The 43,184-nt window shown below is 68.2% G+C and carries 42 protein-coding genes and 4 pseudogenes; 21 read left to right on the top strand and 25 right to left on the bottom strand.

Annotated elements, in window-relative coordinates:
- From AB0J95_RS41565 to hppD, 5 genes and pseudogenes are all read right to left on the bottom strand, one after another.
- A pseudogene (locus tag AB0J95_RS41565) lies at nt 1-69 on the bottom strand (Hsp20/alpha crystallin family protein); the annotation flags it as partial.
- Nucleotides 70-477: 408 nt separating this feature from the next.
- Nucleotides 478-816 (bottom strand): hypothetical protein, encoded by a 339-nt coding sequence (locus AB0J95_RS41560; protein WP_364770671.1) that lies wholly within the window; start codon nt 814-816, stop codon nt 478-480.
- Nucleotides 817-880: 64 nt separating this feature from the next.
- Nucleotides 881-1,324: a DUF6292 family protein gene (locus AB0J95_RS41555; protein WP_364770669.1), complete on the bottom strand. Its 444-nt coding sequence runs from the start codon at nt 1,322-1,324 to the stop codon at nt 881-883.
- 338 nt (nt 1,325-1,662) lie between these two features.
- Nucleotides 1,663-2,103: an Hsp20/alpha crystallin family protein gene (locus AB0J95_RS41550; RefSeq protein ID WP_364770667.1), complete on the bottom strand. Its 441-nt coding sequence runs from the start codon at nt 2,101-2,103 to the stop codon at nt 1,663-1,665.
- A 422-nt stretch (nt 2,104-2,525) separates the two neighbouring features.
- Nucleotides 2,526-3,728: a 4-hydroxyphenylpyruvate dioxygenase gene (gene hppD / locus AB0J95_RS41545; protein WP_364770665.1), complete on the bottom strand. Its 1,203-nt coding sequence runs from the start codon at nt 3,726-3,728 to the stop codon at nt 2,526-2,528.
- Between the two features lie 213 nt (nt 3,729-3,941).
- On the opposite strand from hppD, the gene AB0J95_RS41540 reads away from it, so the two are divergent.
- From AB0J95_RS41540 to AB0J95_RS41525, 4 genes are read left to right on the top strand one after another with little or no spacing between them, the layout of a single operon-like run.
- Nucleotides 3,942-4,427 carry a MarR family transcriptional regulator gene (locus tag AB0J95_RS41540; RefSeq protein ID WP_364770663.1) on the top strand — a complete coding sequence of 162 codons (486 nt, stop codon included), beginning with the start codon at nt 3,942-3,944 and terminating at the stop codon, nt 4,425-4,427.
- Entirely contained in the window at nt 4,424-6,919 is a 2,496-nt protein-coding gene (locus AB0J95_RS41535; protein ID WP_364770661.1) for an MFS transporter, read from the top strand. Before AB0J95_RS41540 ends, AB0J95_RS41535 begins: the two co-directional genes overlap by 4 nt.
- Nucleotides 6,910-7,398 carry an Lrp/AsnC family transcriptional regulator gene (locus tag AB0J95_RS41530; RefSeq protein WP_364770659.1) on the top strand — a complete coding sequence of 163 codons (489 nt, stop codon included), beginning with the start codon at nt 6,910-6,912 and terminating at the stop codon, nt 7,396-7,398. Before AB0J95_RS41535 ends, AB0J95_RS41530 begins: the two co-directional genes overlap by 10 nt.
- A 21-nt stretch (nt 7,399-7,419) precedes the next feature.
- Nucleotides 7,420-8,481 carry a DUF2332 domain-containing protein gene (locus tag AB0J95_RS41525; protein WP_364770657.1) on the top strand — a complete coding sequence of 354 codons (1,062 nt, stop codon included), beginning with the start codon at nt 7,420-7,422 and terminating at the stop codon, nt 8,479-8,481.
- A 96-nt stretch (nt 8,482-8,577) separates the two neighbouring features.
- Here the strand turns inward: AB0J95_RS41525 and greA are convergent, their stop codons facing one another.
- Complete coding sequence (greA, locus tag AB0J95_RS41520) at nt 8,578-9,075, bottom strand: transcription elongation factor GreA (protein WP_364770716.1); 498 nt, start codon at nt 9,073-9,075, stop codon at nt 8,578-8,580.
- Between the two features lie 171 nt (nt 9,076-9,246).
- Nucleotides 9,247-9,705: a DUF4307 domain-containing protein gene (locus AB0J95_RS41515; protein WP_364770655.1), complete on the bottom strand. Its 459-nt coding sequence runs from the start codon at nt 9,703-9,705 to the stop codon at nt 9,247-9,249.
- A gap of 173 nt (nt 9,706-9,878) precedes the next feature.
- On the opposite strand from AB0J95_RS41515, the gene mca reads away from it, so the two are divergent.
- The 3 genes from mca (at nt 9,879) to AB0J95_RS41500 (ending at nt 11,635) form a co-directional block, all read left to right on the top strand.
- Nucleotides 9,879-10,760, top strand: a complete 882-nt coding sequence (gene mca, locus AB0J95_RS41510) for a mycothiol conjugate amidase Mca (protein ID WP_364770653.1) — start codon at nt 9,879-9,881, stop codon at nt 10,758-10,760.
- A gap of 29 nt (nt 10,761-10,789) precedes the next feature.
- Entirely contained in the window at nt 10,790-11,020 is a 231-nt protein-coding gene (locus tag AB0J95_RS41505; protein ID WP_364770715.1) for a hypothetical protein, read from the top strand.
- Between the two features lie 96 nt (nt 11,021-11,116).
- A complete protein-coding gene (locus tag AB0J95_RS41500) occupies nt 11,117-11,635 on the top strand; it encodes a DUF3455 domain-containing protein (RefSeq protein WP_364770651.1) in 519 nt (172 codons plus the stop codon).
- Nucleotides 11,636-11,689: 54 nt separating this feature from the next.
- Here the strand turns inward: AB0J95_RS41500 and AB0J95_RS41495 are convergent, their stop codons facing one another.
- Nucleotides 11,690-14,224 (bottom strand): polynucleotide kinase-phosphatase, encoded by a 2,535-nt coding sequence (locus tag AB0J95_RS41495; RefSeq protein ID WP_364770649.1) that lies wholly within the window; start codon nt 14,222-14,224, stop codon nt 11,690-11,692.
- Nucleotides 14,221-15,615: a 3' terminal RNA ribose 2'-O-methyltransferase Hen1 gene (locus AB0J95_RS41490; RefSeq protein WP_364770647.1), complete on the bottom strand. Its 1,395-nt coding sequence runs from the start codon at nt 15,613-15,615 to the stop codon at nt 14,221-14,223. Before AB0J95_RS41490 ends, AB0J95_RS41495 begins: the two co-directional genes overlap by 4 nt.
- 62 nt (nt 15,616-15,677) lie before the next feature.
- Here AB0J95_RS41490 and AB0J95_RS41485 point away from each other — a divergent pair, with 62 nt between their 5' ends.
- Nucleotides 15,678-17,675, top strand: coding sequence for a thioredoxin domain-containing protein (locus AB0J95_RS41485; protein WP_364770645.1), 1,998 nt, complete (start codon nt 15,678-15,680; stop codon nt 17,673-17,675).
- A 95-nt stretch (nt 17,676-17,770) separates the two neighbouring features.
- Entirely contained in the window at nt 17,771-18,343 is a 573-nt protein-coding gene (locus AB0J95_RS41480; RefSeq protein WP_364770643.1) for a hypothetical protein, read from the top strand.
- A gap of 57 nt (nt 18,344-18,400) precedes the next feature.
- On the opposite strand, the gene AB0J95_RS41475 is transcribed toward AB0J95_RS41480, so the two are convergent.
- Complete coding sequence (locus AB0J95_RS41475) at nt 18,401-19,300, bottom strand: hypothetical protein (RefSeq protein ID WP_364770722.1); 900 nt, start codon at nt 19,298-19,300, stop codon at nt 18,401-18,403.
- A gap of 47 nt (nt 19,301-19,347) precedes the next feature.
- On the opposite strand from AB0J95_RS41475, the gene AB0J95_RS41470 reads away from it, so the two are divergent.
- Complete coding sequence (locus tag AB0J95_RS41470; protein WP_364770720.1) at nt 19,348-19,512, top strand: hypothetical protein; 165 nt, start codon at nt 19,348-19,350, stop codon at nt 19,510-19,512.
- Here the strand turns inward: AB0J95_RS41470 and AB0J95_RS41465 are convergent.
- Together AB0J95_RS41465 and AB0J95_RS41460 are read right to left on the bottom strand one after the other, a co-directional pair.
- A pseudogene (locus tag AB0J95_RS41465) lies at nt 19,470-19,640 on the bottom strand (sigma factor); the annotation flags it as partial. The gene AB0J95_RS41470 and the pseudogene AB0J95_RS41465 overlap by 43 nt on opposite strands.
- Nucleotides 19,641-19,708: 68 nt before the next feature.
- Nucleotides 19,709-20,335: a hemolysin III family protein gene (locus AB0J95_RS41460; protein WP_364770713.1), complete on the bottom strand. Its 627-nt coding sequence runs from the start codon at nt 20,333-20,335 to the stop codon at nt 19,709-19,711.
- Between the two features lie 181 nt (nt 20,336-20,516).
- On the opposite strand from AB0J95_RS41460, the gene AB0J95_RS41455 reads away from it, so the two are divergent.
- A complete protein-coding gene (locus tag AB0J95_RS41455; RefSeq protein WP_364770641.1) occupies nt 20,517-21,305 on the top strand; it encodes an isoprenyl transferase in 789 nt (262 codons plus the stop codon).
- An 87-nt stretch (nt 21,306-21,392) separates the two neighbouring features.
- Here the strand turns inward: AB0J95_RS41455 and AB0J95_RS41450 are convergent, their stop codons facing one another.
- Both AB0J95_RS41450 and AB0J95_RS41445 read right to left on the bottom strand, forming a co-directional pair.
- Nucleotides 21,393-21,671 (bottom strand): hypothetical protein, encoded by a 279-nt coding sequence (locus tag AB0J95_RS41450; protein WP_364770639.1) that lies wholly within the window; start codon nt 21,669-21,671, stop codon nt 21,393-21,395.
- 312 nt (nt 21,672-21,983) lie between these two features.
- Nucleotides 21,984-22,268 carry a hypothetical protein gene (locus AB0J95_RS41445; RefSeq protein WP_364770637.1) on the bottom strand — a complete coding sequence of 95 codons (285 nt, stop codon included), beginning with the start codon at nt 22,266-22,268 and terminating at the stop codon, nt 21,984-21,986.
- A gap of 665 nt (nt 22,269-22,933) precedes the next feature.
- Here AB0J95_RS41445 and AB0J95_RS41440 point away from each other — a divergent pair.
- On the top strand, nt 22,934-24,331 hold the full coding sequence (locus AB0J95_RS41440) for a PhoH family protein (protein ID WP_364770635.1): 1,398 nt from the start codon (nt 22,934-22,936) through the stop codon (nt 24,329-24,331).
- Nucleotides 24,332-25,012: 681 nt separating this feature from the next.
- On the opposite strand, the gene AB0J95_RS41435 is transcribed toward AB0J95_RS41440, so the two are convergent.
- Both AB0J95_RS41435 and AB0J95_RS41430 read right to left on the bottom strand, forming a co-directional pair.
- Nucleotides 25,013-26,452 carry a GuaB1 family IMP dehydrogenase-related protein gene (locus AB0J95_RS41435; protein ID WP_364770633.1) on the bottom strand — a complete coding sequence of 480 codons (1,440 nt, stop codon included), beginning with the start codon at nt 26,450-26,452 and terminating at the stop codon, nt 25,013-25,015.
- Nucleotides 26,453-26,461: 9 nt separating this feature from the next.
- The gene (locus AB0J95_RS41430; RefSeq protein WP_364770631.1) at nt 26,462-26,863 is read right to left on the bottom strand and encodes a VOC family protein; all 402 of its coding nucleotides are present in this window, start codon (nt 26,861-26,863) and stop codon (nt 26,462-26,464) included.
- 200 nt (nt 26,864-27,063) lie between these two features.
- Between AB0J95_RS41430 and AB0J95_RS41425 the strand changes: the two are divergent.
- Nucleotides 27,064-27,234, top strand: a pseudogene (locus AB0J95_RS41425) (phosphoheptose isomerase); the annotation flags it as partial.
- Nucleotides 27,231-27,359, top strand: a pseudogene (locus AB0J95_RS41420) (hydrogenase assembly protein HupF); the annotation flags it as partial. The pseudogenes AB0J95_RS41425 and AB0J95_RS41420, both read left to right, overlap by 4 nt.
- A 194-nt stretch (nt 27,360-27,553) precedes the next feature.
- On the opposite strand, the gene AB0J95_RS41415 reads toward AB0J95_RS41420, so the two are convergent.
- Complete coding sequence (locus tag AB0J95_RS41415; RefSeq protein WP_364770629.1) at nt 27,554-29,089, bottom strand: ATP-dependent DNA ligase; 1,536 nt, start codon at nt 29,087-29,089, stop codon at nt 27,554-27,556.
- A 187-nt stretch (nt 29,090-29,276) separates the two neighbouring features.
- Here AB0J95_RS41415 and AB0J95_RS41410 point away from each other — a divergent pair, with 187 nt between their 5' ends.
- From AB0J95_RS41410 to AB0J95_RS41400, 3 genes are all read left to right on the top strand, one after another.
- Entirely contained in the window at nt 29,277-29,786 is a 510-nt protein-coding gene (locus AB0J95_RS41410) for a PH domain-containing protein (protein WP_364770627.1), read from the top strand.
- Nucleotides 29,783-31,279: a PH domain-containing protein gene (locus tag AB0J95_RS41405; protein WP_364770625.1), complete on the top strand. Its 1,497-nt coding sequence runs from the start codon at nt 29,783-29,785 to the stop codon at nt 31,277-31,279. The genes AB0J95_RS41410 and AB0J95_RS41405 overlap by 4 nt, the downstream gene beginning before the upstream one ends.
- 322 nt (nt 31,280-31,601) lie before the next feature.
- Nucleotides 31,602-32,219 carry a hypothetical protein gene (locus tag AB0J95_RS41400; RefSeq protein ID WP_364770711.1) on the top strand — a complete coding sequence of 206 codons (618 nt, stop codon included), beginning with the start codon at nt 31,602-31,604 and terminating at the stop codon, nt 32,217-32,219.
- A 34-nt stretch (nt 32,220-32,253) separates the two neighbouring features.
- Here AB0J95_RS41400 and AB0J95_RS41395 read toward each other — a convergent pair whose 3' ends face one another.
- Nucleotides 32,254-33,633, bottom strand: coding sequence for a PLP-dependent aminotransferase family protein (locus AB0J95_RS41395; protein ID WP_364770623.1), 1,380 nt, complete (start codon nt 33,631-33,633; stop codon nt 32,254-32,256).
- Between the two features lie 47 nt (nt 33,634-33,680).
- Here AB0J95_RS41395 and AB0J95_RS41390 point away from each other — a divergent pair, with 47 nt between their 5' ends.
- The gene (locus tag AB0J95_RS41390) at nt 33,681-34,541 is read left to right on the top strand and encodes a DMT family transporter (protein WP_364770621.1); all 861 of its coding nucleotides are present in this window, start codon (nt 33,681-33,683) and stop codon (nt 34,539-34,541) included.
- Here the strand turns inward: AB0J95_RS41390 and AB0J95_RS41385 are convergent.
- On the bottom strand, nt 34,526-35,359 hold the full coding sequence (locus tag AB0J95_RS41385) for an NAD(P)-dependent oxidoreductase (protein WP_364770620.1): 834 nt from the start codon (nt 35,357-35,359) through the stop codon (nt 34,526-34,528). The genes AB0J95_RS41390 and AB0J95_RS41385 overlap by 16 nt on opposite strands.
- Nucleotides 35,356-36,756, bottom strand: coding sequence for a class II fumarate hydratase (locus AB0J95_RS41380; protein WP_364770619.1), 1,401 nt, complete (start codon nt 36,754-36,756; stop codon nt 35,356-35,358). The genes AB0J95_RS41385 and AB0J95_RS41380 overlap by 4 nt, the downstream gene beginning before the upstream one ends.
- A 78-nt stretch (nt 36,757-36,834) precedes the next feature.
- Here AB0J95_RS41380 and AB0J95_RS41375 point away from each other — a divergent pair, with 78 nt between their 5' ends.
- A complete protein-coding gene (locus AB0J95_RS41375; protein ID WP_364770618.1) occupies nt 36,835-37,806 on the top strand; it encodes an NAD(P)/FAD-dependent oxidoreductase in 972 nt (323 codons plus the stop codon).
- On the opposite strand, the gene AB0J95_RS41370 is transcribed toward AB0J95_RS41375, so the two are convergent.
- Nucleotides 37,803-38,267 (bottom strand): MarR family transcriptional regulator, encoded by a 465-nt coding sequence (locus AB0J95_RS41370; protein ID WP_364770617.1) that lies wholly within the window; start codon nt 38,265-38,267, stop codon nt 37,803-37,805. The genes AB0J95_RS41375 and AB0J95_RS41370 overlap by 4 nt on opposite strands.
- A gap of 45 nt (nt 38,268-38,312) precedes the next feature.
- Between AB0J95_RS41370 and AB0J95_RS41365 the strand changes: the two genes are divergently transcribed.
- Nucleotides 38,313-38,723 carry a PPOX class F420-dependent oxidoreductase gene (locus tag AB0J95_RS41365; protein WP_364770615.1) on the top strand — a complete coding sequence of 137 codons (411 nt, stop codon included), beginning with the start codon at nt 38,313-38,315 and terminating at the stop codon, nt 38,721-38,723.
- Here AB0J95_RS41365 and AB0J95_RS41360 read toward each other — a convergent pair.
- The 4 genes from AB0J95_RS41360 to glpX all read right to left on the bottom strand — a co-directional run bounded on the left by AB0J95_RS41360 (nt 38,720) and on the right by glpX (nt 41,899).
- Nucleotides 38,720-39,229, bottom strand: a complete 510-nt coding sequence (locus tag AB0J95_RS41360) for a L,D-transpeptidase (protein WP_364770613.1) — start codon at nt 39,227-39,229, stop codon at nt 38,720-38,722. The genes AB0J95_RS41365 and AB0J95_RS41360 overlap by 4 nt on opposite strands.
- 75 nt (nt 39,230-39,304) lie before the next feature.
- Entirely contained in the window at nt 39,305-39,949 is a 645-nt protein-coding gene (locus AB0J95_RS41355) for a L,D-transpeptidase (protein WP_364770611.1), read from the bottom strand.
- A gap of 100 nt (nt 39,950-40,049) precedes the next feature.
- Entirely contained in the window at nt 40,050-40,760 is a 711-nt protein-coding gene (locus AB0J95_RS41350) for a serine protease (RefSeq protein WP_364770609.1), read from the bottom strand.
- 101 nt (nt 40,761-40,861) lie between these two features.
- Nucleotides 40,862-41,899: a class II fructose-bisphosphatase gene (glpX, locus tag AB0J95_RS41345; protein ID WP_364770607.1), complete on the bottom strand. Its 1,038-nt coding sequence runs from the start codon at nt 41,897-41,899 to the stop codon at nt 40,862-40,864.
- A 91-nt stretch (nt 41,900-41,990) separates the two neighbouring features.
- Between glpX and AB0J95_RS41340 the strand changes: the two genes are divergently transcribed.
- A complete protein-coding gene (locus AB0J95_RS41340; protein ID WP_364770605.1) occupies nt 41,991-42,581 on the top strand; it encodes a DUF4245 domain-containing protein in 591 nt (196 codons plus the stop codon).
- The last annotated feature ends 603 nt before the right edge of the window (nt 42,582-43,184 follow it).

Here is a 43,184-nt window from a genome sequence, read left to right as displayed (position 1 = left end):
CCCGTTGGTGCCGAAGAACTGCTGGGTCAGCCGGTCGAGCTCACGGAACGGGTCGGTACGCATCAACATGTCACAGTCTCCTTCCACACCACTCGGATCCGGATCGGCGGTCTACCGCCGTCGTGCCTGACAAACGATGGAATGAAGTTTCCTGTTCCCAGCAACGCAGATTTCGAAGGGTCAACCCCCGAGGCAATCCGATGCCCGCCGCAGCGCCAAGCTGTGGCGGGCGGGATCGGACTCAGCTGTCGGCGAAGGATGAGACGCGCTCATTCACCCGGAGGGGAATCACGACCATCGATGCGCGAACCGTTGCCGGGACGTGCCGCCTTGATCGCGTCACGAGACGCCGGGCCGGTGTTCCTCTTGGGTCGTTGCCGGCGAGCACTGTGGGCTGGCAGCCACGACCGGCTCGGTCACATCGGCGCGCCGTGCCCTCCTGCTATCACCTCCTTGCCGCTCGCTCACCCTTTCTCTTCACTTGTTGATGGCGTCCACGCGGGGTGACGGAGGAGACCGCTCCCGAGCCCCCACCCGGCGGGCTGTCCGCGTGAGGTCGCCACGTCCGGCCCACACAGGCGGGCCGAGCGTGCGGCCCGCATGACCGGGACGACCACGGCGATCCCGCGCGGGGCGTGGTGGACGGCGAACGGGAATGTCCGGCTGACCGGCAGTGGCGCCGAAGTTGGCGGCGATGATCGCGTCGAACTCGGCGTGCACCCACAGTCGGTCGGCGCAGACCAGATCGGCGAAGCCGCGCTGCCCGGCCTCCGGTCCCGCGGGGCGGGGAACGCTCGTGCGGTCCATCTCGATCACTCCCAGGTCACCATCACCAGGTTCCTGACCGATACTTTTCTTATAGTCGAGACTGTAGATTACGTCAAGACATTGCTGAAGATAAGGTGGAGGAGGCCCAGTTCGCGAGCCGATGGGTGACGTCGGTGCTCACCGCCGCGCTGCGATGCCCCTGTGCGGAGACGCGCTTGCCGGAGCGGACGGCCCGGAGCCAGGCGGCGACGGTTGCGGCCGCAGGCAGCACATCGCCGCCCAGCGCGGCGGTGATCAACAGGTCCTCCCCGCAGCCGGTTTCCACCGCGACCGCCCAACCGCGCTCGGCGGTCCAGATCAGCGCCGCGTCCCGGTCCGGGTGACCGGGCAGCCGCTGGTCCAGCGCGATGTAGGCACTCGGCGCATCGGCCCACTCGCACCAGGCCGCTTCCGGTCCGGCACCCACCGCGGCGGCGACCCGGGCGGTGTAGTGGCGTAGGCCGCGTTCGGCCAGCTCGGGCAGGATCTCGTCGTCCGCCTGCTCGACGACAGGCATCAGCGTCACGGCACGTTCCCGGTCGGCTGGACGTGACGGGTAGGCAGGCCGATGCGGCTTTTCAGTAGCCAGACTCGTTGTCACTGGTGTCCTCGATGGGGTGGGACCGCGGTGGCGCAGCGGGTTCGGCTGTGGGGCTGGATGCTCGTGTTCGTGGCGTCGGCGGCGGACAGATCCGGTCCGGCCTCCGGACAGCGGCTGGTGTGGCCACCATCCGGAGGCCGATTCGGCTGGGCCGTGATCAGTTCGCTGGCACGATCGCGTCAACCTCCGTGCACGGCAGGGCGAGGAACTCCTGCGGGTCTGTCCGCGCAGCCGGCTCCATGGCGATCACCGGGTCAGGCGTTGATCTCCTTGCGGGTGTCCTGCCCACCGCTGATCTCGATCTTGCGGGGCTTGGCCTGCTCGGCGATCGGGATCCGCAGTGTCAGCACGCCCACGTCGTAGGCGGCCTTGATCTGGTCGGTGTCCAGGGTGTCACCGAGGAACAACTGCCGGGAGAACACACCCAGGGGACGCTCGGACACCTGCATCTCGACCGACTGGTCGGTCCTGGTGGGGCGGCGTTCGGCCTTGACGGTGAGCACATCCCGCTCGATGTTCACCTCGATCGCGTCGGGGTCGACGCCGGGCAGGTCGAAGGCGACGACGAACTCGTCCCCGGCGCGGTAGGCGTCCATCGGCATCGCCGTGGGACGCGACCAGGTTCCGGCGGCGTTGGTGAAGACCTGCTGGGCCAGCCGGTCGAACTCGCGGAACGGGTCGGTGCGCATCAACATGACGTTTCCTCCCTGTCGTGTCGGCTCTGGCGTCAACGCGCACCACAGATTTAACATGTCGTCGAAACGATGACAAGCACCGATGTCACCGAAATGATGACAACCTTGGGAGGGTGGGGGAGGGCACGGACCCCGCTGGCAGCCCGAGTCCAGCTCGCGGCCCGCGAGCGGTAGGTGGCCAAACCCACCTCGTGAGTACCGCAGCGTACTCACGAGGTGGTGGCCTGATGCCGGCAAAGATTGCTTCGGCGGTGCTGATGCGGCTTGGCGTTAGAGATCGCTTCGGCGGTGCTGATGGCGCCTCGCCGTTAAAGATTGCCTCGGCGGTGCTGATGGCGCCTCGCCGTTAAAGATTGCCTCGGCGGTGCTGATGGCGCCTTGCCGTTAAAGATTGCCTCGGCGGAGCTGATGGCGCCTTGCCGTTAAAGATTGCCTCGGCGCTCCTGCTCGCGCTCGATGGCCTCGAACAGGGCCTTGAAGTTGCCCTTGCCGAAGCCGAGCGAGCCGTGCCGCTCGATCAGCTCGTAGAACACGGTGGGGCGGTCACCGATCGGCTTGGTGAAGATCTGCAGCAGGTAGCCGTCCTCGTCGCGGTCCACCAGGATGCGGTGCTTCTTGAGCACCTCGATCGGCACCCGGACCTGCCCGATCCGCGACCGCAGCTCGGGGTCGTCGTAGTAGGAGTCGGGGGTGTCGAGGAACTCGACGCCCGCGTCCTTCATGGCGTTGACGGTCGCGATGATGTCGTTGGTGGCCAACGCGATGTGCTGCACGCCGGCGCCCTCGTAGAACTCGAGGTACTCGTCGATCTGCGAGCGCTTCTTGGCGATCGCGGGCTCGTTGAGCGGGAACTTGACCCGGTGGTTGCCGTTGGAGACCACCTTGGACATCAGCGCCGAGTAGTCCGTGGCGATGTCGTCGCCAATGAACTCCGCCATGTTCACGAAGCCCATCACTTGGTTGTACCAGTCGACCCAGTAGTCCATCTTGCCCAGCTCGACGTTGCCCACGCAGTGGTCCACCGCCTGGAACAGCCGTTTCGGCGCGCCCTCGCGGCGCCGGACCGAGCTCTCCTTGGCGACATAGCCGGGCAGGTAGGGGCCGGTGTAACGGGACCGGTCGACCAGGGTGTGGCGGGTCTCGCCGTAGGTCGCGATCGCCGCGAGCCGGACCGTGCCGTGCTCGTCGGACACGTCGTGCGGCTCCTCCAGCACGGTCGCGCCCTGCGCCCGCGCGTGCCGCACGCACTGGTCGACGTCGTCGACCTCGAGCGCGAGGTCCACCACGCCGTCGCCGTGCCGCCGGTGGTGGTCGAGCAGCGGGCTGTCCGGGGCCACCCCGCCGTTGATCACGAACCGGGCCGAGCCGGACTTGAGCACGTAGGACTTGCGGGACCGCTCGCCGGTCTCCGGTCCCGAGTACGCGACCAGGCTCATCCCGAACGCGACCTGGTAGAACCAGGCGGTCTGAGTGGCGTTGCCCACAACGAAGACCACCGCGTCCATGGCCCTGACCGGGAACGGGTCCTTGGCCGAGTCGTACTCGACCAGGCCGACCAGCTGCTTGAGCTGGTCGAAGCTCACGTCGTCCAGCTGAGATTCGGGGCGTCCCAAAGTGTCGGTCATGCCGTCCAGCATCGATCTGACCACGCAGTATGAGCAACACTTACTCGTTCAGCTGTACAGGTTGTACAGACAAAGACCGACAGCCACCGAAAGAGTGTGCATTCCGTCCACCGCGCCCCAAGCTCAACTTGCATTGTCTGCAAAAAAGGTCGATGCTTGGGCCAGGCAACTAGTTGCAACAGACAACAATCTATTTCGTCGGGAGTGGGTGTGATGACTGCTGAGGTGGCGACCGAGGCCGACCTGGCGATCGTCGAGGACCTCGGGTATCAGCTCGTCCGCCTGCTCAGCATGATCAACCGGGCAAAGGCCCAGTTCGCGGGTACCCATACCGCGGACGGGATCGAACGGGCGGCATACGCGCTGCTCGCCCGCCTGGTCACGGCCGGGCCGCACCGCACGACGGCACTCGCCGACGCGGTGCACTCCGACACGTCCACGGTCAGCCGGCAGGTCGGTTCGCTCGTGCAGCACGGACTGGTCAAGCGCGAGGCCGACCCGGAGGACGGCCGCGCCTGCCTGCTCGTCGCCACCGAAACCGGCGAGGAGGCGTTCCGGCGGGCCAAGGAGGCCCGGACCAAGCACATGGCGGCGATCCTGGCCCAGTGGCCCGCGGCCGACCGCAGGACATTGGTGCAGCTCCTGCGCCGGCTGAACGACGACTTCGAGAACTATCACCCAATGGGGGACACCCGATGACCGAGACCGCCGCCGCGCCCGCCGTGGCCGCCCCGAGGCTGAGCCATCGGCAGGTGGTCACCATCCTGTCCGGCCTGATGCTGGGCATGTTCCTGGCCGCGCTGGACCAGACCATCGTCGGTACCTCGATCCGGACCATCGCCGACGACCTCAAGGGCCTCGACCTGCAGGCCTGGGCGACCACCGCGTACCTGATCACCTCGACGATCGCCACGCCGATCTACGGCAAGCTGTCGGACATCTACGGCCGCAAGCCGTTCTACCTGCTGGCCATCACGTTGTTCGTGATCGGCTCGCTGGCCTGCACGTTCTCCCAAAGCATGTACCAGCTCGCGGCCTTCCGGGCGCTGCAGGGCCTGGGCGCCGGTGGTCTGATGTCGCTGGCGTTCACGATCATCGCCGACATCGTCTCGCCCCGGGAACGCGCCAAGTACCAGGGCTACTTCATGGCCGTGTTCGGCACGTCCAGCGTGCTGGGCCCGGTGCTCGGCGGCTACCTGGCCGGCCAGCACGAGATCTGGTTCACCGCGGGCTGGCGCTGGGTGTTCCTGGTGAACGTGCCGATCGGCATCGTCGCGCTGTTCGTGGTGGCCAGGGTGCTCAACGTGCCGCACGAGCGGCACGACCACCGGATCGACTGGTGGGGCGCGGTCACGCTGGTGATCGGCATCGTGCCACTGCTGATCGTGGCCGAGCAGGGCCGCGACTGGGGCTGGGACTCGCAGCGGGCGCTGCTCTGCTACGGCATCGGCGTGGTCGGGCTGATCCTGTTCGGCCTGGTCGAGTCGAAGATGAAGGAAGCCGCGCTGATCCCGTTGCGGCTGTTCCGCAACTCCACCTTCACCATGGTCATCATCGCCGGTGTCATCCTCGGTGTGGGCATGTTCGGCGGGATCACGATGGTCCCGCAGTACCTGCAGATCGTGAAGGGCGAAAGCCCGACCCAGTCAGGTCTGCTGATGCTGCCGATGATGCTGGGCATCATGGTCGCCTCGGCCATCTCCGGCCAGATCACCTCGCGGACCGGCCGCTACAAGATCTTCCCGGTGATCGGCTCGCTGTTCCTGACCGGCGGCATGCTGCTGTTCCACCAGGTCGAAGTGGACAGTCCACTGTGGCAGCCGATGGTGTACATGGCCGTGTTCGGTCTCGGTCTCGGTATGTCGATGCAGACGCTGACCATCGCGGCGCAGAACGCGGCCCCGCAGCGGGACATGGGCGTGTCGACCGCCTCGGCGACGTTCTTCCGGCAGATGGGTGGCACCCTCGGGGTCGCGGTGTTCCTGTCGGTGCTGTTCAGCACGGTCGGCGACAACATCAAGGACGCGTTCACCCGGATCGCGCCGACACCGGCGTTCCAGGCCGCGCTGGCCGACCCAGCGGTGCGCGCCAACCCCAACAACGCCCCGGTCTTCGCGGCGCTGCAAGGCGGTGGCGGCGCGGGCTCGGCGTTGCAGGACTCGTCGTTCCTGCAGAAGGCCGACCCGCGGCTGGCCCGTCCGTTCCTGGAGGGCTTCACCGACTCGATCCAGCTGGTGTTCCTGTGCGCGGCCGGCGTGATGATCCTGGCGTTCGTCGTGGCCGTGTTCATCAAGGAGATCCCGTTGCGCACCAACGCTCCCGCGGCGGCGGCGATGATCGAGGGCGGCGACGCCCTGGTCGAGACCCCGGCGCCGTCGGCGGGCAAGCACGCGCAGCCCGAGGTCGAGGAGCCGGTCGTCCTTGCCGGGCAACGGATCCACGGCCTGATCCAGCAGGGCGACGGGGCCGCGGTCGGTGGCGCCGTGCTGACGTTGATCGACCACTCCGGACAGCAGGTCGCCCGCGCGAACGCGGATCCGGCTGGGCGGTACCACATCCAGGCTCCGGGAGCAGGTGCGTACGTGCTCATCGCGTCCGCGCCGGGACACCACCCGCACGCCTCCGCGCTGAAGCTGGACTCCGAACCCGCGGTGCTGGACGTGACTCTGCTCGGCGCCGGTGAGGTCGCCGGGGTGATCACTTCGGATCCCGGTGGTGCGGCGGTGCATTCGGCGACCGTGACGTTGACCGACCGCAGCGGCGAGGTGATCAGTTCGCACGCCTCGGCCACGGACGGCAGCTACCGGTTCACCAGTGTGGCGGCCGGCCCGTACACCTTGGTGGTCAACGCACCGGGGCACCGCCCGACGGCGATCCCGTTGTCCGTCCCCGAAGTGGGTGAAATCCGCCAGGACATCGTGCTCTCCAGTGGCGCACAGCTGAGCGGTATCGCCCGCAACCACCGGGGCGTCCCGATCGCCGAGGCCCGCATCACGATCGTCGACGAGCACGGCGCGGTCATGACGGTCACCACGACCGACGACAACGGCTACTACCAGATCGGCAACCTCGACGAGGGCGAGTACACCGTCATCGCGAGCGGCTACGCACCCACCGTCGACCACCTGAAACTCGCCGAGGGAGAGCACACGACGCACGACGTGACCCTAGGCTTCGAGGAGTGGAAGTAACCCAGACCGACGGTCCGCTGGACTCGCTGGACGCCCGGCTGCTGCTGTTGCTCACCGACGAGCCGCGGCTGGGCGTCCTGGAGTGTTCCCGCCGCCTCGGCGTCGCCCGGGGCACCGTGCAGGCACGCCTGGACAAGCTGGTCCGGACCGGGATCCTGGCCGGTTTCCCGCCCGCCCTGGACCTGGCGGCGATGGGGTACGGCCTCACCGCATTCGCCACACTTGAGATCGCGCAGGGTCACCGCGGCCCGGTCATCCGCGGTCTGAGTGCCATCGATGAGGTATGCGAGGTGCACGCCACCACCGGAACGGGCGATCTGCTGGTACGGATGGTGGCCCGCTCCAACGACGACCTCCAGCGAGTCATCGACGACGTGGTGAACGTCCCGGGCGTGAACCGGATGTCCACCTCGATCGCCCTCTCCACGCCGATCCCGCCGAGATTCCGCCCGTTGCTGGAACGGGTCGCCGACGCCTGACTCCTGCCTAGAATGGCGGCGATGCCAGCAAACGCAGCCCCCGCGCGCACGCTTGACCAGGCGTACCGGCACTTCGCGCCGGCCGAGACTTCGCCGCTGTACCAGCGGGTCGCCATCGCCCTGAGCGAGTCTGACGAGGCGTTGCGCGCCATCGAGGCGGCGCCACCACGCAAACGGCACCCCACACTGATCCTGGCGGCGCTGCACGACCTCGCCCTCGCCGGAAAAGCCCCTGCGCTCGCTGCGGCCTACGCCGACGCGGACGGCGAGGCAGTCGCCAGTGCGGCGATCGACACCCTGCTGGGCCGGACCGGCGAAGTCGTGGACATCGTCACCCGCCGGGAGACGCGGACCCACGAGACCGGGCGCTGCGCCGTGCTCTATCCGGCCATCGCCGAAGTGACGCACCGCATGGGCGCGGACACGATCGGGTTGATCGACGTGGGCTGTTCCGCCGCCCTCAACCTCAACGTCGATCGAGTGGCTCTCGAGTACAGCGACGGGACGACACTGGGTGACCCAGCATCGCCCGTGCGGATGGGGTCCACGGTCAGAGGACGCGCGCCCATCCCCACCTGGGCCATGCCGGAGGTCGTCACCCGGATCGGCATCGATCTCGACCCGCTCGACGTGACTGTCCCGGACGACGCCCGATGGCTGCGCGCCTGTCTACCGCCGGAACAGCGGGAACAGGCCGAGCGGCTCGACGCGGAGATGGCCTTGGCCGCGACCGCCCCGCCGCTGTTGCTGCGAGGTGACGCCGTCGACCTGTTGCCCGACGCCCTCGCCCGCGTGCCCGCGAACGCTCTGCCGGTGGTCCTCACGACGTGGGCGTTGTCGCAGTTCTCACTCGAAGCCCGCCTGCGCTTCCTGGACCGCCTCGACGAGGCGGCCACCCATCGGCCCGTGGCCTGGGTGTCGGTTGAGGGCGTCGGTGCCGCGCCGGCGATCCCGACGCTCGGCGACCGCCGCGCCTCCGGCCACAGCATCATCGGCCTGGCGGTGTTCGAGCACTCGGCCCTGCGCGTGGCGGCCGTCGGCCGCTGCTGGTCGCGTGGCCGCTGGCTGGCCTTCTCGACCTGACGCGGCAGGCCGCCCGGAAATGCCGAAGCGGCAGGTCTCCGGACCCGCCGCTTTGACGACACACGACCGCCGGCACCCCGGCGGAGGCTCTGAGCATCAGGCCGAGTAGGGCACCGCCTTGATCAGGGTCACCTTCTGCGAGGCGCCGCTGGGCAGCTCGTACTCACGGGTCTCGCCCTCCTTGGCACCCAGCAGGGCACGGCCCAGCGGGGACTCGGGGGAGTAGACCTCCAGCTCACCCTCGGCGCCCTCCTCACGGGTGGCGAGCAGGAACTTCTCCTCCTCGTCGTCGCCGTCGTAGCGGATGGTGAGCACCTTGCCCGGCTCGGCCAGGCCATCGTTCGCCGGGGCCTCGCCGACCTTCGCGTTGCGCAGCAGCTCCTGCAGGTGCCGGATGCGGGCCTCGGCCTGGCCCTGCTCCTCGCGGGCCGCGTGGTAGCCGCCGTTCTCCTTGAGGTCGCCCTCTTCCCGGCTCGCGTTGATCTTCGCGGCGATGACCGGGCGGTTCTCAATCGCCTCGTCAAGCTCCTGCTTGAGGCGGTTGTAGGCATCCTGGGTCAGCCAGGTCACCTTGGTATCGCTCACGGCCACCAACTCCTCGTCCACCTCCGGGCCCGCAGGGTCGCGGGCCGGGTAGTTCCGGCACGGCACGTCCCGGAACGCCAAAACACGGCCCGCCAGGGGCCGTGCCGGTGTACGAGGATAACACGATCCGTAGTGATCATGCATCCGAAATGTCCGATTTGTCGCCAATTGGCTTAGGTTTCACTCCGTTGGCGGTGCCCCCGTCAGGTAGGCCGGCACCTGGTAAGAGCAGCCGAAAACGTCGGCCGTAACCGGTTCCCCGGAACTGCGGATCACCGTCGTGACCGTGGTGGAGCTCCCACCAGGTGGGACGAGGACCTCCTTGCGGCCGCCCTCGGAGCCGTCGACGACCCGGGCCCGCACCACGCACACCGCCGCGCGTGACGGAGAGTCACGAATCACATCGAAGGTGATCTTGATCGACGAGGCGTCCACCACGCTGTACCCGGTTCGCTGGGCGTCGATCGGGGTGCTGCCCAGGTTCACGTACCCGACGTACGCGATCCCCGTCCCCAGCAGCAGACCGGCCCCGGCGAGCACCCACTTGCGCACCCGGCTCGCGGGCCGTGCCCGTGCCGAGCCGTACCGCCCTTCCGGCAGCTCACGCCCGGCGACGCTGGCGCGGGTCTCAGCTCTCACCAGTCTCCCGATCCGCCTCTAATCGTGGTGGGGGCGGGCCCGCTTGGCGGGTCGGCCCTTAATACAGTCGGTGCCACAGGGAACAATGTGGCGCGCGTACTTGCTGAGTATGAGCGGGGTCGTACGGCGCCGAAACTCGGGGGTGCGCCGAACCACAAGGTTGAGGGAGTCTGATGGCGGAGAAGCTGCGGCTGATGGCGGTACACGCGCACCCGGACGACGAGTCCAGCAAGGGCGCCGCGACCATGGCCAAGTACGTCGCCGAGGGCCACGAGGTCATGGTCGTCACCCTGACCGGTGGCGAGCGCGGCAGCATCCTCAACCCGGCCATGGACCGGCCGGACGTGCTGGAGAACATGACCGAGCTGCGCCGCGAGGAGATGGCCAAGGCCGCCAAGATCCTCGGCGTCCAGCACCACTGGCTCGGCTATGTCGACTCGGGCCTGCCCGAGGGCGACCCGCTGCCGCCGCTGCCGGAGGGCTGTTTCGCGCTCGTCCCGACCGAGGAGGCGGCCGGCAAGCTGGTCGCCGTCATCCGTGAGTTCCGCCCGCACGTGATCGTCACCTACGACGAGAACGGCGGCTACCCGCATCCGGACCACATCAAGTGCCACGAGGTGTCCGTGGCGGCGTTCGAGGCCGCGGGCGATCCCGAGCGTTATCCCGAGGCGGGCGAGCCGTGGACCCCGCTGAAGCTGTACTACTCGCACGGCTTCTCCCGCGTCCGGATGAAGGCCATGCACGACGCCATGGAGGCGCGCGGCCTGGAGTCGCCGTACAAGGAGTGGCTGGCGAAGTGGGACCCGGACAAGGGCGATGTCGCCGACCGGGTGACCTCGCGGATCGAGTGCGGTGAGTACTTCCACGTCCGCGACGACGCCCTGCGCGCGCACGCCACCCAGATCGATCCCAACAGCCGCTGGTTCGTCATACCCTTGGAGCTGCAGCGCGAGGTGTGGCCGTTCGAGGAGTACGAGCTGGCCCGCTCGCTGGTGGACACCACGCTGCCGGAGGACGACCTGTTCGCCGGCATCACGGAGAAGGTGAACGCGTGAGCTTCGGGGCTTTTGAGAACACGGTCGCGATGGTGGCGGTCGCCCAGCCGCCGCCCAAGCCGGACGACCCGGGCGGCCGCGGCGAGGATTTCGGCAAGTCCTCGCCAGTTGGATTGCTTGTGCTGCTTGTGTTCCTGGTCGCGGTGGCATTCTTGGCCAGGTCCATGACCAAGCACCTCAAGCGGGTCCCGGCCAGTTTCGACCCACCTGAGCAGGAGAAAGCCGAAGACAAGAGCGAAGACAAGCAGAACGGCTCCTGACGAGACCGGTTCGTTATGAACCGATGACGACCGGTTTCCGTGTGCTTGGTGGCTGGCGGTCGCCAGCGTGTCGGGAACCCAATGGAGCCAACAAAAATGAATCGTGCACGGAAGATCACGGCCGGTCTCGCGGTCGCCGCTCTGGCGGCGGTCGGCATCGGCGCGGCAGCGCCGGCCAGCGCATCGTACGGCCAGCCGAGAGTGCCCGAGGTGCTCAAAGTCCCGGACGGCAACAAGTTCATCGGCTTGTTCCCGGCCAAGGGCGTGCAGACCTATCAGTGCACCAGCAACGCGTGGACGTTCGTTCAGCCGGACGCCATCCTGACCAGCCATGGCCGTCCGGAGATCCTGCACACCAAGGGCCCGGTGTGGACGTCCGTGCTGGACGGCAGTTCCGTGACCGGTTCCGCGGTCGCCAACTCCCCGGTCCCCAACGCCATTCCCGAGCTGCTGCTCAAGTCCGTGGGCAACCGCGGTCCGGGCAAGCTCGCCAAGGTCACCTTCATCCAGCGGTTGAAGACCAAGGGCGGCGTCGCACCGACCGGTTCGTGCACCGACGGTGTCACCGCCTCGATCCCCTACTCGGCCGACTACGCGTTCTACGAGGCCAAGTAACCCCAGCTGAGGGCGGCCTTCACGGACGGGGTCGGGGGTGAAGGCCGCCCTCGCTCACAGCCGGGGATCCACCGGCTCGGATTCCATCGCCAGCACGGCGAAAACGCACTCGTGCACGCGCCACAAGGCGTCACCGCGGGCCACGCGATCGAGTGCTTCGATGCCCAGCGCGTACTCCCTTCCGGCAAGGGAACGCTTCCGGCCCAGGAAACGCCGTCGAAGCCGGTCGAGGTGCCGCGGTTCGGTGTAGTCCGGGCCGTAGATGATCCGCAGGTACTCCCGCCCGCGCACCTTCACTCCCGGCTGGACCAGGCCCTTCGGTCCGCGCACGAGGTTGGCCATCGGCTTGACCACCATGCCCTCGCCGCCGTTCGCGGTCAGTTCCTCCCACCAGGCAATGCCTTTGGCCACCGACTCGTCGTCGGATGTGTCGACGATCAGACGTCTTGTTGGTGTGAACAGCCCAGGATCGTTGGCCACCAACCGATCCGCGATCTCCAGGTGCCAGGAGTGCGGCCTGTCCGCGAACGACTGACCTTCGGCCGCGAGGATCTGGAACGGCGCCAACGTCACACCCTGCAAGCCGTCAGTGGGCCAGCAGTAACGCCGGTATGCCTCCCGGTAGCCGGCGGCGTTGGCCGACCGCGAGCGTGTGCGGCCGAGCAGCTCGGCCACATCGATCCCGCGAGCGTCCGCTTTGGACAGCACGTCGATCGACGCGTCCAGCGCCATCGTCGCCGCCGCGCCGACGGGGGCGTACTGGTGCGCGATCAACCCGCCCGCCTTGGCACTCCACGGCATCAGCTCCGCGTCCAACAGCAGCCAGTCGGTGTTCAGCTCATCCCACAATCCGCCGATCCCGGCGCGGACCCGCACGAGCAGCTCCTCGGTCAACGCGGGCCCGAAGAACGAACGGCCGGTCCGCGTGTACACCGCGCCGCTGCCGTCGATCCCAAACCGGGCCAGCCCGGAGTCCCGGCACACCAGCACGACCGCACGCGAACCCATGTGCTTCTCCTCGCACACAACGGTTCGCACCCCGTCCGCCAGATACCCGGCGAACGCCTCACGCGGGTGCTCCAGCACGTCCGGTAGCGCCGACGCCTCGGTCGGGCTCATCGTCGGCGGCAGGTACAGCAGCCAGCGCGGGTCGACCGCGAACCGGCTCATCACCTCCAACGCCGCCGCGGCCTGGTCCGCGCGCACCGAGATGCGGCCGTGGTGCTGGGTCTCCACGATCCGCCGGCCCGTGACATCGCCGAGGTCGAGCACGTCCGGGTCGCGCCGGCCGACCGGCGGCAGCTCGGGCGCGGCGATCAGCGGCTTCACCGGCTCGTACCAGACCTGGTGCGCCGGAACGGAAACGACCTCGCGCTCGGGGTAGCGCAACGCGGTCAGCTTGCCGCCGAACACGCACCCGGTGTCCAGGCACATGGTCCCGTTGACCCACTCCGCGGTCGGCGTCGGCGTGTGTCCATAGAGGACCATCGTGCGACCGCGGTAGTCGTTGGCCCAGGGATAGCGCACCGGCAGGCCGTACTCGTCGGTCTCGCCGGTGGAGTCCCCGTACAGCGCGAAGCTACGGACGGCACCCGACGCGCGCCCGTGGTAATGCTCCGGCAGACCCGCGTGCGAAACGACGAGCTTGCCGCCGTCGAGCACGTAGTGCGCGATGAGGTCGCCGCAGAACCGCTCGGCACGCTTGCGGAAGTCCTCCGATTCGGCGCCCAGCTGGTCCAGCGACTCGGCGAGCCCGTGCGAGATCCGGACCTTCCTCCCGCGCAACGCCCGGACCAGCTTCTGCTCGTGGTTTCCGCAGACACAGAAGGCATGCCCGGCCTCGACCATGCCCATCACGAGCCGCAGTACGCCGGGCGTGTCCGGCCCCCGGTCGACCAGGTCGCCGACGAACACCGCACGGCGACCCTCCGGGTGCGCGGCGTTGACCGGGCGCCCTTCCTCGTCGCGTTCCAGCACGTACCCGAGTTCGACCAGCAGTTCCTCCAGTTCCGCGCGGCACCCGTGCACGTCGCCGATCACGTCGAACGGCCCGGTCTCTTGGCGTTTGTCGTTCAGCAACGGCTCGACGACGATCTCGGCCTCGTCCGCCTCTTCCGGGGTACGCAGCACGTACACCCGCCGGAAGCCCTCCTTTTCTAGGCTGTGCAACGACTTGCGCAGTTCGTTGCGCTGTCGCCGGATGACGTGTGCACCGAAGTCGCGGTCCGCACGGGTCGCGTTCCGTTCCACGCACAGGCCTTCGGGCATGTCCAACACGATCGCCACGGGCAGCACGTTGTGCTGCTTGGCCAGGTTCAGCAAGGGCTGACGGGAGAACCGTTGCACGTTGGTGGCGTCGATGACCGTGACCCTGCCCGCCTGCAACCGTTTCGCCGCGACGTAGTGCAGCGCGTCGAAAGCGGGTTCGGTCGCGGACTGGTCGTTCTCGTCGTCGGACACCAGGCCGCGGAAGTAGTCGCTGGACAGCACCTGCGTGGCCGCGAAGTGCCTGCGCGCGAACGTGGACTTGCCCGAGCCGGACACACCGACCAGGACGACCAGCGCCATGTCTGGGATGGACAGTCTCATGCGGACACCTCGAACACCGCGAGCTGGGTCGGCGGGCCGACCTCGGGATCGTCGTCACCGACGGGGAGATAGCGGACCGTGTAGCCGTTGCGTCCGGCGACGCCATCGGCCCAGTCACGGAACTCGGCCCGCGTCCACTCGAACCGGTGGTCCCCGTGCCGGAGCTTGCCTTGCGGCAACGTCTCGAACCGCACGTTGTACTCGACGTTCGGCGTGGTCACGATGACCGTGCGCGGCTTGGCCGAGCCGAAAACACTGCGTTCCAAGGCAGGCAGCCTGCTCTCGTCGACGTGTTCGACGACCTCCATCAGAACGGCCGCGTCGTACCCGATCAGGGACTGGTCGACATACGTGAGTGCGGACTGACGCAGAGCAAGTCGTGCCTTCACACGATCCGGCGAACGTTCGAACCGGCGGGCGGCGATCGCCAACGCGCTCGCGGACACGTCCACGCCGAGGATCTCGGTGAACTCCGGCTCCTTGACCAGATCCCGCAACAACGCGCCGCCACCGCAGCCCAGGTCGAGCACCCTCCGCGCACCGGCGGCCTTGAGCTGCGCAATGACGTTTTCCCGGCGCAGCACGGCAAGCGGCTGCGCCCGATTCGGCTCGGTGGCCACAACCGGCTCCGCCAATGCGTTGTCGAGCTCGTCCTCTTCGGCCTCGTCGGCTTCTGCCAAGCGTGTCAAGGCAACCTGGACGTACGCGTTGCGGTGAGCCAGGTACCGGCGGCTGATCAGCGCGCGTTCCGGATGCTCGGCCAGCCAGCCCTCACCGGCCCGCAGCAGCTTGTCGATCTCCTCCTGGGTGACCCAGTAGTGCTTCGCGTTGTCCAGCACCGGCAGGAGCACATACAGGTGCCGGAGGGCGGCCGACAGCCGCATGGTCCCGGTCAGGTGCAAGTCCACGTACGGAGCGTCACCCCAGTCCGGGAAGGCCGGATCCAAGGGCACCGTCGTCGCGCGGACATCCCAGCCCAGCGGCTCGAACATCCTCGTGACCAGGTCGGTTCCGCCGCGCGCGGGCAGCGCCGGGACGTGGATCGCCAGCGGGATCGCCTCGTCCGCCAGCTCCTGCCTGCCGCTGATGCCGTTCATGGCCGTGCGGAACACCGTGCCCAACGCGACCGCGAGCATCGACCCGGCCGCGTACGGGCGGTCGTTGACGTACTGGGCCAGGCTGAACGCGCTGTTGTGCTTGCCCCGCACCAGCTCGATCGGATCGATGTCGACCAGCAGCGCGGCCGTGCACTTGGTTTCGGTCGCGACCGGGTAGAAGACGTGCGCGGTACCGGCCGCGACCGGGAAGGACTGGGCCCGTTCGGGATGCTTGTGCAGCAGGAAGCCGAGGTCGGTCGCGGGCTGGTGGGTCGTGGTCAGGGTGAGCAACACGCTCCGCAGTATCCCGATTCACCCGTCAGCTCTCACCTTGTTTGCGGAACTACCCTGAAAGCATGCCGAATCGTCTGGCCGAGGCCACCAGCCCGTACTTGTTGCAACACGCAGACAACCCGGTCGACTGGTGGCAGTGGTCACCGGAGGCGTTCGCGGAGGCGCGGGACCGCGATGTGCCCGTGCTGCTGTCCATCGGGTACGCGGCCTGCCACTGGTGCCACGTGATGGCACACGAGTCGTTCGAGGACGACGACACGGCCGCGCTGATGAACGCGAACTTCGTGAACATCAAGGTGGACCGCGAGGAACGGCCGGACATCGACGCGGTCTACATGACCGCCACGCAGGCGATGACCGGGCACGGCGGCTGGCCGATGACGTGCTTCCTGACGCCGGACGGCGAGCCGTTCCATTGCGGCACCTACTATCCGCCGACGCCCCGGGGCGGCATGCCGTCGTTCAAGCAGCTCCTGGCAGCCGTCGTCGAGGCGTGGCAGCAACGGTCCGATGAGGTCAGGACCGCCGCGGGCAAGTTGGTGACGTCGCTGGCGCGGCATTCCGAAGCCCTGCCGACGTCCGCTGTGGACAGCGCGGTGCTCGATGGCGCGGTGGTGTCGCTGCTCGGCGACTTCGACCGGAAGAACGGCGGTTTCGGTGGGGCGCCGAAGTTCCCGCCGTCGATGGTGCTGGAGTTCCTGACCCGCCACCACGAGCTGACCGGGTCCGCGGATGCTCTGTCCATTGTGGAGTACACGGCGTCGGCGATGGCCGCGGGCGGCATCTACGACCAGCTCGCCGGCGGGTTCGCGCGGTACAGCGTGGACGCCGGCTGGGTGGTTCCGCACTTCGAGAAGATGCTGTACGACAACGCTTTGCTGCTCGGGGTGTACACCCATCTGGCCCGGCTGACCGGCCGGTCCCGGTACGAGCGGATCGCCACCGAGACCGCCGGCTTCATCCTGCGCGACCTCGGCACACCGCAGGGCGGCTTCGCGGCCTCGCTGGACGCCGACACCGACGGCGTCGAAGGGCTGACCTATGTCTGGAAGCCCGCCCAGCTCGTCGATGTGCTCGGCGCCGAGGACGGTGAGTGGGCCGCTTCGCTGTTCGAGGTGACCGATGAAGGCACGTTCGAACACGGGACGTCGACCCTGCAGATGCTGATCGAGCCGAACGACTGGGACCGGTTCCACCGGGTCCGGGCCGCGTTGCTGGAGTTCCGGTCGAAGCGGCCGCAGCCGGGCCGGGACGACAAGGTGGTCGCCGCCTGGAACGGCTTGGCCATCGAGGCGTTGGCCCAGGCCGGGGCGGTGTTCGACGCGCCGGAGCTGATCGAGGCCGCGCGCCGGGCCGCCGGGCTGCTGCTCGACGTGCACATGGTCAACGGCCGGTTGCGGCGGACCTCGCGTGATGGCGTTGTCGGCACCTCCGCGGGTGTGCTGGAGGACTACTCGTGTGTGGCGTCCGGGCTGCTGGCACTGCACCAGGCCACCGGCGAGATCCGCTGGCTGGACGGGGCCGTGGAACTGCTGGACTGGGCACTCGAGCGGTTCGCCGACTCGGAGAACCCGGGGGCCTACTTCGACACGGCCGACGATGCCGAGGCCCTGGTGCACCGGCCCGCCGACCCGAGCGACAACGCCTCGCCCTCGGGCGCGTCCGCGTTGGCATCCGCCCTGCTCACGGCGTCCTCGTTGGTCGGTTCATCGCGCGCGGGGACCTATCGGGACGCGGCAGAGCAAGCGGTTGCGCGCGCCGGGTTGCTGGCCGCTAGGGCGCCGCGGTTCGCCGGGCACTGGCTCGGCGTGGCGACCGCGATGCTGCAGGGACCGATCCAGGTGGCCATCTCCGGAACTTCACCCGAACTGCTGGCGGTCGCGCTGGCGAAGGCACCCGGGGGAGCGGTGGTGCTCGCGGGATCGCCCGATTCGGTACCGCTGCTCGCCGACCGTCCCCTGGTCGACGGAAAACCGGCCGCTTACGTGTGCCGTGGGTATGTGTGCGACCGCCCGGTGACCACAGTTGCCGAGCTCGAGGCCGCCCTTAGCTCTCAGTGAACACGCTGCCGTTGCACATGGAACAGGCGTAGCTTCAGTAGTGATGTAATGATGTAATCAGAGCTACGGAGTACGTCATGTTTGGAGTGCGGCATATGGGACGCGGAGGCTGGCACGGCGGACGAGGGCACGGCCGGGGCGGCTGGCAGCAGGCCGACCTGCCGTCGGCCGACGACGCGGCGGCATGGTTCGCCGGACGCCTGCCGGATGACTGGTACACGGAGCCCCCGACGGTGTCGGTGGACCGCGAGGAGATCATCATCGTCGGCACGCTCGCGGCGCCGGAGGGCGAGTTCGAGGACGACGCGGCACGGGCGGCCGCGGAGGCCGGCCGGATCAGCCGGTACCGCGAGCAGACCCGCGACGAGCGGATCGAGATCGCGCGGCAGGCCGAGCACCGCTACGGCCGCAAGATCGCCTGGGGCGCCAGGTGCGGCTCGTCCGAGGAGCTGTTCACCACGATCTCGGCGCCGGTGATGACCCGGCTGCGCCAGCCCGAGCGGCTGATCCTCGACACCCTGGTCGACGCGGGCGTGGCCCGGTCCCGCTCGGAGGCGCTGGCCTGGGCCGTGCGCCTGGTCGGCCAGCACGCCGAGTCCTGGCTGGGCGAGCTGCGCGAGGCCATGTCCAAGGTGGACGACCTGCGCGCCAAGGGCCCTGAGCTGTAAGACGTTGCTGTCATGACTTTCCGGGGGAACAAGAACTGCCCTGTTCCCCCGGAAACCTCAGTCGACGTTGAACTGGCGGTCGGTGACCAGTGTGACGAGCGCCGCGTCGTTGAGCGGGTAGTCACTGCGTGGGTTGTTGTTCGGCAGGCCGTAGCGCGCGGCCGTGGACACTGAGAACCCGGTCGTGTTGTAGATGAACACGGTCGTGCCGTCGGTGCGGAAGTGCGTCGCGCCGCGTTCCCGCGGGATCTTGTTGTCGCCCGGCACCCGGACGTTCTTGATCACCACGACGCTGCCGTCGGGCTGGGGAAGGCGTTCGCAGCCACCCACTTCGGGCTGCGAGTCGCACTCGTCCGGCCCGGACCGGATCCGGCCGGCGCCCTTCCCGGACACCACGACGTTGATCGATGCGGGGCCGATGCCGTCCCGGAACTGGATCGTCGCACTGGTCATGTCCCAGCCGATGGCCTCGTCCGGGTAGTCCTGACCGGCCTGGATGACCTCGATCTCCTTGGCGTCGGGCTTGATCGACGGCAGGACCCGCAGCAGGTGGTCGCGGTTGCGGTTCACCTGCTTGGTGAGGTCATGTGCCGGATCGGTTGGTTTGTTCGGTGACTGCGGGTGCCGGCTGGCCGGGACCTGGGTCGCGGCGGTGATCGGAGTGCCCAGGGAATCGCGGCCCCCGGTGTTCACCACCACGAAAGCCGCGACAGCCGCCACCGCGAGGGTTCCGGCGCCCGCGGCCAGGCTGGCGCGGCGGTTGCGCCGGCGTTTCGCGCCCAGCTCGGCGATGTCGTCGGGGTCGAACCCGAGCGCGGGTTCCCTGAGCGTGAGGGTGCGCAGCCCTTCGGTGATCTGGTGCTCGTCCAGTACCTGCTCCTCTCGGCCGGTTCCAGCCGGGCGATGACCGCAGGGCCTCCAGGAGGTCCCCGCAGTAGCACATGACGACTGCGGCACGTTGTTTTGGCGGGATCTGCGCGAGAGCGATCAGCAGGGCATCGGAGATGCCGGTACTCCGGTCGACGTGCTGGGTGTCCGGGACGACACCGTCCCGGCTCTCCCGGCGCCGCCACGGCCTGCGCTGCTCGTCCAGCCAGCAGCGCAGCAGGATCTGGCGGGTGTACTTGTCCAGCGCACCACCGGCGTGCACCTTCGACCAGGCCTTGTAGAGCTTGAGCAACGCCGTCTGGACGAGATCCTCCGCCAGATGCCAGTCCCCGCACAGCAGGTACGCCGTGCGGCGCAGCGGCAGGGTCCTGCTCCTGGCGAAGTCACGGAACGCCGTGTCGTCCTTCATCCGACCCCCTCGCGCCTTGTCCCGGTGTTACCTACGGACGGCGCGGGGGCCGGGGTTGCAACGACGAGCTAGGGGTACATGGCCAGCCAGATCGCCACGTAGTGGCAGATGGCGGCGAGGATCGTGGCGGCGTGGAAGAACTCGTGGTGGCCGAAGTGCCCGGGCCACGGGTTCGGCCACTTCGTGGCGTAGAAGACCGCGCCGACGGTGTAGAACAGGCCGCCGACCAGGATCAGCACCAGCGCGGCGACACCGGCGTGGGACAGCAGGTCGGGCAGGACGAAGATGGCGACCCAGCCCAGCGCGATGTAGATCGGCGTACCGACCCAGCGCGGGGCGTGCGGCCAGGCGAGCTTCATCGCCGTCCCGGCCAGCGCGCCGCCCCAGACCACGGCCAGCACGACCAGGCCGGTGTCCCGCGGCATGGCCAGCAGCGAGAACGGCGTGTAGGTGCCGGCGATGAACAGGAAGATCATCGAGTGGTCCAGGCGCTTCATCCACGCCCTGGTCCGCTCGCTCTCCCACCACGTCCGGTGGTACAGCGCGCTCACGCCGAACAGGCCGAGCACTGTGGCGCCGTAAATCGATGTCGCGAGGGCAGCCGTTCCGGATACGGTCGACGCCGCGAGCGAGATCAGGGCCGCGCCCGTGGCGATCGAGACGAAAAAGGACCAGAAGTGGAGCTTGCCCCGCATGCTCGGCTTGTCAGCGGGTGTTGGCCGTTCGATGGTCGCAGCGGTCACGATCGTTGAGGTTACGGGACCGTAGGTAGGCCCGACAGCCCCCAGACCCGTCTCCACAGGGTGTTCACAGGTTGTATGCGGTGCATGCGGGCGATCATGTCCTCGTCGCCCGATGTGGGTAACCTGTTCGGACGTGGCCCGGAGTTGGATACGTAGGCGCGCTGCCGACATCGTCTACGGCCTTTATGAGCGTCGGCTGTCGTGGCAGGTCAAAGGCCTGCAACGGCCGCGGCATGTGGCCGTCATGCTGGACGGCAACCGCCGGTGGGCGCGAGAGGCCGGGTTCACGGACGTCTCCGACGGGCACCGGGCCGGCGCGCAGCGCATCCACAACCTGCTCGAGTGGTGCCAGGAGTCCGGTGTGGAGGTCGTCACGCTCTGGATGCTCTCCACGGACAACACCAGCAGGCCGGACTCGGAGCTGGTGCCGTTGCTGGAGATCATCACCGACGTGGTGGACGAGCTCGCCGAGCCGGGCCGCCAGTGGCAGCTCCAGATCCTCGGAGCGCTCGACGTGCTCCCGTCCGAGGTCGCGGACAAGCTGACGGCGGCAGCCGCGCGTACGCGCGGCCGTGGCGGCCTGAAAGTCAACGCCGCGGTGGGTTACGGCGGCCGCCGGGAGATCGCCGACGCCGTCCGCAAGCTCCTGCTGCAGCACGCCGAGGCCGGCACCTCCATCGAGGAGCTCGCCGAGGTCCTCAGCGTCGACCACATCGCCGAGCACCTGTACACCTCCGGCCAGCCCGACCCCGACCTGGTCATCCGGACCTCGGGGGAGCAGCGGATGTCGGGTTTCCTGCTCTGGCAGTCGGCCTACTCCGAGATGTGGTTCTGCGAGGCCTACTGGCCCGACTTCCGCCGGACCGACTTCCTGCGGGCGATGCGGGACTTCGCCATCCGCCACCGCCGCTTCGGCTCCTAGCTCACCTCGCGCGCGGGCTTTGTGGTCCCGGCATGGGAAAGCGCCGGGAACCCCGTGGGCTCCCGGCGCTTGGACACCTGGAGGGTGTCAGTCCTCGATGCCACCCTCAGCGCAGCTGTGGGTGATCGACGGGGACAGCACCGGCACAGCGGCACCCAGGACACCCACGTTGTTGCCGCAGGCGCCGACGATCACGTTGAGGTTGATGTCCTTGACGATGTCGATGTCGTTCAGGTTGACCAGGCCGACCTGGCCGTTGTGCGCGGAGTTGATGTCGCGGTGGTGGGCCTGACCGGCGAATGCCGGTCCGCCGAGCATCAGCAGGCCCGCCGCGGCGGCGGCAACAACACCAGCCTTCTTCAACACTTCAACACGCTCCTTGGGTACGGGGTGGTATTCGAGAACAATTGCGGCTCTCTCGTCGCAAGAACCTACTCCCGATCCACCGGAATACCGGCCCGGATTCCCCTATCGTGTGAAGGCAGGCGGCCAACAATCCCCATTCCGGTGATATCCGGCTGACCTCGCGTGTCGCTGTTCCTGGGCATTCACCGATCATGATCACGCTGTGTCAGTGGATCGCCCGATCGATTGATGGCGTATTTCCGGGCACGAAAAAGCGCGAAGGGCGCCGGGAGGCCCGACGCCCTTCGCGCTGGTGAGTCAGTCAGAGCTGAGTCACTCGCCGTCGACGATGCCGCCGGCCGCGCAGCTGCCGGTGATCGACGGGGACAGGATCGGCACAGCGCCGCCCAGCACGCCGACGTTGTTGCCGCAGGCACCCACGACGCCGTTGATGTTGATGTCCTTGACGATGTCGATGTCGTTCAGGTTGACCAGGCCGACCTGGCCGTGCTTCGCACCGTTGATGCCACCCATGTCGTGGCCCTCACCGGCGAAAGCCGGGGCGCCGAGCATCAGCAGACCGGCCGCGGCGGCGGCAATCACACCAGCCTTCTTCATCACTTTGTCCACACTCCTGAAGTCGGGGATCTTGCCGAGAACCACGAGAGTCCCGCTGTTCTCAGGGCAAGAAACTACTCGGGCCATGGCGGCCTCACCGGGCGAATTCCACGATTGTGTGACCCGGTAATGGTCAATATCGCCTAATCCGGTGTAGTTCGATTTGTTGCACTTTCCCGGCGCGTCCCGGTTGCGCGCCGCGTTCCACCTGCTACGCAGGGCGATCGTCGCAGCGGCGGCGATCCCGGACGGCGTCGTGGATCGAGAAGATCAACTACTTATTGTGATCAGCATCCCCCTTACGGAGGATGTTGACCAGGTGACCATCAGGTGACCGGCTGCCGCCCGTACCGGCCCTGAACTGCGGATTCTCAGCTTCTGAGGCGTCGTTCCGGTGTGCCCGGCGTGTGTCGGGCCGGTGACGACTTGGCGAATCACCTGTGTGGCAGCCTGCGCGGCAGGCCAGAACGCAGGTAACTTCCGAAGTGACGGGTCGTGCGCATGCGGCTCGTCCCGGGAGGCCCTGGTCGTGGCAGTCACTAGCGCGAGAGGGCCGGCACCGGGCCCTCGTTGGCGACCCGCCTGAGGCGAGCCGCCGAGCCAGGGGCCTAGGACCGGCCCAACGAGGAAAGCGGACGCCGTGCCGCGTTCGTCAGGGAGTTGCCGTGACCGCACCGCGTTCGGCCAGGCGTTCCGCCGGCCAAGGTTCTTCCCGCAGTTCCTCCCGCGGCGCCTCGCGTCGTACCACCCCCACCCGCCACATCTACGTGCTGGACACCTCCGTTCTGCTCTCGGACCCCTGGGCGATGACCAGGTTCGCCGAGCACAACGTGGTGCTGCCGCTCGTGGTGATCAGTGAACTGGAGGGAAAGCGGCACCACCCCGAACTCGGCTGGTTCGCCCGCACCGCCCTGCGCATGCTGGACGATCTGCGGTTGCGGCACGGCAGGCTCGACACCCCGGTCCCGATCGGCGACCACGGCGGCACGCTGCACGTTGAGCTCAACCACCAGGACCCCTCGGTGCTCCCGGCCGGTTTCCGGACCGACTCGAACGACGCCCGGATCCTGGTCTGCGCGCTCAACCTGGCCGCGGAGGACCCGGCCTCGGTCGTGACCCTGGTGACCAAGGACATCCCGCTGCGGGTGAAAGCGGCGGCGGTGGGTCTCACCGCGGACGAGTACCGCGCCCAGGAGGTCACGCCGTCGGGCTGGACGGGAATGGCGGATGTCGAGGTCCCGCAGGACGTCGTGGACGCGCTGTTCGCGGAGAACGTGGTCGACCTCGTCGAGTTCGGTGTGGACACGGTGACGGACATGCCCTGCAACACCGGTCTGCGGCTGCTGGCAGGCACGTCCAGCGCGCTGGGACGGGTGACGCAGGACAAGAAGGTGCGGCTGGTCCGCGGCGACCGTGAGGTCTTCGGCCTGCACGGGCGGTCGGCGGAGCAGCGGATCGCCCTGGACCTGTTGATGGACCCGGACGTGGGCATCGTGTCCCTCGGCGGGCGCGCCGGCACGGGCAAGTCGGCGCTGGCGCTGTGCGCGGGCCTCGAGTCCGTGATGGAACGGCGTCTGCACCGCAAGGTGATCGTCTTCCGGCCGGTGTACGCGGTGGGCGGCCAGGAACTGGGCTACCTCCCGGGCTCGGAGAACGAGAAGATGCAGCCCTGGGGCCAGGCCGTGTTCGACACCCTGGGCGCGCTGGTGAGCCCGCCGGTGATCGAGGAGGTGCTGGACCGCGGCATGCTGGAAGTCCTGCCGTTGACCCACATCCGCGGCCGGTCGCTGCACGACAGCTTCGTGATCGTGGACGAGGCGCAGTCCCTGGAACGCAACGTCCTGCTGACCGTGTTGTCCCGCCTGGGCACGGGCTCCCGCGTCGTGCTGACCCACGACGTCGCCCAGCGCGACAACCTCCGCGTCGGCCGGCACGACGGCGTCGCGGCAGTGATCGAGAAGCTGAAGGGCCACCCCCTCTTCGCGCACATCACCCTGACCCGCTCGGAGCGTTCGCCGATCGCGGCCCTGGTGACCGAGATGCTGGAGGACTACCCCGGCTGAAACTGAGAACAAACCGGCAGGGCTCACCGCGGCCCTGCCGGTTTCTCTTTGCCCGCAACCGGAGTAGCTCGCCTGGGTGACTGACGCCGCCCGCCCGCCCGGTCCAGCCGGAAACCGACAGTCCCGCAACGACTTGGTCATCGGGGCCGGTCACAGGACTGGCGGCGCGCACACCAGTCTGCTGTTCGCGTCGCGGACATGGGGCGGACTGGGACTTTCTGGGCCCAAGACCGGTTCCTTGCCGGCCCGCATGGGTATGCGAAGGGTTGGCCGCCGTCGACGAGGTGCCGTCCCCTGAAACCCCAGGAGTAGGTCAAAGCCTCACCCCACCCGCATGTTCCCGGTTCGCTGTTCGGGATGGGCCGTAGCTCGCGCTGTTCCATGCGTGTGCGCTGAGGCTAGCGGGTCTGTCGTTTGCGGAGGACTACTCGACGGTCTGGGGGTTGGGGCCCGAGGCCGAGCGTCGCGCGTTAGCGGCTCGGTCGACTCGGTGTTTCTGGCTCAGCCAGGAGTCGGGCTGCGGCCCACCACAGCGCGGGTACGGTGCGATCCGGCACAGCACTAGAGACGCGCATTCCGCTTGGCGCAATTGCATGGAAGCCATGCAGGGTGGCGGCGACGGCACCGCCACCCTGGGCGTCCACCGAGGTTCGGTCCGGTGTATCTATCCTTTGTGGAGGGTCACCAGCCGGATGGGAGGGGGCGGCCTTCGGCGAAGCCGGCGGCGGACTGGATACCGACGACGGCCTTGGCGTGGAAGTCCTCAAGGGTCGTGGCGCCGGCGTAGGTGCACGCGGACCGGACTCCCGAGCAGATGCCGTCGAGGAGGTCCTCGACGCTGGGGCGGGCCGGGTCAAGGCGCATCCGGGAGGTGGAGATGCCTTCCTCGAACAGGGCTTTGCGTGCCCGGTCGAACGAGTTGTCGCTGCGGGTGCGGGCGGAGACGGCTCGTTTCGAGGCCATGCCGAAGGATTCCTTGTAGGGCTGGCCGTTCTCGTCGTGCCGGAGGTCGCCGGGCGACTCGTACGTTCCGGCGAACCAGGAGCCGACCATGACACTGGCGGCACCGGCCGCCAACGCGAGCGCGACATCGCGGGGGTACCGCACACCGCCGTCTGCCCACACATGCTTGCCGAGTTCGCGCGCCTGTTCCGCACACTCAAGCACGGCCGAGAACTGGGGGCGGCCAACGCCGGTCATCATCCGGGTCGTGCACATCGCGCCGGGGCCGACCCCGACCTTGAGGACATCGGCGCCCGCGTCCACCAGATCCCGTACACCTTCGGGTGTAACGACATTGCCCGCGACCAACGGCACACCGGGATCAAGCGCCCGCACGGATTGCAACGCGGACAGCATCTTCTCCTGATGTCCGTGTGCGGTGTCCACAACGAGCGCATCGACTCCCGCGGCGAGCAGTTCCCGGGCACGGGCGGCCACGTCGCCGTTCACGCCGATCGCTGTGGCGACACGGAGTTTGCCGTCGTTGTCGAGCGCGGGCGTGTAGAGCTCTGCGCGCAACGCACTGGTTTCGGTCAGGACGCCCGCGAGCCGCCCCTCGTCGTCCACGCCGACCGCGATCCTGGCTGTGCGGCCGTGCAGCTGCTCGAATACCTTGCGGGGCTCGGTGGTGAGCGGGAATGTGGGCACGTCCGGGTCGGCAACGTCACGGACGCGGGTGAACCGGTCCACGCCCGCGCAGGCGTACTCGTCCACCACGCCGGTCGGCCTGCCTTCGTCATCCACCACGACAACCGCGCCGTGGGACCGTTTCGGGAGCAGGTTGAGGGCGTCGGCGACCGAGTCGTTCCCGGTGAGCACCAACGGGGTGTCCCACACCGGATGGCGGGATTTCACCCACGCGACGATCTCCGCGACCGCCGCCGGGTCCACATCCTGTGGCAGCACGACAAGTCCGCCACGGCGCGCGACCGTCTCGGCCATCCGCCGTCCCGCGACCGCCGTCATGTTGGCCACCACGATCGGGATCGTCGCACCCGTACCGTCCGATGTGGACAGATCGACGTCGAACCGGGACGCCACCGCTGACCGGCCGGGCACCAGGAAGACATCGTCGTAGGTGAGGTCGTATCCCGGAGCCTGCCCGTTGAGGAACTTCACGGCCCAACTTTACGGACTCACGGCGGGCTTCGTCGTCGAAGCGCCCTTGAGCAGGCAGAACGGATGCCCGGCGGGGTCGGCGAACACCCGCCACCCCCGCGCATCCACATGCAGCAGTTCCCCACCCAGAGCGACGACCTGGCGCTGTGCCTCATCAAGATCGGCGACCTCGACATCCAGATGAAACTGCTGTGGATACCCAGGATCGGGCCACCGCGGAGCCCGATAGCCGGCAACCCCCTGGAAGGTGAGCACCATCCCGCCGTCGAGGTGCAGCGTCGCGAACACACTGCTCACACCCCACCGACGATCCGGCCGATTGACCTCCCCACCAACAAGCGCCTGGTAGAACCGCGCCAACCCGACCGCATCAGGACAGTCAAGAACAACACACTGCAACTCTCCGATCACAGCCGGCACCCTATTCAATTCTCAGGTCCCAAACAGACTCCTTTCCGGCAAGTGACCCCGATCCCCGCCGCACACATCAAAAGATCGAGTGGGTGGGTCTGGTCACAGACCTGTTCCGCGGGAGTGGAGGCCATGGGTCACGATTGGCGGTGTGGTGGTGCGGGCGGGGCCCGCGGTGTGGTGGTGCGGGCGGAGCCCGCGAACACGCCCGCGAGCTGGGCATGCTGCGGGTCGGCTTGGTGCGAGGGGACAGCGGCCGGATCGCCGCCTCGCCGGATCCCCGCGTGGTCAAAGAGGTTCACGTCACCATGTACCGCATCCTCTGGGAGCTGGCGCATGTCTTCTTCAAGCAACCGGGGGTGCTCCGGTGACCGAGTGTCATGACGGCGTCTGCGTCACGTGCTCGGACCAGGCCGTCGAGGTCTCCGTGGTCCGGTTGCTCGAGGGCGAGCTGGCGATCGTGGCGACCGGCAGCGGCGAGGAAGAGGTGAGCGTCGTCGGCGGGGCTTGCGGTGTGGCGGTACGGGTGGGGCTCGCGGTGTGACCGAATCGACCTGCCCCTGGCCGAGTGAGTGTGGTGGGCGGTCGCGGGCGTGGTGCGCCGGGCTTGTGGTGGCGTGGAGCCAGGTGGCTCGCCGAGCCGAGCCGATCGCAGCTGATGGGAGCGTGGCTCGTGGTGGCGCGGTTGGGTCAGGTGGTGGGTGGTGGTGTGCCTTTCTGTGGGAGGAGGGCGCGGACGGCCGTGATGGTGTCGGCTTCGGCGGGGGTTTTGTCGGGGCGGTAGCGCAGGACGCGCGCGAAGCGCAGCGCCACGCCGCCGGGGTAACGCGGGCTGATCTGGGCACCGTCCAGTTCGATCTCGACGACGAACTCCGGCCGTACGTGCACCACCCACGACTCGGTCTGGTCCTGGGTCTTGATCTTCTGCAGTTCGGTGGTCTGCCAGGCCAGCAGTTCGTCGGTCATGCCCTTGAACGTCTTGCCCACCATGATCGGGGGCCCGCCGTCCGGATCGCGGGCCCCCAGATGCAGGTTGGACAGGTACCCGGTACGCCGGCCGTGGCCCCACTCCGCGGCCAGCACCACCAGGTCCAGGGTGTGCTCCGGTTTGACCTTCTGCCAGGCCTTCCCCCGTCTGCCCGCCGCGTAGGCAGACGTGAGGGCCTTCACCATGACTCCCTCGTGCCCGGCTTCGAGTGCCTCCGCCATCAGGTGCGAGGCCTGTTCCGGGGAGGGAGCCACCAGTCCGGGGATGACGTGCTTGCCCACCGCCGCGCGCAGTGCCTCGTTGCGCTCGCTCAGTGGGGCGTCGAGCAGGTCGGTGCCATCCAGGTGCAGGCAGTCGAAGAAGTACGGGTGCAGCAGCAGCTCTCGTTCGCTGGTAGCGCCAAAACGACTCATCGTCTCCTGGAACGGGCGCGGCTTCCCGTCATCAGTCAACGCGAGCGTCTCGCCGTCCAGCACAACCGAGCCGCATGGCAGCTCCCGCACCAAATCGACCAGCTCGGGAACACTCTTGGTGATCTCCCGCAGGGTGCGCGTGAACACGTGCACACTGTCGCCGTCCTTGTGCACCTGGATGCGTGCACCGTCCATTTTGTACTCGACCACGCACTCGCCCAGCTCCGCCAGAGCGTCCTCGAGCGAAGCCGCCGGGGAGGCGAGCATCGGGCGGACCGGGCGCCCGACCTCGAGCCGGAAGGACTCCAGCTCAGGCTGCCCGCCGGTCAGGGCCGCGACAGCGGTCACCGGAAGGTGCCCGGACAGCATGAACGCACGCCGCACCGGCTCAGCCGGCACTTCGGCCGCCGCGGCGATCGCGTCCAGCATCACACCTTCCAATGCCCCCTGCCGCAGCTCGCCGGTGAGCAACCTGCGCAGGAACTCCTGCTCGGCCGAAGTGGCCGCCCCGAACAACGACGTCAGCAACTCGGACCGGCGCTGGGCCGATCCCTTGCCGCTGGTCGTGGACAGCTCCTCCAGTACGGCGTCGGTCCGTTCCACGGTGAGCGAGGGCTCCGCCGCGGGCTGGACTTCCAGCTCGTACAGGGTCCGGTAGCCGATCCCGGTCCGGCCCTGGCGTGGGGCACCGGACAGGAACGCGACCGCCGGACCGGCCTCGGCACCCGCCTGCGCGATCAGGCTCGCCAAGGCCCGGACCTTGGCCAGCCGGGATCGCGTGGCGGCGACCGCCCCGGACGTGGTGACGACATCGATCAGAAGCACAGGGACATCGTGCGCCATGGCACCGACAATCCGCGGGCCTTCGACCATCAAAAACGACCGTCGTGACCATGCTGACCTGCAGTAGGACGATCGGACGGGTGAACTTCCCGGGTCCGACTTTGGTCGGAGACCCGGCACTACCTCAGACGCATGGTCGCCACTCCGCAGGCCGGGCATAGTGGCGGATGTGAGTGAAGCGATCGCCCACCGGCTCCAGCTGCGCATGCGCCCACCCGCCAACCAGGTCCATCCCCGGGCCGTGCTGTGGTGGGCGGCGCAGAGCGCGGTGTTCTGGGTAGTCCTGTTGGTGGGCCTGGGGATCGGGCAGTTCTTCGCGGACAGCCCGCTGTGGATGGTGTTGTTGCTGGCAGGCCTGGCTGTGGTGGCCGTCGCCGACCTGCTCATCGAGCCGCGCCTGCAGTACCGCGCGCACCGCTGGGAGGTCACTGAACAGGCCGTTTACGTCCAGTCGGGGGTCCTGGTGCGGGAGTGGCGGATCGCGCCGCTGTCCCGCGTCCAGACCGTCGACAGCGAGCGAGGCCCGCTGCAGCAGTCGCTGGGCCTGGCGACGGTCACCGTGACCACGGCGTCCGCGTCGGGGCCGTTGAAGATCCGTGGCCTGGGCAAGGACGAGGCCGCCGAGCTGGTCGACCGGCTGACCGCGATCACCGAGGCGACGCCCGGAGACGCGACATGACCACCACGACCGAGAAGGGCTGGCAGCAGCTCGACAAACGCACGATCTTCGTCGCCCCGCTGACCCCGCTGCTCTCGGTGGTCGGCGTGGTCGGGCTGATCGTCATCGTGCGCGGCTGGGACAAGGTCGGCTTCTGGGAACCGGCCATCACCGTCGGCATCGCCGTCGCGCTGTTCGTGGGCAACGCGTGGAAGTGGTCGACCACCCGCTATCGCATCACCGACACGCACGTCGAACTCCACAGCGGCGTGGTCACGCGCAAGCACCGTTCAGTGGCCAGGGACCGTGTCCGGGCGGTCGACATGTCCGCGGACATCTTTCACCGTGTGTTCGGTCTGTCCGTGGTCACGATCGGCACCGGGCGGCATGTCACCGAATCGGAGGACGAGGTCAAGCTCGAATCGGTGTCCACGCGGGAGGCCGAGAGCCTGCGCCTGCTGCTGATGCGGTCCGACGCGCCGATCGTCCGCGACGGCTCGATCACCCGGTTCGACACCAAGTGGCTGCGGTACGCCCCGCTGACGGTGCTCGGTTTCGTCGCCGTCGTCGTGATCATCGGCGGTATCACCCAGCTCGGCCGGACGATCGGCGTGAAGGTCTGGGAGACCGGCCCGGTCCAGCGGATCTTCGACTGGTACCTGACCGAGCCGCTGGCGCTGACCATCACGGTCACCGCGGTCGTGGTGCTGCTCCTGAGCATGCTGCTGTCGGTCGTGCTGTACGCGGTCATCTACTGGGGTTTCGAACTCACCCGCCACGGCGGCACGCTGCGAGTCCAGTACGGGCTCATCAACAAGCGGTCGGTGTCCATCGAGGAGCGACGGCTGCGCGGGGTGCGCATCGACGAGCCGCTGCTGCTGCGGTCGGTCGGCGGCGCGAAGGTCAAGGCCGTCGCGACCGGCCTGGGCAAGCGCAACAGCAAGGACGAGAAGTTCGAGGCCGAAGCCGACCTGCTGCTGCCACCCGCGCCCAGGGCAGACGTCGCGGAGGTCGCCGCGGAAGTCCTGAAGGCCCGCCCGGCGCCGACGGACATCCAGCTTCGCAGGCACCCCCGGGCGGCGGCCCGCAGGCTGATCATGTGGATCACGCTCGCATCCGCGGTTCCCGCGACCGTGCTGGGCACTCTCTCCGCGTTCGACCTCACCCCGGACTGGATCTGGCAGCTGCTGCTGGTGCTCATTCCGCTCGGCTTCCTCAACGGGCTGGGGGAGTACCGCGGCCTCGGACATGCCCTGACCGACGAACACATCGTGGTGCGCTGGGGCGTGACCCCGAGGACCACTGTGGCCATCCAGCGGACCGGGATCGTGGGCTGGAAGATCCGACAGACGATCTTCCAGCGCCGCCCCAGGCTGGTCACCGTCACGGCCACCGTCGCCGCGGGCAGTGGTTCGTACTCGGCCCGCTACGCCGGACAGGACGAGGGCCTCGAGTTCGCCGCGGCCGCCGTACCTGGGCTTTTGGCGCCCTTCCTGGACCACGAGCAAGTTTGAAAATTGGTTGAACCAGGTCCGTTATCTAGTCGTGTTCATAGCGAGGAGCAGGTAAGGACCTGAGGAGTGGTGTATGTCCCCGTTGAAGAGCACCGGCCGGCACCGGAAGCGGGCCGTGATCGGCCTTGCCGCTGTGCTGGCTGTCGGCGGCATCGCGGCCGCCGCGATCGCGTTCAGCTCTGGCGACAGCCAGGCCGCCGAGGACTGTGGTGGTCTGGACACCGCACTGCAGAACAACCTGAACTTCATCGCCGGCCAGAAGGCCAACCCGGACGCCCAGTCCGAGGCCCGCATCGCCAACCGCCAAGCCGTCGTGGACCAGATCCAGTCCCGCCGCCAGGCCGCGGGGTGCACCAAGAATGTGCAGGCCGACGCCGCCGCGGCCGCGCCCAAGACTTCCGGTGAGGACTGCGGGGGGCTCGACCAGGCCCTGAAGAACAACCTGAACTTCATCGCGGGCCAGCAGGCCAACCCCGACTCGCAGTCGGCCGCGCGGATCGCCAACCGCCAGGCGGTCGTCGACCAGATCCAGTCCCGCCGCAAGGCGGCGGGCTGCACGTCGAACGTCAAGGCCGACAACGGCAACGCTGCTCCCGCGAACAACAACAACGCGAACAACAACGCGGGCCAGAACAACAACAACCAGGCGCAGAAGCCGCCCGCGAACAACAACAACGGTGGTGGCGCTGTCGGTCAGGTCGTCTGCGCTGGGTCCACTGTGACACTTTCGGGTGAGGCCGGCGCGCCGGCCGCGTCCAGCAACCAGTTCCCGGTCGGCACCAAGCTCAAGGTGACCAACCTGGACAACAACAAGGCCACGACCGTCGAGGTCACTTCGGCATCGGGAAGCTGTGCCCTGCTCAACAACGCGGCCTTCGAACAGGTCCGCGAGCCGGGCAAGTTCCTGATCCGGCGGGCGCGCATCGAGCGTGTCGGCTGAGATCCCCTGGTCGCGCCGCGTGAGTGGGCCATGCTCACGCGGCGCGGGCAGCGGCCTCGAACTCCGTGACGGCGGCGCGGAGGCGGTCGGGGGTGAGCGTCGCGTAGCCGACTACCAGGCCGGGGAAGGTGCCTTTTGTTGCGTAGCCGGTGAGGGCCGCGACGTTCACGCCACGGGCGGCGAGCGCCTGCGCGAGCAGGCGGTCGTCGATCCCGTGTGGCAGCCGGACCACAACGTGCAGGCCGGCCGCGATGCCGATCGGCTTCCAGTCAGGAAGCTTGTGCGCCAACGCTTCCAGTAGCGCGTCCCGGCGTTTCCGGTACAGCGAACGGGATCGCCGCAGGTGCCGGTCGTAGCCGCCGGACCGCAGCATCCACGCCAGAGTGGCCTGCGGCAGGGTGGCACAGCCCATGTCGGCCAACCGTTTCCGGGCGACCATGGCCGGATGCACACGATCGGATACGACTCCCCAGCCGAGCCGGAGCGCGGGCGAGAGCACTTTGCTGACACTGCCCTGATAAATCACCCGATGTGGGTCAAGTGCCTGCAGGGCACCGAGAGCCGGCCGGTCGTAGCGATGTTCGGCGTCGTAGTCGTCCTCGATGATCACGCCGTCCACCGACCTCGCCCACTCCAGCAGGGCGTGCCGTCGCTCCGGATGGAGCACCACACCGAGCGGGAACTGGTGCGCGGCGGTGACAAAGACCGCCCGACTGGATGTATTCGCCAGATCGGACACTCGCAGTCCGTAGTCGTCCACCGGCACCGGGACGGCCTCAAGTCCTTGGGACGCAATCATCTCGCGTTCACCTGGGTGGCACGGATCCTCGACGGCGATGCTCGTGTGACCGGTCATCCGCAGGTGTTCGAGCGTCAGCCGGAGGATGTCCGCGGCACCATAGGTGACGATGATCTGGTCGGGTGTAGCGGCTACAGCGCGAACCCGCCCGAGATAGCTCGCCAGTTCCGTTCGCAGGCCCAGGAATCCGGCCGGGTCCGGGTAGGACAGTTCGTCGTCGGTCAGTGACGCCAGCGCGGATCGCGTCGCCGACACCCATTCCGCGCGTGGAAACGCTGACAGTGCTGGAATTCCCGTACGCAGGTCGATCCGCCACGCAGGCTGCGCGGCCGACGGTCCGATGTCGGGGCCGCCGGGGTCGATCGAGGCGACCGTCGTGCCCGAACCGTGCCTGGCGAGCAAGTACCCCTCGGCCACGAGCTGCGCATATGCCGCCGTGATCGTGCCCCGCGCGACACCAAGCTGCCCCGCGAGATCGCGGCTCGAGGGCAGTCGGGTCCCGGGTTGCAGGCGGCCGTCGCGGATCGCCTCCCGCAGCGCCGACTCGATGGCCCGGCCCCGCTTCGGCGCCTCCGGGAGCAGCAGCTCCCGCAAAGTGGTCCAGTTCTCAGCCATGGAAGTGGAGCTTAAGCCTGGACCACATCTGCGGCACCCTCGATCGGGTGAACAAAGCGATGTGGTCGGCGGCGGTCGCGTCCTTGCTGGTCGGCGGCTCGGTGCCGGTCACCGGGATGCTCGATGGTTACCCCATTCTGTTGGGACAGGCGATCCGGTACGGGATCGGCGCGATCGCGTTGCTGATCTGGCAGAAGGGCCGGTTACCGCTGCCAGGCAGACGAGACATCCCTGGTCTGGTCGGCATGGTCGGCGCGGGAATGCTCGGCTTCAACGCGACCATCCTGATCGCCCAGCGCTACGCGACCCCGGGCCTGGTCTCGGCGGTGATCGGCATCAGCCCGCTGGTCCTGGCGATTCTCGTGCCCGCCCTGCGCCGGGAACGCCCGAACCCCAGAGCGCTGGGTGGGGCGGCGGTGGTGGTGCTGGGCGTTGTCGTTCTCACCGGCGGTGGTTCGTGGCACGGTCCCGGCCTGCTGCTCGCCCTGCTGGTGCTGGCCTGCGAAGTGACGTTCACGCTCGCCGGTGTGGGCGTGGTGGAGCGGATCGGCGCAGTCGCTGCGTCCACATGGGCCTGCATCGGTGCGGCAGCCGGTGGCTTCACGGTCACGATCTGGGAAAGCGACTGGGCCCTGCCAACCTGGACGCAGGCCGCGGCGTTATTGGTACTGGGCACCTTGGTGACCGCCGTGGCCTTCGCGTTCTGGTACACCGGCGTCCGCCGTCTGGGTGCCGACCGAGTGGGCGTCCTCATTGGACTCATGCCGTTGTCCGGACTGGGGGTCGCGGTGATCGTCGGCGCTCAGCCGCTGACGATCACCGCGTTGGGCGGCGCCCTGGTGGTCGCCGCCGGCTGCTTCGTCGGTCTGTCATCCCGAAGGGCGGAACGAGTTCACTTGAACGCGTGATAGACCGAGATCATGTCCTTCTCTCCGTGACCGAGGTCCTGCGCCTTGCGCATCATCCCGCCGACGGCGTCGGCCACCGACGTGTCCACGCCGGCATCGCGCATCGCGTCGGCGATCAGGCCCATGTCCTTGACCGCGCCGTCCAGGCTGAAGCTCGGCGTGAAGTCGTCCTTGATGATCGCGGACCCCTTGAGCCGGGCCACCATCGAGTCGGATGCGGCCCCGTTGATGGCCTCCAGGAACAGCGCCGGGTCCAGGCCGAGCGCCTCGGCGAACGACATGGACTGCCCGGTCCCGGCGATCAGGTAGCCCATCCACCCGTTGACCACGAGCTTGAGCTTGGTGGCCGGGCCCGGCTCGTCGCCGACCCACATCGTCCGGCTGCCGACCGCGTCGAACACCGGCGTGACAACGGGTTTGAACTCCTCGGCGCCGGACGCGACGACCAGCAACGTGCCCTGCTCCGCGGGCTGCTTGGTGCCGAGGACCGGCGCGTCGACAAACCGCTCGGTCGTCGCGGCGAGCCGGGCGGTGTCCTGGACGCCGACGGTGCTCATCTGCGCCCACACCGTGTCCGGGCCGAGCCGGACGTCCTTCATCGCCTCCTCGACCGAGGCCGCGTCGAACAGCATGGTGATGACGAGATCAGCGCCGTCCACGGCCTCGGCGGGCGTGGCCGCGATCTCGATCCCGTGTTCCGCCAACGGTTCCGCCCGCTCACGGGACCTGTTCCATACCCGCAGCGGGATTCCGGCCCTGGCGATGTTCCTGGCCATCCCGGCACCCATCGTGCCGGTGCCCAGCAGCGCAACCCTCATTTGCCGCCTCCACGGGCCATCCGCAGCACGTCGAGCGCCTCGTCGAGCTGCTCCAGCGTGAGCTTGCCGGACTCGACGTGGCCGCGTTCGATGACGACGTCACGGATGGTCTTGCGTTCCTTCAAGGACTGTTTGGCGATCGACGCCGCCTCCTCGTAGCCGATGTACTTGTTCAACGGCGTCACGATCGACGGCGACGACTCGGCGTACTCACGGGCGCGCGCGGCATCGGGTTCCATGCCCGCGACGACCTTGTCGGCCAGCAGCCGGGCGACCGCGGCGATCAGCTTCGCGGACTCCAGCACGTTGCGCGCGATCACCGGCAGCATCACGTTGAGCTGGAAGTTCCCTTGGCTGCCGGCGAACGCGACGGCGGCGTCGTTCCCGATGACCTGGGCAACGACCATCATCGTCGCCTCGGAGATGACCGGGTTGACCTTGCCCGGCATGATCGACGAGCCCGGCTGCAGGTCGGGCAGGTGCAGTTCGGCGAGACCGGCCCGCGGGCCCGAACCCAGCCAGCGGATGTCGTTGGCGATCTTGAACAACGACACGGCGATCGCCCGGAGCTGGCCGGACGCCTCCACGACACTGTCCTGAGTGGCCTGCGCCTCGAAGTGGTTGCGTGCCTCGGTGAGCGGCAAACCCGTTGCCTTGGCCAGTTCCTCGGACACCTGCGCGCCGAAGCCCTCGGGCGCGTTGAGTCCACTCCCGACAGCCGTACCGCCGATCGGCAGCTCCGCCAGCCGGGGCAGCGAGGACTCGAGGCGTTCGATGCCGTAGCGAGCCTGCGCGGCCCACGCCCCGGCCTCCTGTCCAAGTGTGATGGGCACGGCGTCCATCAGGTGAGTACGGCCGGACTTCACGATCTCGGCCCACTCGGCGGACCGTTTCTCGAGTGATTCCGCTAGGTGCCGCAGTGCTGGGATGACGTCCTTGGCGACCGCCTCGGTGGCAGCGATGTGGATCGTCGTCGGGAAGGTGTCGTTGGACGACTGGGAGGCGTTGACGTGGTCGTTCGGGTGCACGTCCCGGCCGAGCGCCCTGCTCGCGAGGGTCGCGATGACCTCGTTGGCGTTCATGTTCGACGAGGTGCCCGAACCGGTCTGGAAGACGTCGATCGGGAAATGCTCGTCGTGCAAGCCTTCCGCGACCTCGTTCGCGGCATCGGCGATGGCCCCGGCCAGATCGGCGGGCAGCACGCCCAGCCGTTCGTTCACCCTGGCAGCGGCCCCTTTGAGCAGGCCGAGCGCCCGGATCTGGGCCCGTTCCAGGCCACGGCCGGAGATCGGGAAGTTCTCCACCGCTCGCTGTGTCTGCGCACGCCACAATGCGTCCACCGGCACGCGCACCTCGCCCATGGTGTCGTGCTCGACGCGGTACTCAACTTCAGACATACCCCGAGTGTTCACCCTAGGCTCGGTGTAGCGCTCGTCGTAGGCTCGTGATCGTTCCCACCACCACGGGGGTGTTTCTTGTCCACCGACGTCGACCTTCTCATCGTCGGGGCCGGCCCGACCGGCCTGTTCGCCGCCTACTACGCGGGTTTCCGGGACCTGAAGACCGCGGTCGTGGACTCGCTGCCCGAGCCGGGCGGTCAGGTCACGGCGATGTACCCGGAAAAGCTGATCTTCGATGTGGCCGGGTTCCCGGCCGTGCGCGGGCGTGACCTGGTCAACGCGCTCGTCGAGCAGGCCGGGCAGTGGAAGCCCACGTACCTGCTCGGCCGCAAGGCCGACACGCTCACCCCGGTCGACGGGCGGTTCGAGGTCGGTCTCGGCGACGGGACCGTGGTCAACGCCGGTGCCGTGCTGATCACCGCCGGGATCGGCGAGTTCACGCCGCGGCCGCTGCCCGCGGGCGACGGCTGGCTCGGCCGCGGGATGGTCCACTTCGTGCCGGAACTCGAGGTGTACCGCGACAAGCACGTGGTCGTGGTCGGCGGCGGTGACTCCGCTTTCGACTGGGCACTGGCCCTGCACCCGATCGCCGCATCGGTGAAACTCGTACACCGTCGGGCGAAGTTCCGCGCGCACCCGCCCACAGTGCGTCAGGTCGAGGCGCTCGGCGTGCCGATCATTACCGACGCCGAGGTGACCGTGCTGCGCGGCGAGCCCACGGTGCGTGAGGTCGAGATCCTGGTGAAGGGCGGCGAGCCCACCGTCCACCCGGCGGACGTCGTCGTCGCGGCCCTGGGTTTCACCGCGGACCTGGGGCCGCTGGAGTCCTGGGGGCTGAAGCTGAACCATCGGGCCATCGAGGTGGACAGCACCGGCAAGACCGCGGTGGACATGATCTACGCGGCCGGTGACGTCGCCCAGTACCCCGGCAAGGTGAAGCTGATCGCCACCGGGTTCGGCGAGGCCGCGACCGCCGTCAACAACATCGCGGTGGCGCTGAACCCCGAAGCGCACCTGTTCCCGGGGCACTCCAGCAACGAGGGCTAGGTTTTCCGCGGATCCAGGGCGGCGACCACGGCGTGGGTCGCCTCGCCCAGGATCTCGACCTGTTCGCGGGTCAGGTGGTCGAAGAAGTGCCTGCGCACCGAGTCGACATGGCTCGGTGCGGCCTGCTGGATCGCCTTCAGGCCGGCCTTGGTGAGCACGATCGTGGCTCCGCGCGCGTCTTCCGGACAGTCCTCGCGCGTGACCAGGCCGCGTTGCTGCATCCGCGTGACGTGGTGGGACAACCGGCTCTGCGACCACAACATCCGCTGTGCCAGCTTGGTCAGCCGGTAGCGGTGGCCTTTGGTCTCCGACAACGCCGACAGCACGTCGTAGTCGGGTTCGGACAGGCCGGAATCCTGCGCCAGGTCGCGGTTGACCTGCGCGTTCAGCAGCAGGTACATCCGCCGGTAGCCGCGCCAGGCACGGTCTTCGGCTTCGTCGAGCCAACGCGGTTCGGGCATGCCTGCCACTGTAGCGTTTGTTGACATGTCATGTACGTTGGGAACATGGCTGAACTTCAGCAGTTGTTGCAGGACAACAGGCATGGCACCGTTGCGACGATCAAGCGGGACGGCCGGCCGCAGCTCTCGCCGGTGTCGTTCGTGTTCGCGGACAACGTGATCCGGTTCTCCACCACGGACGACCGCGCGAAGGTGAAGAACCTGCGGCGCGATCCCCGGGTGAGCTTCTACGTCCCGGCCCCCGGCTACGACGGGTACATCGTCGCCGAGGGCACCGCCGAGTTGTCGGCTGTCGCCGCGGATCCCAATGACGACACGGTGAACGCGCTCGTCGACGTCTACCGGTCGATCGCCGGGGAGCACCCGGACTGGGACGAGTATCGCGCGGCGATGGTGGCCGACAAGCGGTTGGTCGTCACCATCCCGGTGGACCGGGTGTACGGCTGGGCACGTTAGCCGACCACCTGAACGATCGCCTTCACCGGCAGCGAATCGAAGAAGATCTTCGCCGCTTCGGGGGACAAGTGCACACAACCGTGTGACTGGTCGGTGAGGGAACCTTCGTGGAACGCAACACCTCCGGCGGCGAAGAACACCGAATGGGGCATGTTGTCCCCGTAGATGCTGCTGCGGTGCTCGGCGTCCTTCCAGGCCACCTTGAAGGTGCCCACCGGGGTCTCCTGGCCCGGCCGGCCATGCGTGGTCGGTACCGGGCCGTACTCCACGACACCGTTGTTCATCAGCCACGCGAGGTCCTGGGACAGGCTCACGCAGGCGCGGACCTCAGGCCCGCACGGCGGTGCCGGTGGAGCGGCACGCTGTGGTTCCGGCGACGGTGTGCTGGTGGCCGTGGTCGTTTCCACGGTGGTAGTCGGTGCCGGAGCCGGCAACGGCTGCGCCTGCGGCTGGGAACAGGCGGTGAGCAGCAGCCCAGCGGCCGCGCAGAGCATGACCAGTCGCATGAAAAAAGACCTTCCCTTGTCGCGTCAGCCTTACTCACGCGACAGAGGGAAGGTCGGTTGCAGACGAATTTCGATCTAGCGAACGACCTCGACGACGTCACCCACGCTCAGCGACGCGAAGTACTTCTGCGCCGCGGCCATCGACAGGTGGATGCAGCCGTGCGACTTCACGCTCAGGCTGCCCTGGTGGAACGCGATGCCGCCGTTGAAGAACACCGAGTAGGGCATCGGAGCCATGTTGAACTCCTTGCTCTTGTGGTCCTTGTCCTTCCACTGCACCCTGAAGGTGCCGGGCGGCGTCAGGTGGCCTGGGCGGCCGGTGGTGATCTTCACCGGGCCGTAGACGACCTTGCCATTGTCCATCAGCCAGCTCTGGTTGGTGGACAACGAGATGCACGCCTTGGCGGCGGCACTGCACGGCGCCGCGGACGGCTGCGCCGGGGGCTGCGGCTGCGGCGTGGTGGTCTTGGGCTTCGGCTTGGTCGTGGTGGTCTTCGTCGTCGTCTTGGTGGTGGACGACGTGCTGCTGGACGTCGACGTCTCCGCGGCGCTCGAGGTGGTCGTCGGCGTCGTGGTGGAGGTCGTCGTGCTCGTGGTGGTCTGGGTCGACGAGTTCTGTGAGCCCGCGGCCAGGACCGGCTGCGGCTGCGAGGTGCCGCAGGCGCTCAGCAATGCCGTCGCGGCGATTGCCGCCCCGATGACCAGCTTACGAACCTGCATTGCCCGTCTCCCTCAGTGGTGTGATCCCTTGTGACCCTAAAGACGGTTCGTTATAGCCCTAGGTTGCGCCGAGTGAGGTCTCGGCCCGATCTCGGTCGGGTCACGTCATCTGATGGGCTATCCAGTCCTGATAAGCCGCCACGTTCGTGTATATCGATGGTCCCGTTCCGCAGTCGGAGCTGTCGTTGCCGGAACGGCTGGTCAACCCGGCCAGCTCCCAGCCGGTGGCGGTTTTGACGACCTCAGGGCCACCCGAGTCGCCGTAGCAGGCGCCGGCCCCGCTCGGACTGTCAGTACAGAGTTCGAGGGTTCCGTCGATGTCGTGACAGCCGGTCGTTGCCAGCACGGTGGTGTCGAGTTGCTGCAAGGTTTGCGGCGAACCGCACGCTCCCGGCTTGGGGCAGGTCTGGCCCCAGCCCAGCAGCCGGACGGCGGTGGTGGGAGTGACCTGTTGGGCGATCGGAATCGGCGCCGACTTCGCGGGCATCGCGAGTTTCAGTAGCGCGATGTCGTTTCCGGGGTGGACCCCGTCGAATGCGGAATGGAGGAGGACCTTGATAACGGGGACGAGTTCTCCGTCGTGCGCCCGGTCATTGCTGCCCACCCGGACGGTCATGTCACTCGGCGGATTGTTCTGCACACAATGAGCCGCGGTGAGTACCCATTCGGGCTTGATCAGGGCGCCGCCGCAGAAATGCATGCCGGCCGCGTCCTGTAAGGAGGCCGCGAATGGATAGGGCTGGTCGGCGTCTTTGCCGCCGACGATGGGTACCGCAAGAAAGGCCAGGCCCGCGACCAGGGTACGCAGCACCGTTCGAAACTACTGACCCGATCGTGGCCCGGCGATCCGGCGGGCGAATGAACCTCCGCCCGGCCGGATCGCTGTTAGTAGCCGATATTCACTGAGAAGTGTCAGGGCAGCGGCGGGAGCGTGTCGGCATCGTCGATCTTGTCCTTGCGGTCGAAATCCACAGTGGAGTATTCGCGGAGCTTGGTCAGCCGGTGGAATCCATCGATCATCCGGACCGTTCCGGACTTGGACCGCATGACGATCGATTGGGTGGTGCAGCCACCCGATCGGTAGTGCACGCCGCGCAGCAGGTCGCCGTCGGTGATCCCGGTCGCGCAGAAGAACAGGTTCTCGCCGGAGACGAGGTCGTCGGTCGCCAGCACGCGGTCGAGGTCGTGGCCCGCGTCGATGGCCTTGGCCCGCTCGGCGTCGTCCCGCGGCCACAGCCTGCTCTGGATCGCGCCGCCCATGCACTTCAGCGCGCAGGCCGCGATGATGCCCTCCGGCGTGCCGCCGATGCCCAGCAGCATGTCCACACCGGTGTTCGGGCGGGCCGCGGAGATCGCGCCCGCGACGTCACCGTCGGAGATGAAGTGGATCCGGGCGCCCGCGTTGCGCACCTCGGCGATGAGCTGCTCGTGCCGCGGCCGGTCGAGGATGCAGACGGTCACGTCGGAGACGTCGGTGTGCTTGGCCTTCGCGACCCGGCGGATGTTCTCCGCGACCGGCGCCGTGATGTCCACCACGTCCGCAGCCTCCGGGCCGACGGCGAGCTTCTCCATGTAGAACACGGCCGAGGGGTCGAACATCGCCCCGCGCTCGGCCACCGCGAGCACGGCGATCGCGTTCGGCATGCCCTTGGCCATCAGCGTCGTGCCGTCGATTGGGTCCACGGCGACGTCGCAGGCGGGACCGGTGCCGTCGCCCACCTCCTCGCCGTTGAACAGCATCGGCGCCTCGTCCTTCTCGCCCTCGCCGATCACCACGACCCCCTGCATGGTCACGGTGTTGATCAGCTTGCGCATAGCGTCGACCGCCGCCTGGTCACCGCCGTTCTTGTCGCCACGGCCGACCCAGCGGCCCGCGGACATCGCCGCGGCCTCAGTGACTCGGACCAGTTCCAGCGCGAGGTTGCGGTCGGGCAGTTCAGGCGTCGTCATGCTTCCGCTCCTTCTCGTCGGCCCATCGATCCTCGCAGATCGGACCGGGGGTGCGGTAACGGCGCGTCACACCGGCTGCGACGATGAAGGCGTGGCGTCCGAACAAAAGCCCCGTGCCCGGCAGAGCGCAAGGGACATGATCCTGTCGCTCGCGGTGCTGCTCGTCATCATCGGTGCGACCGTATGGCTGACCCGCGGATGCCAGTTCAGCCCCAACGGCCCCACGATCGACCCCTCGTCGCTGCCCACGGTGGACGCGAACCGCGAGCTCAGCGGCGCCGCCCGCCGCGTCGACTTCCCAGTGCGCGCCCCAGCGGTGCCCGCGGGCTGGCGGTCCAACTCGTCGAACACCGTCCCGATCGGGACCGGCGCGGACGCGACGACCGCCGTGCGCGTGGGATGGATCACCAGTGGCGGAAATTACCTCCGGCTGAGCCAGTCCAAGGCGGCCGCCGACGCATTGGTGGTGATGGAGGCCGGCGGCGGCATCTCCCCGGACACCAAGGGAACGGTGGACGTGGCGGATACCAAGTGGACGAAGTACCCAGGCAGGGGAACGGAACTGTCCTGGGTCACCTCACTGGCGGGCACCCAAGTCCTCATCACCGGCAACGGCACCCCGGACGAGTTCCAAACCCTCGCCCAAGCCACCCAAACCGCCCAACCCCTCCCCACGACCTGAGGCTGAGGTTGGACGGGCTGAGAATCCCGACGGCCTACGGATCTGTACGGGACACGTGCCGCTTGGATCTGCCCATCCGGTTACGCGAACTGGGCCTCCTCGGCCGGGCCGTTCTGAGGGACGCGAGGCAGTGGTTGTCGACTGGCGTGCATGGAATCTCGACCCCGTGCGCGCCAGCCGGTCGCCGTGTTCCCAAAGACTGAGCCGCCCAGGCCAGGACCTGATTGCCGCAAGACGGTGCCACACGCCGCGACATCCGGAATCTGATCGGCTCTTGGCTCAACCGGTGCCACTCTGCCCGGATCCGCTTTGCCTCATGCAGCACGGGCGTGTGCGGCATGAATCCGGGTCGCCCTCAAGGAGGGCCACTCTTCTCGGATCCGTTCCGCATCCGAGAAGACGGCTACAGAGCCGTTCCGAGGGTGCGAGTTCGACGAAGGGGGCGCAGATCCGTTCCAAGGGACGCGGGTCACGGAAGGTGCCGAGGAGGTAGGCGCCGGACCCGTTCCGAGGGGCGCGGGCCCTCCCCCGTGTCCAGCTTATGGGGAGGGGTGTGGGGGTGTCACGAAGAAAGGCGTGCGAGTGGGCCGTTCGCACGGATTG

It is taken from the genome of Actinocrispum sp. NPDC049592 (assembly GCF_040675465.1).
In the GTDB taxonomy this organism is placed as follows: domain Bacteria; phylum Actinomycetota; class Actinomycetes; order Mycobacteriales; family Pseudonocardiaceae; genus Kibdelosporangium.
Note: the sequence above shows the minus strand (reverse complement) of the source record. Positions and strands in the feature narration are given on the sequence as shown.

What these genes read in the sequence shown, in the direction of transcription:
- AB0J95_RS41555 (WP_364770669.1), bottom strand. Translation starts at nt 1,324, where the DNA reads ATGCCTGTCGTCGAGCAGGCGGACGACGAGATCCTGCCCGAGCTGGCC.
- AB0J95_RS41550 (WP_364770667.1), bottom strand. Translation starts at nt 2,103, where the DNA reads ATGTTGATGCGCACCGACCCGTTCCGCGAGTTCGACCGGCTGGCCCAG.
- hppD (WP_364770665.1), bottom strand. Translation starts at nt 3,728, where the DNA reads ATGACCGACACTTTGGGACGCCCCGAATCTCAGCTGGACGACGTGAGC.
- AB0J95_RS41540 (WP_364770663.1), top strand. Translation starts at nt 3,942, where the DNA reads ATGACTGCTGAGGTGGCGACCGAGGCCGACCTGGCGATCGTCGAGGAC.
- AB0J95_RS41535 (WP_364770661.1), top strand. Translation starts at nt 4,424, where the DNA reads ATGACCGAGACCGCCGCCGCGCCCGCCGTGGCCGCCCCGAGGCTGAGC.
- AB0J95_RS41525 (WP_364770657.1), top strand. Translation starts at nt 7,420, where the DNA reads ATGCCAGCAAACGCAGCCCCCGCGCGCACGCTTGACCAGGCGTACCGG.
- mca (WP_364770653.1), top strand. Translation starts at nt 9,879, where the DNA reads ATGGCGGAGAAGCTGCGGCTGATGGCGGTACACGCGCACCCGGACGAC.
- AB0J95_RS41505 (WP_364770715.1), top strand. Translation starts at nt 10,790, where the DNA reads ATGGTGGCGGTCGCCCAGCCGCCGCCCAAGCCGGACGACCCGGGCGGC.
- AB0J95_RS41500 (WP_364770651.1), top strand. Translation starts at nt 11,117, where the DNA reads ATGAATCGTGCACGGAAGATCACGGCCGGTCTCGCGGTCGCCGCTCTG.
- AB0J95_RS41495 (WP_364770649.1), bottom strand. Translation starts at nt 14,224, where the DNA reads ATGAGACTGTCCATCCCAGACATGGCGCTGGTCGTCCTGGTCGGTGTG.
- AB0J95_RS41485 (WP_364770645.1), top strand. Translation starts at nt 15,678, where the DNA reads ATGCCGAATCGTCTGGCCGAGGCCACCAGCCCGTACTTGTTGCAACAC.
- AB0J95_RS41480 (WP_364770643.1), top strand. Translation starts at nt 17,771, where the DNA reads ATGGGACGCGGAGGCTGGCACGGCGGACGAGGGCACGGCCGGGGCGGC.
- AB0J95_RS41470 (WP_364770720.1), top strand. Translation starts at nt 19,348, where the DNA reads ATGCCGGTACTCCGGTCGACGTGCTGGGTGTCCGGGACGACACCGTCC.
- AB0J95_RS41460 (WP_364770713.1), bottom strand. Translation starts at nt 20,335, where the DNA reads ATGCGGGGCAAGCTCCACTTCTGGTCCTTTTTCGTCTCGATCGCCACG.
- AB0J95_RS41445 (WP_364770637.1), bottom strand. Translation starts at nt 22,268, where the DNA reads ATGAAGAAGGCTGGTGTGATTGCCGCCGCCGCGGCCGGTCTGCTGATG.
- AB0J95_RS41405 (WP_364770625.1), top strand. Translation starts at nt 29,783, where the DNA reads ATGACCACCACGACCGAGAAGGGCTGGCAGCAGCTCGACAAACGCACG.
- AB0J95_RS41395 (WP_364770623.1), bottom strand. Translation starts at nt 33,633, where the DNA reads ATGGCTGAGAACTGGACCACTTTGCGGGAGCTGCTGCTCCCGGAGGCG.
- AB0J95_RS41385 (WP_364770620.1), bottom strand. Translation starts at nt 35,359, where the DNA reads ATGAGGGTTGCGCTGCTGGGCACCGGCACGATGGGTGCCGGGATGGCC.
- AB0J95_RS41380 (WP_364770619.1), bottom strand. Translation starts at nt 36,756, where the DNA reads ATGTCTGAAGTTGAGTACCGCGTCGAGCACGACACCATGGGCGAGGTG.
- AB0J95_RS41370 (WP_364770617.1), bottom strand. Translation starts at nt 38,267, where the DNA reads ATGCCCGAACCGCGTTGGCTCGACGAAGCCGAAGACCGTGCCTGGCGC.
- AB0J95_RS41365 (WP_364770615.1), top strand. Translation starts at nt 38,313, where the DNA reads ATGGCTGAACTTCAGCAGTTGTTGCAGGACAACAGGCATGGCACCGTT.
- AB0J95_RS41360 (WP_364770613.1), bottom strand. Translation starts at nt 39,229, where the DNA reads ATGCGACTGGTCATGCTCTGCGCGGCCGCTGGGCTGCTGCTCACCGCC.
- AB0J95_RS41355 (WP_364770611.1), bottom strand. Translation starts at nt 39,949, where the DNA reads ATGCAGGTTCGTAAGCTGGTCATCGGGGCGGCAATCGCCGCGACGGCA.
- glpX (WP_364770607.1), bottom strand. Translation starts at nt 41,899, where the DNA reads ATGACGACGCCTGAACTGCCCGACCGCAACCTCGCGCTGGAACTGGTC.